The organism is Microvirga sp. GCM10011540 (assembly GCF_042650665.1).
Classification (GTDB): domain Bacteria; phylum Pseudomonadota; class Alphaproteobacteria; order Rhizobiales; family Beijerinckiaceae; genus Microvirga; species Microvirga lenta.
Map to the genome: position 1 here is coordinate 1 of NZ_JBHSBQ010000022.1, position 56618 is coordinate 56618.

Annotated in this window: 50 protein-coding genes and 1 pseudogene (1 of these 51 running past the window's edge); 25 read left to right on the forward strand and 26 right to left on the reverse strand. The window is 65.8% G+C overall.

Annotated elements, in window-relative coordinates; genetic code table 11:
* Positions 1 to 228 precede the first annotated feature (228 nt).
* Entirely contained in the window at positions 229 to 7152 is a 6924-nt protein-coding gene (locus ACFOYU_RS07970; RefSeq protein ID WP_377033138.1) for a peroxidase family protein, read from the reverse strand.
* A 695-nt stretch (positions 7153 to 7847) separates the two neighbouring features.
* Here ACFOYU_RS07970 and ACFOYU_RS07975 point away from each other — a divergent pair.
* The 4 genes from ACFOYU_RS07975 to ACFOYU_RS07990 all read left to right on the forward strand — a co-directional run bounded on the left by ACFOYU_RS07975 (position 7848) and on the right by ACFOYU_RS07990 (position 12558).
* Positions 7848 to 9923: a PAS domain-containing protein gene (locus ACFOYU_RS07975; RefSeq protein WP_377033139.1), complete on the forward strand. Its 2076-nt coding sequence runs from the start codon at positions 7848 to 7850 to the stop codon at positions 9921 to 9923.
* Positions 9923 to 10354 carry a response regulator gene (locus ACFOYU_RS07980; RefSeq protein WP_377033140.1) on the forward strand — a complete coding sequence of 144 codons (432 nt, stop codon included), beginning with the start codon at positions 9923 to 9925 and terminating at the stop codon, positions 10352 to 10354. The genes ACFOYU_RS07975 and ACFOYU_RS07980 overlap by 1 nt, the downstream gene beginning before the upstream one ends.
* Positions 10351 to 11400: a sensor histidine kinase gene (locus ACFOYU_RS07985; protein WP_377033141.1), complete on the forward strand. Its 1050-nt coding sequence runs from the start codon at positions 10351 to 10353 to the stop codon at positions 11398 to 11400. The genes ACFOYU_RS07980 and ACFOYU_RS07985 overlap by 4 nt, the downstream gene beginning before the upstream one ends.
* A 399-nt stretch (positions 11401 to 11799) precedes the next feature.
* Complete coding sequence (locus ACFOYU_RS07990) at positions 11800 to 12558, forward strand: PRC-barrel domain-containing protein (protein ID WP_377033142.1); 759 nt, start codon at positions 11800 to 11802, stop codon at positions 12556 to 12558.
* Positions 12559 to 12627: 69 nt separating this feature from the next.
* Here ACFOYU_RS07990 and ACFOYU_RS07995 read toward each other — a convergent pair whose 3' ends face one another.
* Positions 12628 to 13524: a pirin family protein gene (locus ACFOYU_RS07995; protein WP_377033143.1), complete on the reverse strand. Its 897-nt coding sequence runs from the start codon at positions 13522 to 13524 to the stop codon at positions 12628 to 12630.
* Between the two features lie 190 nt (positions 13525 to 13714).
* Between ACFOYU_RS07995 and ACFOYU_RS08000 the strand changes: the two genes are divergently transcribed.
* Positions 13715 to 14911: a YihY/virulence factor BrkB family protein gene (locus ACFOYU_RS08000; RefSeq protein ID WP_377033179.1), complete on the forward strand. Its 1197-nt coding sequence runs from the start codon at positions 13715 to 13717 to the stop codon at positions 14909 to 14911.
* Positions 14912 to 14986: 75 nt separating this feature from the next.
* On the opposite strand, the gene ACFOYU_RS08005 is transcribed toward ACFOYU_RS08000, so the two are convergent.
* From ACFOYU_RS08005 to ACFOYU_RS08020, 4 genes are read right to left on the reverse strand one after another with little or no spacing between them, the layout of a single operon-like run.
* Complete coding sequence (locus ACFOYU_RS08005) at positions 14987 to 15277, reverse strand: DUF5985 family protein (protein ID WP_226741431.1); 291 nt, start codon at positions 15275 to 15277, stop codon at positions 14987 to 14989.
* A complete protein-coding gene (locus ACFOYU_RS08010; protein WP_226741430.1) occupies positions 15278 to 15544 on the reverse strand; it encodes a DUF5985 family protein in 267 nt (88 codons plus the stop codon).
* A gap of 6 nt (positions 15545 to 15550) precedes the next feature.
* Positions 15551 to 15916: a hypothetical protein gene (locus ACFOYU_RS08015; protein ID WP_377033144.1), complete on the reverse strand. Its 366-nt coding sequence runs from the start codon at positions 15914 to 15916 to the stop codon at positions 15551 to 15553.
* A gap of 38 nt (positions 15917 to 15954) precedes the next feature.
* On the reverse strand, positions 15955 to 16197 hold the full coding sequence (locus tag ACFOYU_RS08020; protein ID WP_377033145.1) for a hypothetical protein: 243 nt from the start codon (positions 16195 to 16197) through the stop codon (positions 15955 to 15957).
* A gap of 129 nt (positions 16198 to 16326) precedes the next feature.
* Between ACFOYU_RS08020 and ACFOYU_RS08025 the strand changes: the two are divergent.
* From ACFOYU_RS08025 to ACFOYU_RS08050, 6 genes and pseudogenes are all read left to right on the forward strand, one after another.
* Positions 16327 to 16875 (forward strand): annotated as a pseudogene (locus ACFOYU_RS08025) (hypothetical protein); the annotation flags it as partial.
* A 63-nt stretch (positions 16876 to 16938) separates the two neighbouring features.
* A complete protein-coding gene (locus ACFOYU_RS08030; protein WP_377033180.1) occupies positions 16939 to 17262 on the forward strand; it encodes a PRC-barrel domain-containing protein in 324 nt (107 codons plus the stop codon).
* A gap of 96 nt (positions 17263 to 17358) precedes the next feature.
* Positions 17359 to 17802 (forward strand): hypothetical protein, encoded by a 444-nt coding sequence (locus ACFOYU_RS08035; protein ID WP_226741427.1) that lies wholly within the window; start codon positions 17359 to 17361, stop codon positions 17800 to 17802.
* Positions 17799 to 18740 (forward strand): cation diffusion facilitator family transporter, encoded by a 942-nt coding sequence (locus ACFOYU_RS08040; protein WP_377033146.1) that lies wholly within the window; start codon positions 17799 to 17801, stop codon positions 18738 to 18740. The genes ACFOYU_RS08035 and ACFOYU_RS08040 overlap by 4 nt, the downstream gene beginning before the upstream one ends.
* Before the next feature lie 111 nt (positions 18741 to 18851).
* Complete coding sequence (locus ACFOYU_RS08045) at positions 18852 to 19355, forward strand: peptide deformylase (protein ID WP_377033147.1); 504 nt, start codon at positions 18852 to 18854, stop codon at positions 19353 to 19355.
* Positions 19356 to 19432: 77 nt separating this feature from the next.
* On the forward strand, positions 19433 to 20380 hold the full coding sequence (locus ACFOYU_RS08050) for an NAD(P)/FAD-dependent oxidoreductase (protein WP_226741424.1): 948 nt from the start codon (positions 19433 to 19435) through the stop codon (positions 20378 to 20380).
* An 11-nt stretch (positions 20381 to 20391) separates the two neighbouring features.
* Here ACFOYU_RS08050 and ACFOYU_RS08055 read toward each other — a convergent pair whose 3' ends face one another.
* Complete coding sequence (locus tag ACFOYU_RS08055; protein WP_377033148.1) at positions 20392 to 21411, reverse strand: alpha/beta hydrolase; 1020 nt, start codon at positions 21409 to 21411, stop codon at positions 20392 to 20394.
* A 177-nt stretch (positions 21412 to 21588) separates the two neighbouring features.
* Between ACFOYU_RS08055 and ACFOYU_RS08060 the strand changes: the two genes are divergently transcribed.
* The gene (locus ACFOYU_RS08060) at positions 21589 to 22926 is read left to right on the forward strand and encodes a solute carrier family 23 protein (RefSeq protein ID WP_377033149.1); all 1338 of its coding nucleotides are present in this window, start codon (positions 21589 to 21591) and stop codon (positions 22924 to 22926) included.
* Positions 22927 to 23057: 131 nt separating this feature from the next.
* The gene (locus ACFOYU_RS08065) at positions 23058 to 23918 is read left to right on the forward strand and encodes an SDR family oxidoreductase (RefSeq protein WP_377033150.1); all 861 of its coding nucleotides are present in this window, start codon (positions 23058 to 23060) and stop codon (positions 23916 to 23918) included.
* 63 nt (positions 23919 to 23981) lie between these two features.
* Here ACFOYU_RS08065 and ACFOYU_RS08070 read toward each other — a convergent pair whose 3' ends face one another.
* Positions 23982 to 24185, reverse strand: a complete 204-nt coding sequence (locus tag ACFOYU_RS08070) for a hypothetical protein (RefSeq protein ID WP_377033151.1) — start codon at positions 24183 to 24185, stop codon at positions 23982 to 23984.
* Positions 24186 to 24381: 196 nt separating this feature from the next.
* Between ACFOYU_RS08070 and ACFOYU_RS08075 the strand changes: the two genes are divergently transcribed.
* Positions 24382 to 24555, forward strand: a complete 174-nt coding sequence (locus ACFOYU_RS08075; RefSeq protein WP_226741419.1) for a DUF1328 domain-containing protein — start codon at positions 24382 to 24384, stop codon at positions 24553 to 24555.
* Between the two features lie 91 nt (positions 24556 to 24646).
* On the opposite strand, the gene ACFOYU_RS08080 is transcribed toward ACFOYU_RS08075, so the two are convergent.
* Complete coding sequence (locus ACFOYU_RS08080; RefSeq protein ID WP_226741418.1) at positions 24647 to 25192, reverse strand: sigma-70 family RNA polymerase sigma factor; 546 nt, start codon at positions 25190 to 25192, stop codon at positions 24647 to 24649.
* A complete protein-coding gene (locus ACFOYU_RS08085; protein ID WP_377033152.1) occupies positions 25176 to 25406 on the reverse strand; it encodes a NepR family anti-sigma factor in 231 nt (76 codons plus the stop codon). Before ACFOYU_RS08085 ends, ACFOYU_RS08080 begins: the two co-directional genes overlap by 17 nt.
* A gap of 178 nt (positions 25407 to 25584) precedes the next feature.
* Between ACFOYU_RS08085 and ACFOYU_RS08090 the strand changes: the two genes are divergently transcribed.
* The 5 genes from ACFOYU_RS08090 (at position 25585) to ACFOYU_RS08110 (ending at position 29516) form a co-directional block, all read left to right on the forward strand.
* Positions 25585 to 26388: a response regulator gene (locus ACFOYU_RS08090; RefSeq protein WP_226741416.1), complete on the forward strand. Its 804-nt coding sequence runs from the start codon at positions 25585 to 25587 to the stop codon at positions 26386 to 26388.
* A 297-nt stretch (positions 26389 to 26685) separates the two neighbouring features.
* Positions 26686 to 27219 carry a hypothetical protein gene (locus ACFOYU_RS08095; protein WP_226741415.1) on the forward strand — a complete coding sequence of 178 codons (534 nt, stop codon included), beginning with the start codon at positions 26686 to 26688 and terminating at the stop codon, positions 27217 to 27219.
* A gap of 353 nt (positions 27220 to 27572) precedes the next feature.
* The gene (locus tag ACFOYU_RS08100) at positions 27573 to 28397 is read left to right on the forward strand and encodes a PRC-barrel domain-containing protein (protein WP_377033153.1); all 825 of its coding nucleotides are present in this window, start codon (positions 27573 to 27575) and stop codon (positions 28395 to 28397) included.
* Between the two features lie 302 nt (positions 28398 to 28699).
* A complete protein-coding gene (locus tag ACFOYU_RS08105; protein ID WP_226741413.1) occupies positions 28700 to 28939 on the forward strand; it encodes a hypothetical protein in 240 nt (79 codons plus the stop codon).
* Positions 28940 to 28967: 28 nt separating this feature from the next.
* Positions 28968 to 29516, forward strand: coding sequence for a hypothetical protein (locus tag ACFOYU_RS08110; RefSeq protein WP_226741412.1), 549 nt, complete (start codon positions 28968 to 28970; stop codon positions 29514 to 29516).
* 94 nt (positions 29517 to 29610) lie between these two features.
* Here the strand turns inward: ACFOYU_RS08110 and ACFOYU_RS08115 are convergent, their stop codons facing one another.
* On the reverse strand, positions 29611 to 29805 hold the full coding sequence (locus tag ACFOYU_RS08115; protein WP_226741411.1) for a general stress protein: 195 nt from the start codon (positions 29803 to 29805) through the stop codon (positions 29611 to 29613).
* A gap of 368 nt (positions 29806 to 30173) precedes the next feature.
* On the opposite strand from ACFOYU_RS08115, the gene ACFOYU_RS08120 reads away from it, so the two are divergent.
* A complete protein-coding gene (locus ACFOYU_RS08120) occupies positions 30174 to 30596 on the forward strand; it encodes an HIT family protein (RefSeq protein ID WP_226741410.1) in 423 nt (140 codons plus the stop codon).
* 49 nt (positions 30597 to 30645) lie between these two features.
* On the opposite strand, the gene glpK is transcribed toward ACFOYU_RS08120, so the two are convergent.
* The 3 genes from glpK to ACFOYU_RS08135 form a co-directional block, all read right to left on the reverse strand.
* A complete protein-coding gene (gene glpK / locus ACFOYU_RS08125; protein WP_377033154.1) occupies positions 30646 to 32133 on the reverse strand; it encodes a glycerol kinase GlpK in 1488 nt (495 codons plus the stop codon).
* Between the two features lie 27 nt (positions 32134 to 32160).
* Entirely contained in the window at positions 32161 to 33681 is a 1521-nt protein-coding gene (locus ACFOYU_RS08130; RefSeq protein WP_377033155.1) for a glycerol-3-phosphate dehydrogenase, read from the reverse strand.
* 77 nt (positions 33682 to 33758) lie between these two features.
* A complete protein-coding gene (locus ACFOYU_RS08135) occupies positions 33759 to 34967 on the reverse strand; it encodes an MFS transporter (RefSeq protein ID WP_377033156.1) in 1209 nt (402 codons plus the stop codon).
* A gap of 309 nt (positions 34968 to 35276) precedes the next feature.
* Here ACFOYU_RS08135 and ACFOYU_RS08140 point away from each other — a divergent pair, with 309 nt between their 5' ends.
* Positions 35277 to 36734, forward strand: coding sequence for a DEAD/DEAH box helicase (locus ACFOYU_RS08140; RefSeq protein ID WP_377033157.1), 1458 nt, complete (start codon positions 35277 to 35279; stop codon positions 36732 to 36734).
* 216 nt (positions 36735 to 36950) lie between these two features.
* Here ACFOYU_RS08140 and ACFOYU_RS08145 read toward each other — a convergent pair whose 3' ends face one another.
* The 10 genes from ACFOYU_RS08145 to ACFOYU_RS08190 all read right to left on the reverse strand — a co-directional run bounded on the left by ACFOYU_RS08145 (position 36951) and on the right by ACFOYU_RS08190 (position 50093).
* Positions 36951 to 37895, reverse strand: a complete 945-nt coding sequence (locus ACFOYU_RS08145) for an acetamidase/formamidase family protein (protein ID WP_377033158.1) — start codon at positions 37893 to 37895, stop codon at positions 36951 to 36953.
* Between the two features lie 103 nt (positions 37896 to 37998).
* Positions 37999 to 38370 carry a putative quinol monooxygenase gene (locus tag ACFOYU_RS08150; protein ID WP_377033159.1) on the reverse strand — a complete coding sequence of 124 codons (372 nt, stop codon included), beginning with the start codon at positions 38368 to 38370 and terminating at the stop codon, positions 37999 to 38001.
* 137 nt (positions 38371 to 38507) lie between these two features.
* Positions 38508 to 39671, reverse strand: a complete 1164-nt coding sequence (locus tag ACFOYU_RS08155; protein ID WP_377033160.1) for an ABC transporter permease — start codon at positions 39669 to 39671, stop codon at positions 38508 to 38510.
* Positions 39668 to 40687, reverse strand: coding sequence for an ABC transporter permease (locus tag ACFOYU_RS08160; RefSeq protein ID WP_377033161.1), 1020 nt, complete (start codon positions 40685 to 40687; stop codon positions 39668 to 39670). The genes ACFOYU_RS08155 and ACFOYU_RS08160 overlap by 4 nt, the downstream gene beginning before the upstream one ends.
* The gene (locus ACFOYU_RS08165; protein WP_377033162.1) at positions 40684 to 42600 is read right to left on the reverse strand and encodes an ABC transporter substrate-binding protein; all 1917 of its coding nucleotides are present in this window, start codon (positions 42598 to 42600) and stop codon (positions 40684 to 40686) included. The genes ACFOYU_RS08160 and ACFOYU_RS08165 overlap by 4 nt, the downstream gene beginning before the upstream one ends.
* Positions 42600 to 44465 (reverse strand): dipeptide ABC transporter ATP-binding protein, encoded by a 1866-nt coding sequence (locus tag ACFOYU_RS08170; RefSeq protein WP_377033163.1) that lies wholly within the window; start codon positions 44463 to 44465, stop codon positions 42600 to 42602. Before ACFOYU_RS08170 ends, ACFOYU_RS08165 begins: the two co-directional genes overlap by 1 nt.
* Positions 44466 to 44499: 34 nt before the next feature.
* Positions 44500 to 46425, reverse strand: a complete 1926-nt coding sequence (locus tag ACFOYU_RS08175; protein ID WP_377033164.1) for a glycosyltransferase — start codon at positions 46423 to 46425, stop codon at positions 44500 to 44502.
* A 4-nt stretch (positions 46426 to 46429) separates the two neighbouring features.
* Positions 46430 to 47563 (reverse strand): glycosyltransferase family 4 protein, encoded by a 1134-nt coding sequence (locus tag ACFOYU_RS08180; RefSeq protein WP_377033165.1) that lies wholly within the window; start codon positions 47561 to 47563, stop codon positions 46430 to 46432.
* Positions 47560 to 48834, reverse strand: coding sequence for a glycosyltransferase family 4 protein (locus tag ACFOYU_RS08185; RefSeq protein ID WP_377033166.1), 1275 nt, complete (start codon positions 48832 to 48834; stop codon positions 47560 to 47562). The genes ACFOYU_RS08180 and ACFOYU_RS08185 overlap by 4 nt, the downstream gene beginning before the upstream one ends.
* Before the next feature lie 8 nt (positions 48835 to 48842).
* Positions 48843 to 50093: a glycosyltransferase family protein gene (locus ACFOYU_RS08190; RefSeq protein WP_377033167.1), complete on the reverse strand. Its 1251-nt coding sequence runs from the start codon at positions 50091 to 50093 to the stop codon at positions 48843 to 48845.
* A 175-nt stretch (positions 50094 to 50268) separates the two neighbouring features.
* Between ACFOYU_RS08190 and ACFOYU_RS08195 the strand changes: the two genes are divergently transcribed.
* The 4 genes from ACFOYU_RS08195 to ACFOYU_RS08210 all read left to right on the forward strand — a co-directional run bounded on the left by ACFOYU_RS08195 (position 50269) and on the right by ACFOYU_RS08210 (position 55956).
* Positions 50269 to 52986 (forward strand): ABC transporter transmembrane domain-containing protein, encoded by a 2718-nt coding sequence (locus ACFOYU_RS08195; protein ID WP_377033168.1) that lies wholly within the window; start codon positions 50269 to 50271, stop codon positions 52984 to 52986.
* Complete coding sequence (locus ACFOYU_RS08200) at positions 52983 to 53429, forward strand: Crp/Fnr family transcriptional regulator (protein ID WP_377033169.1); 447 nt, start codon at positions 52983 to 52985, stop codon at positions 53427 to 53429. Before ACFOYU_RS08195 ends, ACFOYU_RS08200 begins: the two co-directional genes overlap by 4 nt.
* Before the next feature lie 191 nt (positions 53430 to 53620).
* Positions 53621 to 54709, forward strand: a complete 1089-nt coding sequence (locus ACFOYU_RS08205; protein ID WP_377033170.1) for a transglycosylase SLT domain-containing protein — start codon at positions 53621 to 53623, stop codon at positions 54707 to 54709.
* 77 nt (positions 54710 to 54786) lie between these two features.
* Positions 54787 to 55956, forward strand: a complete 1170-nt coding sequence (locus ACFOYU_RS08210) for a sensor histidine kinase (protein WP_377033171.1) — start codon at positions 54787 to 54789, stop codon at positions 55954 to 55956.
* A 73-nt stretch (positions 55957 to 56029) separates the two neighbouring features.
* On the opposite strand, the gene ACFOYU_RS08215 is transcribed toward ACFOYU_RS08210, so the two are convergent.
* Together ACFOYU_RS08215 and ACFOYU_RS08220 are read right to left on the reverse strand one after the other, a co-directional pair.
* Entirely contained in the window at positions 56030 to 56266 is a 237-nt protein-coding gene (locus ACFOYU_RS08215; RefSeq protein WP_226741390.1) for an Lrp/AsnC ligand binding domain-containing protein, read from the reverse strand.
* A gap of 87 nt (positions 56267 to 56353) precedes the next feature.
* Positions 56354 to 56618: the 3' end of a UDP-glucose dehydrogenase family protein gene (locus ACFOYU_RS08220; protein ID WP_377033172.1), read on the reverse strand. Its footprint extends 1040 nt past the window's final position; 265 of the gene's 1305 nt are visible here — the last part of the coding sequence; its start codon lies beyond the right edge, outside the window — the gene reads right to left on this strand; its stop codon occupies positions 56354 to 56356.

Below are 56618 nucleotides of genomic sequence, written 5' to 3' on the forward strand. Positions count from 1 at the left end.
GATCAACGAAGAACAGGACAGATGAAGAGGAAAGGACAGGAGCGGCTCGGCCCGGGGCCGGCTGACCCGCCGGGAGCGGCGGGGGGCAGGGCTCCCGGCGGGCGCCGATCCGGTCTTGCCGCAAGGGTCAGGCTCACAACCAAACTGACCCACAACAAAACCAGACACGAGAGACAGGAAGCCTCACCTCCTGCCCCCGTCCTGTGACGGGGGCAGGAGCGGCGATCCCTAGAGGATGAGGCTGTCATCCTCGAAGGCGGTGCGTCCCTCGTAGATGCCGAACCGGAGGAAGTGCTCCAGGGGGTTGATCCCCGCAGCCGCCACGTCCGGATTGGCGGTGAGGTAGGCGGTGCTGTCGAAGCCGGCGGAGGGGTCGCGGCCCTCGACGGCACCGAAGCGCAGGTAGTGGTCGAGGGCGTTGATCCCGGCCGCGGCTACGTCCGGATTGCTCTCGAGATAGAACCCGGTGTCGAAGAAGGCGTTGGCATGGCGCCCCTCCTTCCAGCCGTGGTTCTCGAAGTGGAAGGAGGCCTCCACCCCGGCCGCGACCACGTCCGGATTGTTCAGCAGGTAGAAGTCGCTGTCGAACCCGTCGGTGATCTCGCGTCCCACCACATGGCGCGGGTCGAGACCCGGCGCGCTCCGGCCTTCGGCGGCGCCGAAGCGGACATAGTGGTCGAGAGGATCCATGCCGGCCGCCGCCACGTCCGGATTGGCCGCAAGATACGCCGCTCCGTCAAAGCTCGCCGACAGGGCCTTGACCACGACGGGAGCCGCTGGATCGCCCGGCTGCGGACCGGTGGGGGGAGTGGGCTGGCCGCCGCCTCCACCGCCGCCGGCCGGAGGTGGATTGCCGCCGCCGCCACCGGGAGGCGGATTGGCGCCGCCATTGTCTCCGCTTCCCGTGCCAGGGTCTCCATCGTCAGGATCAACGGACGGCATCTCGTCGACCGTGGAGGCCCTGATCGTCGCGGTGCCGGAGCTGGCATAGGTGATCGTGTGAGACTCAGGGCCGTAGGTGAGTGTCGTGACCTCGTCCTCGGGATCATCGTCGGCGACGTACTTATCGGCCGACAGTCCAGGCGCGACCTCGATGACGTCCTGCTCGCGCAGGGTGCCGTGAACCTCGTCATTGCCGCCGTTGGTCCGGAAAACGATCCGGTGCGGAGAGGTCAGTCCCGAAATGTCAACCGTGTCATTGTCCCCTGTGCCTTCGATCGTGATCGTGTTGGTCAGAAGGCTCGTCGGGCCGAAGTCGCCTTCGATATCGAAGACGTCGTCACCTCCTCCTCCGGTGACAACGATCTCCTCGATCGTTTTAAGCTCCGTGACGACCACCCCGTTGCGGGTAATGACGATCTCCGTCTCCGCGTCGAGACCGGTCAATCCTTTCGCGGCCGCGACCGCTGCGGAGTAGATCCCGAAGTTTTCGGCGGTTTCATCACCGAGGACGCGGAGAGTATCCCTGTTGGCGCCGCCGTCGACGAGATCACGCCCGTCACCGGCTCGCCAGAGGAGGGTATCGGCACCAATGCCGCCGCTGACCTGATCGTTGCCGGCGCCGCCGATGAGCACGTCAGGTCCGGCACCGCCGTCGAGGACGTCATCACCGTCGAAACCGAGCACCAGCTGGGAACCGTTTGCTGCGAGCAGATTGTTATCGCCGTTGGAACCGGCGAAAACCGTGTAGGTCAGATCGTTGAAGCGCATCCGCTCGACATTCGTCAGCGTATCGGTCCCACCGGTTCCCACCATGTCCGACACAGTGATCTGACCTTGGTCGCCGAGGCTGAAGCTGTGGTTGAAGACGGGGCCCGAGAACGCGCCTATGTCGCTCCCATTTCCGCCATCAAGCGCGTCATTGCCGGCGCCTCCGGTCAGGATATCGTTGCCGCCGCCACCTTCGAGAGTGTCGTCTCCGACGCCGCCACTCAAGCTGTCGGCAGCACCGAGGCCTGACGCATGGTCATCGCCGGCGGTTCCGAGGAAGGTGTTGGCCGTGTTGTCGCCCACATAGAGGTCGCCGATGATTCCCGTCGGAGTCGAGAACACCTCCTCAGCTGTCCCGAGGAGATCCACGAAGCTGACGGCCACCCGCAGGATCTGGCCCGCATCACCGTCGCGCGGCGTGAAGGATTGATCCGTCGCACCCGCGATGTTCGTCCAGCTCGCACCATTGTCGGACGAGATCTGCCACTGATATGCGAATGTGGCCGGGATCCCGTTCGGATCGCTGATGCCGGAGGTATCCGCCGTGATGGACGAGCCCTCGGTCGGAGTGGTGTCACTCAGGATCGGCCGGCCGCTGGCCGGGACTGGAACAAGCTGTTCCACCGGGATGTCGACCGTGCCGCCCGCGCCGTTCGAGAAGCGAAGCGTCTCGATGTTGAACAGGCGGTCCGTGCCGTCCGAGACCCGGTTTCGGCCGGTCGTCGGGTCGACCTCATTCGTGACGGTGACATGGGTGACGGTGATGCTGCCATCTTCGTTGGCGGCGACCGTGTAGTTGTCCTTCACGTCGCCATAGACCGCGATATCAGCATCCTCCGCCTCGTTCCCGTCCAGGATCTCGCGAACGATGTGGAGCTGACCCGGATTGAAGGTCCGGTCGAACATGGCCTGCTGGAGGGTTTTTCCATCCGGATGCAGTTCATCGCGATAAAGCTCATCCGCATCCAGGGCGAGAAGCCCGGCGGCGCTCGTGTAGAGCTTGCCCGTCATACCGTCGGCGGTCGCGATTTCGTTGCCCTCGTCGTCACGGACGCTGATGCGCACGTTGAGCCATTTGTCACCGTCAATGATGTCGTTGCCGGCAAACCCCTTGACGATGTCGCTCCCACCGCCGCCGAGCAGGATGTCGGAGGCGTCGGCGGAGTCGATCACGACCATGATCGGCTGACCGTTCTCGTCCAGGATCAGGTTGCCGTCCTCGTCTCTCGCTTCGGTGGGCGTGAGGTGAGCGACCAAGTCGTCAAGCCCGTCGATCAACGCGACATTCTTCTGGAGCAGGGCGTTCGAGTAGGACTCGAACGGAGAATCCGCCCCTGGGATCGCCGCGGTGCCGGTCGCTTCGGCTCTGGTGTTGACCGGAACCACGCGGCCCGTGAGAACGTCGTCATGCTTCCAGCCGGACAGGCCCTCCACCAGGTCGAAGCGATCCCTGAGGATGAACGCCTCCTGGTTCGCAAAGATCGGGATGCCGAGATCGGAATTGGCCCCGACCGCATCGCCCTTGTGAACCGCCCAGTCGAAGCCAGCCATGCCGTTGTTGCGCTGAATGCCCTCGGCCTGGAACATGATGTCGTCGCCCGATTCGCCATCGTAGTCCGTGTCGCCGCTGCCGCCGTTGAGCACGTCGTGGCCGATGATGGTCGAATTGAACATCAGTTCCGAATTCTCGCCGGCCAGGGTGTCGACCCGCTGCCCACCCTCGATCCAGTCGCTCCCTTCGTTGCCGAGAAGGAAGTCGCCGCCTTCACCCCCGAGGATGAAGTCGTCGTCCGTTCCGCCGAAAACCTCCTTGCCGTCAGGGCCGGTAACGAGGAAATCCTTGCCCTGGTTGCCGAAGATCAGCGCGAGGCCTGAGCCGCCATGGATGACGTCGTTGCCCTCGTTGCCATGCAGGAAGTCGGTTTCGCCGATATCCGTGCCGGCATTGGTGATGATGTCGTCGCCATCGCCACCGAAGACCTTGTCGACCCCGTAGCCGGCTTCGAGGTTGTCGTCCCCGGCCTTGCCCCAGATGGCATCGTCGCCGCCGCCTGAAACGATGGTGTCGTTCCCGTCGGTCCCGCCGACGGTGAAATGCTCATTGCTGTTGATGCGGACATAGCTTGCCACCGTCGTGGTGTCGTTCTCCGGGATCAGGGCTCCGTTGCTGTCGCGCCGTTCCACCATCCGCGAAACCGCCTGGAGGGTCGGATCGTCGTGCTTCGGATCGGCGCCAATCTGCTTGCTCGGATCCATCTCGATGGTCGGCATCTCGAAGGCCGAGAACAGGTTTCCGGGCAGCACGGTCGATTCCGGATCGCCAAGGTCGGTGTTGCGCATGGCGAGCTCGGCGAACGAGTTGTTCTCCAGCTCGTTCAGAAGGTTGAGACCCTGCGTGCGCGAGAGATAGTAGAACCGGTCGGCGTCCTGCAGGTTCTCCATCGTCATTTCGAAGACGAAGCTGAAGGTGGAGCCGAGCATGCCGCCGAAGGCCATCTTCTTTTCGGCCAAGCCGCCGATCCAGAAGTCGACGGTGTTGAGGCCCGTTTCCTTGCTCGCCCAGGAGCCTGTGCTGTTGAGGAAGTCGAGCCGGTCGCCGGGCTCGCCGTCGCCGCCCAGGACGAGCAGGGTGGCAGCCTCACGCTTCTCCTCCGTGGTTGTCGCGTCCTCGATGAGCTCATGCTTGCCGTAGGCGGCGATGAAATTGATGATCGACGCGGGGTTCTTGAGGTTGAGGGCATAGTCGGCCCAGCTGGTGTAGGGCTTCAGCTGCGTATCGGCGGTTGCGGCATAGAATTTTTCGCGGGCCGCATTGAGCGGCGGCGTGCCGACGTCCCGGCCACGGGCCAGGTTGATCGTCGCGAGGTCGAGGGGCAGGCCGAGCAGGTTGTTGCGCAGCGCACCGGTCACGAACTCATCGATTTCGTTGCCGACCTGGCGGCTCATGCCGCGGATGATGGCGCCGGCTGCCGCATCGGCGTCGCCTGCGGAGGCGAATTCGACCGGGTTCAGAAAGCCTTGGATGAGGCCGATGTCGTCCTGTACCGGCTTGCCGTCGGGACCGATTTCGATCCGTGTGATGCCCTCCCTGAGCATGGAGTGACCGAAGCGGTACACCACATGGGCGAATTCAGCCGCGATGTCCGGGTTGATGTCGCTGGAAGGCTCAAACACGAAAGCATCGATGTCCGGCTGCATCATGCGGCCGAATTCCTCGAACACGAGATGCTGATATTCCATCTCCGTCGTAAAGCGTCCCGCCTGGAACAGGCGCTCGCCGTCCCAGACGAGGGCGTTCTTCGCGGCCTCCGTGGCCGGAATTGCCTCGACCTTGACCAGAAGCCACTCGTTCAGGAAATCGAGATCGTTCGACTCAAGCGCGATCTGCTTCGTCTGCTCGACGATGCGGTTGTGCTCGGAGTGGAACACGTGATGTACGGCGGTCAGCGCGATGTTCTCGTTCGCCCGGCCGTCGCCGGCGATATAGTGGGCGTCGAGGAGCTCGTTGTCGTATGCGATCTTGCGGCCGCGGTAATCCGTGGTGATGTTGTTTCCGACAACTTCGTCGGAGTCGGCCTGCACCGGCGTGTCACCGTCGCCGCGTGTCATCGGGTCATTGTCGAGATCGAAGACGGTCCCCGGATCCGCATTATGCGCGATGTCGTCGAGGAAGGCATGGCCGGTTCGCACGGTCGTGGAGGGAATGGTGACCCCGCGCCCGCCATTGGCCAGAGGATCGCCTTGGAGCAGGACGTCGTCCGCGGTGCCGAGCTGGTTATCGGCACCAAGGCCGATGACGAGTTGCGGGTAGCCGTTCGCGCCAGGGATGAAATTGCCGTAGGGATCGGAAGCAAGCAGCGGGATGTTGCCGACATCGGCATCGGTCAGGTTGATGCCGAGCATCGTCCTTGCCTGTTCCTTGATGTCCGCCCAGGTGGCCAAACCTCCCTTTGTCCCGTTGGGGCCACCAGTGCTGCCCTCGAGAAGATGCCCGGTAGCGATAGGCCTGCCGGAGATGTCGTTCCCCTGGGCGTCAACCGAACCATCGGGCGCCTTCACATACTCGCGCATGAAGATCTGCTTGGATGCGGTGGACCCATAGGTCTGGTTCTGATCCACCCAGGGCGTTGTCAGGTTTTTTGGGGCTGCCAGGTCATCGTCCGTGCCGAGACGCCCGTCCGGGCCGGCATCCACGGTGACACGGGTCAGCGCCATGAAGTTGGTTGCGGAGTTCGCGTCATAGAGCGGGTCACCAGGCTGCAGGGGGACATAGACGGTGCCGCTCCCGCCCTTGGCGACAAGGTCGAGGCCGTGGTCGAAGAACTGACCGAAGATGGTCATCCAGCCGTTGAACGGCGACGAAAGTCCCTCGTCCGGCGAAACGTTGGGAAGCACAATGGTCTCGCCGTCCATTTCGATGCCGTAGCGTTCCAGCACGACTTCGAGAGCAGCGCGCGCGGCCGCAACAGTCGCCGGTTGGTCGGTGGCCGCCTCGAGGGCTTGTGTATATTCCTCAAGGGCGAGAGCGGCCTCAGCCGCGGCCGCCGATGCCGCCTCAGAAGCCGCTTGGGCCGCTTCGCTTGAGGCCAAAGCCGTCTCCTGCAGGGATGCAGCTTCCGCTTCGGCTGCGCTCGCGGCTAAGTCGGCCTCATCGAAGGCAGCCGTTGCTGCAGTGATCGCCTCGGCTTGCTCATCGTCGGGGATGTCATCTTCGAGAAGCGCGTTCCAGGCGTCACGCTTCTCGTTTGCCGCCGTCCTGGCGGTCTCGGCCTCGGCAACCGCAGCCTCGTACGCAGCGTCATCCTCTGCTGCTTTAGCCGCGGCGATTTCGGAGGCGGCCTTCGCCGCCGCCGCAGCATCCTCTGCAGCCGCCAGCGCATCGGCGAGATCCTCAAGCAAAGCGGCATCGCCGCCTGCGCCCGCGGCACCCAGCGCGGTGAACGCGGCCCTGACCTCAGACAATGCGGTGGCCAGTTGGGCGCCGGTGAGGCCGGCATGCTGAAGAGCCGCCATGATGGCGGCCGGATTGCTGAGCGTCTGGTCGACGATCAGATTCGAGATGATGCGAGGATCCGCGTCGGCCACGTTGCCATTGGTGCGGCCGGAGTTAGCATAGTCATTGTTGGTGATCGGAGGCCCGCCCGGAGCGAATGTGTCCCCATCCGCTTCGTTCAGATAATTCGGCTCGAAGATGCCCGGGAACGGCTGATCGGCCGCACCCCACTTCTCGCGGCCGGGAATGAGGTTGTTGTAGCTGCCGTCGACGGTCCGCAAGCCATAGGGAAGCAGGTGGGCCTGGGCCGGAGCGCCGCCGGGGGCCGTCGGGTCATAGCCGCCTGCCCTTGCCACGAGGGTTGCCAGGTCGCCACCGGCCGCGTGGGCCTCGGCGATCTTGATCTGCTTGAGAATGAATTCGAGATCGTGCTTGACGAGCTGCACCATGATTGTCTCCTGCCCTTGTTTCGCCATCCCAATGCCGGCGGATCGTCACATCTTGGGCAAACGGCGAGGCGGCAGCTATCAGGCAGAGGTCCGCACGAAGCTTGACTGAAGCCCGACGGCGGGTGGTCGAAAGTCCCATGACAGGCCGGACTTTGGTCCCGTGGACGGAAGACGTGGGTTCTCCTGCGTGTTGGCTCGAGTCTCTTCTGCGACCGGCCGAACCCGGTTTGCGCCAGGTGCGGCTGAGCGCGCATCGTTGATGCACGCCGCTCGATTGCGGACAAGCCTGATCCTCTGTTCCTGCGATTTCGCCTGGTTGCGAGCGCGCCAAGCTCGCGGGAGCCGCTCCCGATTCCCTCGAGCCATGATGCGGTCTGACCGCAACCGACCACGCAAACCCCGTCGCTTCATCAACTTGCGCGCCGGGACGCGTGTCGGCGCGCAAGTTGATGACGAGCGCCGGGCTTCCGGCAACGAGTGCGATGGAAGCCTGACCCACGATTTCCGAGCGGCCGGACGTGGACCACATGGTCCCCGCGTGTCATTGCCCACACGCCCTTGCAAACGAGGTCGTGACGGATGCATGGGCTTTCCGGATCCGCTGACCTATGTTCAGTTCAAACCGAAAGACCCGATCTTGAGCGGCCGCCCTCAGACCAGCTCGCCGCCAGCAGGATCATCCGCCAAGGTGTAACATGTTGCCTCCAGTACACTCGCCACAGGGACAGCCGGGGCCCAAGGATCCACCCATCGATTACCAGGCCCTGTTCGACACGTCGCCGAACCCTTACGTGCTGCTGGCGCCGGATTTCACGATCCTCGGTATGAACGAGGCTTACCTCCGGGTGACGATGCGCACGCGGGAGGGCCTTACCGGGCGCAACATGTTCGAGGCCTTCCCGGGCGAGGGCGCCAGCGTCGAGCAGCTGCGGGCATCCCTCGAGCGGGCGCTCAGGACCCGCAGGCCCGATCACCTGGCCCTGATCCATTACGATATCCCCCGCCCGGACGGGCATGGCTTCGAGGAACGGTTCTGGAGCGCCACCCACACGCCTCTGCTCGACGGGGCGGGCGAGGTCTCCTGCATTCTTCAGCACACGGTCGACGTCACCGAGTTGCATCGCCTGCGCATGGTAGCAAAGTCGTTCCGTGAGCCGGCCGGGCCGGCAACCCAGCTCGAGGGCGATGTGCTCCGCCGGGCCCAGGCAGTCCAGGAGGCCAATCTCTCCCTTGACGCGGAGCGCCGCCATCTCCGGCGCCTGTTCGAGCAGGCCCCCGGCTTCATGGCGGTCCTCGCAGGGCCCGAGCACCGCTTCGAGCTGGCCAATGCGGCATATCTCCAGCTCGTTGGCCACCGGGACGTGGTCGGCCAGACCGTCCGCGAGGCGCTGCCCGAAGTGTCGGGACAAGGCTTTTTTGAGCTCCTCGACAACGTCTTCACCACCGGACAGCCGTTCGTCGGGCGAAGCCTGCGGGTTCTGCTCCAGCACGAGCCGGCCGGCACGCCCGAGGAGCGCTTCGTCGATCTGGTCTACCAGCCCATTGTCGGAGCCGAGGGGGGCGTGTCGGGCATCTTCGTCCAGGGCCATGACATCACCGAGCGGATCCTAGCCGAGCAGGCCCTTCAGGAGAGCGAGCGCAAGTTCCGCATCCTTGCGGATGCCATGCCGCAGATGGTGTGGTCGACCCGCGCCGACGGTTTCCACGACTACTACAATGCCCGCTGGTACGAGTTCACCGGCATGCCCGAAGGCTCGACCGACGGGGAGGAGTGGAACAGCATGTTCCACCCCGAGGACCAGGAACGGGCACGAAAGCTCTGGCAGCATTCCCTCGCGACCGGGGAGCCCTACCAGATCGAATACAGGTTGCGACACCGCAGCGGGCAATACCGCTGGACGCTTGGCCGGGCGCTGCCAGTCCGCAACCAGGCCGGGGAAATTGAGCGCTGGTTCGGAACCTGCACGGACATCTCCGAGATCAAGGAAGTGGAGGCCGACCTGCAGGCTGCCAACGATGAGATCCAGCGTTTTGCCTATATCGTGAGCCACGATCTGCGGGCGCCCCTGGTCAACATCATGGGATTCACCAGCGAGCTCGAAGCCACGCGCAAGGCGATCGAGCATTACCATGCAACCGTCCAGGACCGGGCGCCGGAACTCGCCACCCAGGAGGCGCGCGTCGCCATCGAGGAGGACCTGCCCGAGGCGATCTCCTTCATCCGCACCTCGACCGCCAAGATGGATCGCCTCATCGGTGCTATCCTCAGGCTCTCCCGCGAGGGGCGCCGGGTGCTCACGCCGGAGCCGGTCGCCATGCGCGACCTCCTGGCGGTCTGCCAGCAGAGCCTGAGGCACCAGTTCGAGGAAACCGGTGCCGAATTCATCATCGAGAGTGCGCCGGACCTCACGAGCGACCGCCTCGCCCTGGAGCAGATTTTCGGCAATCTCATCGACAACGCGGCAAAATATCTCGATCCCGCCCGGCCGGGCCGCATCGTGATCAGGGGGTATGAGACGGGCGCATATCTCCGCTACGAGGTCGAGGACAACGGCCGGGGCATCGACCGGAAGGATTTCGACCGCATCTTCGACCTTTTCCGGCGGGCGGGATCTCAGGACAGGCCCGGAGAGGGCATCGGCCTGGCGCATGTACGATCACTTGTGCGACGCCTCGGCGGGGCTATAAGCGTGTCGTCGCAACCAGGTCAGGGCTCGACTTTCACGGTGCTTCTGCCCAAAACGCTTCATATCGCATCAGAGGCCGCTTAATGCCCCAGCACCAGTCAGTCACCATCGTCATGGTCGAGGACGATGAGGGCCATGCCCGCCTGATTGAAAAGAACATCCGGCGGGCCGGCGTCTGCAACGAGATCCGGCACTACACGAGCGGCACGGCTGCGCTCCAGCACCTGCTCAATCCCGCCATCCGCAATGGCGGTCCGCTCCTCGTGCTGCTCGACCTCAACCTGCCGGACATGAGCGGCGTCGACATCCTCGCGCAGATCAAGCGGGACGAGAAGCTGCGTCTGGCGCCGGTCGTCGTCCTGACGACCACCGATGACCAGCGCGAGATCCAGCGCTGCTACGATCTCGGCGCCAACGTCTACATCACCAAGCCCGTCGAGTACGAAACCTTCTCGCAGGCCATCCGGCAACTCGGGCTCTTCCTGTCGGTCATCCAGATACCCGAGGCATCGTGAGCGGCTCCCCCCACCCGGATCTGCGGCGCATTCTCTACATCGACGACGATGCAGGGCTGGGCCGCCTCGTGGAGCGGACCTTCGCGCGTCACGGGGTCTCCGTCACCCATGTCCAATCCGGCAACGAGGGCCTGATGCGGCTTTCTTCCGGTTCCTTCGATGCGATCGCGCTCGACCATTTCATGCCGGGCCGGGAGGGGCTGGAAATCCTCGCCGAGATCCAGACGCTGCCGGATCCGCCTCCCGTCGTCTACGTGACCGGTTCGGATGAAGGCCGCATTGCGGTCGCCGCCCTGAAGGCCGGGGCGGCGGACTACGTGATCAAGGACGTGAGCGGTGCCTTCGTCGAACTCCTGCACACGGCGGTGGAGCAGGCGATCGAGGCCAAACGCCTGCGGCGCGAGAAGGAGGAGGCCGACCGGCGGATGCAGGAGGCACGGGAGCGGGCCGAGATGCTTCTGCGCGAGGTCAATCACCGCGTCGCGAACAGCCTTCAACTCGTGGCCTCCTTCGTGGCCATGCAGCAGCGCGCCATCAAGTCCGATCGCGCCGCCTGGGATGCGCTCACGGAAACGCAGGGGCGGATCACGGCCATCGCTCAGATCCATCGCCGCCTCTACACCTCCGAGGATGTCCGTTTCGTGGAGATGGACACCTACCTGCGGGGCCTCGTGGAAGAGCTCGAGGGGGTCATGCGGGCCGCCGGGCGGGAGCATGTGATCCAGCTGCGCGCCGAACCGCTTCGCGTGCCGACCGACAAGGCCGTGTCTCTCGGCGTGATCGTAACCGAACTCGTCACCAACGCATTCAAGTATGCCTATCCCGAAGGCCGTTCGGGCGATATCCGGATCACCCTGACTTCCCTCGGGGACCGTGCCTCCCTCGTCGTCGAGGACGACGGCATCGGGTGGCGGGGCGACGGGATCGTGCAGGGCACGGGCCTCGGCACCAAGATCATCCAGGCCATGGTGTCGAACCTCAATTCCTCCATCGCGTTCGATCCGACCCACGCAGGCACGCGCGCCGCGCTTCTGTTTTCGAACTGACGGGCAGCGCCTGCGGCATCGGACAGGAACTGCCGACGATCATCTTCTTATATGTTATATAGTGGCGGATAATCGACCTGCTGCAGGCTGGATGTGCGATCAATATACCGGCAGAATTCATCCAGGGGCACTTATGAACGGTGCTGCTGCTGATGTATATTAAGGAATATATCGTGCTTTCTTCTGATATATTTGTGAAATCGCGACCTCCTGTCACTGACAATGTGCAGCTGAGTCTCTGATCTTTTCGTTCCATTTCGGTTTATATCTCGGCAAGCCAAGAGAAGACGCCTGCTTTTCCGGGTTGTAAGTCCGTTTTTTGGAAACCAACTCCCGAGAAGTCCGTTCTCAAGAGGTGCGCGCTTCCAAGCGCCCTGGTCTCAATCAACGGAGGAAAACATGCTTGATCGTGTCGCCATCGGACTTCTTGCGGGCACGCTTCTATCGGCTCCGGCGCTGGCGCAGACCGGCACCACGGCTCCGTCCGGCACCACCACCACGGTTCCAGTCATCCAGCAGAACCAGCAGGGCACGCAGATGAACCAGCAGGGTTCGGCGGCCACCATGCAGGGCGGCAACATCCAGTACATCACGGAAAACCGTCCCGACCTGTGGCGCGCCTCGCGTCTGGAGGGGGTGAACGTATACAACCAGAACAACGAGCGCATCGGCGACATCAGCGAGGTTCTGGTCAACAAGCAGGGTCAGGTCGAGGCCGTGGTGATCGGCGTCGGCGGCTTCCTGGGCATCGGCGAGCGCAGTGTGGCGGTGCCGTTCAACGCGCTGCAGTGGCAGCAGGAGGAGGCCCGCACCGCGGCCACCGGCACCGGCGCGGCCGGAACAATCGGCCGTGACGGCACCGGCATGGGCGCCGGCGGCATCACCGGCACCAACACCGCCATGACCGGCAATGCCCCGGCCAACAACAACCGTGCCGCCACGGGGGCGATGGGCACCACCGCCACCGGTACGACGGGCACCACGACGGCGATGACCGACAATGCCTCGCCCGCCACCACCGGCAGCACGGCGGGTGACGGCTACGGCGTTCGTGCCACGGCGGGCGACGAGGGACGCGACTATCCCGAGCGCGCCATCCTGCCGAACGCCACCAAGGACATGCTCGAGCGGGCGCCGGAATTCCGCTACTCCCGCTAAGCCTCCGGCCTCACGCACGGAAGGAGCCCGAAAGGGCTCCTTCTTCTTTGCTCCGGAGCCCTGCCGGGTTCAGGACATGGGTTCCGGCGAAGGCTTGGGTCCCTCCGGAAGCGGGATGAATTCCCGGTCGTCGTCGAGGGGCAGGCGAATCCGGCCTGCCTGCCAATCCGCTTTGGCCTGCTCGATCCGGCCCTTGCGGGAGGATACGAAGTTCCACCAGATATGGCGCGGCCCTAGGGGCTCGCCTCCCAGGAGCATCACGGTCGTGGGCTCGAGCGCTCTCAGGATGGGATCGGTCCCGCCTGCGAAGACCAGCATCTGCCCTGCCTCGTATGGGTGGCCGTCGGCCTCGATCCGTCCCCGGACCACATAAGCGGCCCGTTCGGGATAGCCGGTCGGAACGCCGATCCGGGCGCCGGCATCCAGCTCGACATGCAGATAGAAGAGAGGAGAGTGGGTCGTGACCGAATTGGCCAGGCCGAACGCCTCGCCGGCGATAAGGCGGGCGGAAACGCCGGTCTCGCCGAAGACCGGCAGTTCCTCCGCGCCATGATGGATGAAGCTCGGATCCGTCTCCTCGAAGGTCTCGGGGAGGGCGACCCAGGCCTGAATGCCATGCATGCGCCCGCCGGTCTCGCGGATGGGTCCGTCGAACCGCTCCGAATGGCTGATCCCGCTTCCGGCCGTCATCCAGTTCACGGCGCCCGGGCGAATGGCCTGACGGGCGCCGGTGCTGTCCCGGTGCATGATCTCGCCGTCGAAGAGGTAGGTCACGGTCGACAGTCCGATATGCGGGTGAGGGCGCACATCGGTGCTGCGCGGCACATGGGGCGGCAGGTCGACGGGTCCCATATGGTCGAAGAAGATGAACGGGCCGACCATGCGGCGCTGCATGAAGGGCAGCACCCGCCCGACCTCGAAGCCGCCGAGATCCCGCCTCCGGGCCGAAATCACCATGTCCAGCATCTGATCCTCCTGCGCATTCCGCGGCAGCGACGGTGCCCCCATCGCCCTCTGGAAATGTCCGCTTCGAGCGAGGCGCAGGCGTGGCCAGGGGAGAGCATGCGCGGCGGGGCGGGAACCGTCAATTCCTCCCGGGAGTTAGCGGAAAAGCCAAGCAATGACCGCTTGGGAGAGGAGCATCGCTGACTACGCCATGGCAAACAGTCCCGCCCAAGGTCGTCCCGCCTATCCGTCCGCCGCAACCACCATGTGGGCCATGGTCGCCGGATGGGCCCTTCTCAAGCTCGTCGCCGGCGGCACGCGGCCGGTTCATGATGCTCCAGCAAGCCGGCGCGATGGTCAGACGGCACGCAGCGGAGCGGCACGGCAGGGCGACCGGCAGGGCAACACCTTCCCGAAGAAGAACGCCGCGGCGGGAAAGCCCTCGCGGCCGGACCAGGGCGGACAGGAGCGCGGACGGCATGCGGACACGCCCACGGAGATTCCGACGCCGGGCTGGAAGGACATCCTCTGGCGGGTCTACGAGGAATTCGGCGAAGACAGGATCATGGCCGTCGCCGCCGGTGTGACGTTCTATGCCCTGCTGGCACTGTTCCCGGCCATTGCGGCTCTGGTCTCGATCTATGGCCTGTTTGCCGATCCGGCGACGATCGAGGGCCATCTCAGCGCGGTGTCCGGGGTTCTTCCGGGTGGCGCCATGGAAATCATCAGCGAGCAGGTGAGGCGCATCGCATCGCAGGGCGGCGGCGCCCTCGGATTCGGATTCATCTTCGGTCTCCTGGTCTCCCTCTGGAGCGCGAATGCAGGCGTGAAAGCCGTCATCGATGCGCTGAACATCGTGTACGAGGAGGACGAGAAGAGAAGTTTCATCATGCTGAACCTCCAGTCGCTGGCTTTCACGATCGGAGGGCTTCTGTTCATCATCCTGGCAGTGGGCGGCATCGTCGTTCTCCCCGTCGTCCTCGGCTTCCTCGGCCTGGGAGGCACGGCGGAGACGCTGCTTTCGCTGGCGCGCTGGCCGGTCCTGCTCCTCATCGTGATCACGGGGCTTGCGGTGATCTACCGCTACGGTCCCAGCCGCGATAAGCCGGAGTGGCGCTGGGTGTCGCCGGGAAGCCTGGTGGCCGCCGTCCTCTGGCTCGCCGGCTCGGTGCTCTTCTCCTGGTATGTGTCCAATTTCGGCAGCTACAACGAGACCTACGGCTCGCTGGGCGCCGTGATCGGCTTCATGACCTGGATCTGGCTCTCGACCATCGTCGTGCTCCTGGGCGCCGAACTGAATGCCGAGGTCGAGCACCAGACGGCCAAGGACAGTACCGAGGGCGCACACGAGCCCATGGGCGCACGCGGCGCGCAGATGGCGGATACCCTGGGCGAAGCCAAGGCCTGAGCTCTCGCGGCACGAAAAAGGCGCAGGTCCCTTGGGATCTGCGCCTTTTGCATGAGGAGATCGTCCGGTCGCCTCTCACTCACGGCGTTGGGAGAGGGCGACTGCACCTCTGTTCTTCCACACCACAGCCGCGATGATCAGCACGAACGCCGCGACGCGCAGAAGATAGATCCAACTCCGCTCTTCCCGCGGCACGTCGATGAGCGCGGCGAGGGCCTGGTTGGCGGCAAGAAGGGCGAAAGCGGCCGCGAAGGCGGCAAACAGCATGTCGCGGGTGCGGGTCCAGAAGCGCAGGAAGAGAAGGCCCGCCACGAGGAAGCCCATCGTGATCATGCCCGAGATGAATTGCGACGCGGCGTTGCTCACTTATTCAGTCTCCCAGATAAAGCCGAACAGCAGGACGCTCACGGCGGCAAGGGACGCCAGGTGCCGGAAAGGAACGAAATCGACGCTCGGCAGGACCAGCAGGTCGATGACGACGAAGAGATTGTTGAATGCCAGAAGGACGAAGCACAGGGCGCTCCACAGGAGAAGCTTCGCCCGCGTTTCCCGGTAGCTGCGCACGAGGAGCGACGCGCAGCCGGCGCTCGCCAGGAGGCAGAGAGTATAGATGGTCGCCTGAAAACTCAGCATGCGGTTTTAGTCCTTCTTCAGACGGAACGCATCGGCGAAGGTCGTCAGCCTGTCCGTGGGTGACGAGAAAAGGGCCTTCGTCACGGCCGAGGGGCGCTCGCGATAGACCCGTTCGAGTTGCTGAACGAGACGGTCCAGATTCGGCGAGGCCGGCGCGTAACGATAGGTTTCGCCGGATTCCGCGATGATCAGCCCAGCCTGTTGCAGGCCGTCGACGCCCTGGCTCACCACGAGATCGCTGGCGCGCAACTCCCGCACTAGGTCCCCGGCGGGCCAGCTGCGGCCCTGGTGACGGGCGAGCAGGAGCAGAAGCTCGATATTCCAGACGGAACGGAGGGAGTGCCGGAGGAATTCGCGCAGTTCATCATCCATCAAACCAGTATCCGCTTTCTTCTCATGCTGATGAGGCCTTAGCGGCTAACGGTTTCGGAGGAGTAAGCATCTCGCCCGAAAGTCCAGAGCGGTACGAGATTGCCGTCCCGGCCCTGAGCCATGACCTCGGCAGCATTGCCGCTTTCCCCGGACTGGAGAGCGGCTTCGATCGCAGCCTTGATCGCATCCCTCCTCTTGGCGAAGGTGCGAAGGGTGCTTGCGTTCAGCTGAATAGCCCAATAGGCGCCGGCGCGCACGATCTGATATCGGTCGAGTTGCATGCGCGCGCATATAGTGCCCAACTTTTTGCGGTCCAGGGGCGAAAATGCGTCCGCAGCAGCGCCGTCACGATTTCGCTCGACTGAAAGCGTAGCCTCTTAGGAAGACCCTTCTGGAGAGGAGCACTTCCCATGACGCGGACGGTTACGGCTCTCTTCGACAGCTACCGCGATGCCGTTCAGGCGGTAAAGGACCTTGAGGCGGCCGGCATTCCTTCCAGCGACATCAGCATGGTGGCGAATAAGTCCGAGGACTGGCAGACGGTTTCCTTCGGCAACGCGGAGGATGCCAAGGACGGGGCCGGCACCGGCGCAGCCGTCGGGACCGCCGTGGGGGGAGGGGCCGGTCTACTCGCCGGGCTCGGCCTGGTGGCGATTCCCGGCCTGGGCCCCATGGTGGCCGCGGGATGGCTCGCCGCCACCGCCGTCGGGGCAGGAGCCGGAGCCGCCACCGGCGGGATCATCGGCGCCCTGACGGGGGCAGGTCTCAACGACGAGGATGCCCGAGTCTATGCGGAAGGCGTGCACCGGGGCGGCGCCCTGGTCTCCGTCCGGGTCGACGACGACCGGCACGCGGCAGCGCAGGACATCCTGGCCCGGGGCCATGCGGTCGATGTGGGGGCGCGGGCGCGGGTCTACGAAGCGTCCGGCTGGACCCGCTCGGACGACAGGGCCGGTCCGGCCTCCGCCCAGGCTGGCGCCAGCCGCACGACCTCGCCGGAGCCCCTGATCGCCAGCGACCGGGTGGAGGGCACGTCCGTCTACGATCCCAACGGGAAGCATATCGGCGCGGTCAAGCGCATGATGATCGAGAAGGTGAGCGGGCAGGTCGCCTACGTGGTGCTGGCCTTCGGCGGCATTCTCGGCGTCGGCGAGGACACGCACCCCATTCCCTGGGAGACTCTTCGCTACGACACGGATCTCGGCGGCTACCGGACCGACGTGACCGAGGAGCAGGTGCGCGGCGCTCCGGCGCTCTTCGGCGAGGAGGGCGAGAGCCGGCTCTATCGGGATCGGGAGCGGGCCCTGCACGATTACTACGGCGCCCGCTACTACTGGGGTATCTAGCCTTCCGGATGGAGATCGGAGTGAACCAAACGGCCCGGCTTCTCGTTCAACCTTGGCCGAGAGATGGAAGGTCGATGCCGTCCCATGTGTGCCCGAGTGTTCAGAGTTCTTGCCGCCACTGCCGCCCTCGGGGGGCTCCTCGCCGGATGTGACCTGCCCCGGGACCCGGAGGAGACCCTGGAGATGGTCCGGGGCAAGGAATTGCGTGTGGGAGTGCTGCAGTCGGACAGGAACGCGGAACAGGATCGGGCCGTCGTCGAGATCCTGGCCGAGAACCTCCAATCCCAGCCCGTCTACACGGAGGGCGATGCCCACAGGCTGTTCGAGGAGCTCGACCGAGGGCATATCCATCTGATCATCGGCGGCGTCCCGAAATCCACTCCGTTCAAGAAGGCCGGCTTCTCCAAGGCGGTGGGGCCGCTTTACGGCTCGGCCGAGGAGGAGAAGCGCGTTCTGGCCGTGCGCGCGGGCGAGAACGCGTTCCTGCTGAGGGTGAACCGCGCCATCGAGGCCGCGAAGGCCGCGGGAGCCTCGTCATGAGCGAGACTCATCCCGCATTGCCCGCCGAAATCGAACAGGCGATGCGGCGCGCCAAGAGGCTGTCCTGGATCAGCATCGGCCTCCTGACGTCCATCATCGTCGCCATGGCCCTCGTCATGGGCGGCAGCCAGGCCATGCGGACGGCCTGGGTGGAGGACATGCTCAGCCTTCTCCCGCCCATCGCCTTCCTCATTGCCCTGCGCCTGGAGGAGAAGCCGGCGACGAAGCAGTTTCCGTTCGGCTTCTACAGGGCCAACTCGCTCGCCTTTCTCATTGCCGCCACCGCGTTGACGGCCATGGGGGCGCTCATGCTCTACGAAGCGGGCGCCACCCTGATCAAACGCGAGCACCCGACGATCGGATCGTACAACCTGTTCGGCCACGAGATCTGGATGGGCTGGATCATGATCGCGGTCCTGATCTATTCCGTGATCCCGCCCATGATCCTGGGCCGGCTCAAGAAGCCCGTCGCCGCCAAGATCGCCGACAAGGTGCTGCACACGGATGCCCTGATGAATGCCGCCGACTGGCAGACCGGGCTCGCCGGCATCTTCGGGATCGTCGGCGTCGCCTTCGGCCTGTGGTGGGCGGATGCCGCGGCTGCGGGCTTCATCTCGTTCTCGATCCTGACGGACGGCTTGAAGTCGATGCGCTCATCCATCTTCGAGCTCATCGACGGCGCTCCCAGGAAGATCGACGGTCCCGAGATCGATCCGCTCGTGGACCGGCTGGTCGAGAGGCTCAAGGACGTGCATGGCGACGTGAACATTCAGGTGCGGGAGACCGGCCGCTTCATGCGGGCCGTGGTCGAGCCGCCCGACCGGCCCCATGTCTCCGGCGAGCGCGCGCGGTCGCTGATCGGCGACGACGAGGCCTGGCGCCTGATCGAGGTGGCCCTGGAGCAGCGCGAGGACAGGCCGGAGCGCGCGAAGGGATGAGGGGTGGATCCTCTTCGCCCATTCGGGCGAGGGGAGGCCGTTGCACCACTTGTCGTCTCCCATGCTAAAGGCTCGGGCGTCCAACTGCCGAAGCATGACGGAGAAGCGCCCTTGGCCGTGCGACCACTCGTGTTCTTTCCCGATCCCCGACTGCGCCGGAAGGCGGAGGCCGTCGCCGCCTTCGACGACGGGCTGCGGACGCTCGTGCAGGACCTCCACGACACCATGAAGGCCGCGCCGGGGGTCGGGATCACGGCGCCGCATGTAGGGATCCTCCAGCGGGTGACCGTCATCCAGCTCGATCCCGCCAGCGAGCGGAAGGTCTACGTCAATCCGGAGATCGTCTGGTTCTCCGACGATCTGATCCGGCACACGGAGGGCAGCGTCTCCATGCCGGGCGTGACCGAGGAGATCGAGCGTCCGGCACGGGTGCGGGTGCGTTACCGGGATGTGGAGGGCGCCGGGCGCGAGGAGGAGGCCGAGGGCTTCATGGCCGTATGCCTGCAACACGAGATCGACCAGCTCGACGGCATCTTCTGGATCGACCGCCTTTCCCGGCTCAAGCGCGAGCGCACGGTCAAGCGGTACGAGAAGCTCCGCCGCGCACAGGGGTGAGACTTCAGGGCATCGACCTTTTTCGGCTCTCGCGTGTTGTGCCTACTGCGACTCTCAGCAGGAGGATACGGACGCACATGCCTTCCGACGGCGACATTCTCGATTGCCTCATCATCGGCGGCGGCCCGGCCGGGCTCACGGCGGCGCTCTATCTCGCGCGCTTCAAACGCCGCTTCCTCGTCGTCGACAGTGGAGCGCCGCGGGCTGCGTGGATCCCTACGAGTCACAACATCCCGGTGTTCGCGGAAGGCATCTCGGGCAAGGACATCATCGCCCGCGCGCGGGAGAACCTGGAGCAGTACGGCCCCTGCATCGAAGCCGGCATGGTGACGGGCCTGCGCAAGCAGCCCGACCGTTTCGTGGCGCTGGTCGAAGGCAACGGCGCCGGCACGCGCCAGATCGCGGCCCGGCGCGTCCTGCTGGCGACGGGCGCGGTCGATATCGAACCGGATCTTCCGGACCTGCCGAACGCGGTTCAGCGCGGACTCATCCGCTACTGCCCGATCTGCGATGGGTACGAATCCCGCGACCAGAAGGTGGCGGTCATCGGATACGGCGACCACGGCCTTGGGGAGGCGGTCTTCATCGCCCGAACCTATTCCGACGACGTGACGCTCCTGACCCTGGGGCAGCCCATGCAGCTCGCGCCGGAGCAGCAGGCGAAGCTCGACGCGCACGGGATCAAGGTGATCGAGAATCCGGTCGAAGCCCTGGAGATGGAGGGAGACCGGATCGCCGCCATCAACGTGAACGGCCAGGAACACCGCTTCGACGTGCTCTATTCGGCGCTGGGCCTGAAATACCGCTCCGATCTCGCCGTTTCGCTCGACGCCGAGCACGATCCCTCCGGCAGCCTGATCGTGGACAGCCATTGCCAGACCTCGGTGAAGGGGCTCTACGCGGCGGGCGACATCGTGCGCGGCATCGACCAGATCGTGGTCGCCATGGGTCACTCCGCTCTCGCCGCCATCCACATCCACAATCACTGCGAACTGCCGACGGAAGACGAACCCGGCGGAGCGTGAGCCTGCAAGCCTTAAGCCAGCGCCTTCGCAAGGAGCGGGAGGCTCGTGTCCATGCGGTAGTCGATGGAGGAGTGGTTGTCGTGGAACTCCTCGTAGATGTGGGGCACGCCGGCCGCTTCGAGCTTCCGGTGCAGGATGCGCGAGCCGTAGACCAGGTTGTACTGGTCGATATCGCCGCAATCGATGAAGAGCAGCTTCAGCTTGCGCAGGGATTCGAGGTGCTCGGGCTCGTCCGCCATGCGCAGCGGGTCCCAGCGAAGCCAGTTGGCCCAGCGCTCGGCCATGAGTTCGCCCGTATGGAGATCGACCGGCAGCCGCACCCCGTAGAACTGGCTCGGATCCGGGTCGAAGGTCGCGGCCTGGGCCAGGATCATGAGGGTATGCCAGTCCGCATCCTTGGCCTTCGGGCCTTCCTCGAACTTGCGGATGAACGCCTCGATGGACATGCCGAAGCCGGACAGGTGGCGCAGGGCGCCGGCGAACTCGCCCAGGTGATAGAGATATTCGAAGCCCACATCCCCCGAATGGGAGGCGGCGGCCGACCAGACGGACCCGCCATGCCTGAGGGCGTGGACGAGGGTGCCGTAGCCGCCCGAGCTCTTGCCGAACACGCCCCGCCGTCCGTCGCCGCCGCAGCCGAAGCGATTCTCCACGAAGGGGAGCATCTCGCGGATGAGAAAGGTCTCCCAGGGCCCCGTCGCCGCGCTGTCGATGTACTGGTTGCCGCCGAGCCGGGTGAAGCAGTCGGGAAAGGCCACCACGACCGGCGGCATCATCCCGGTGGCGATCAGGCGGTCGAGGCGCTCGGGCACGTTCTCGCCGTAGTTCTTCCAGTTGGTGTGGCCGAGGCCGCTCCCGGTATACCCGGCGAGATCGACGAGGAGGGGCAGCCCGCGCCCGTCATGGCCGGCGGGGACATAGACGTCGATCCGGCGGCGGGCGGGGTCGCCGAGGAGATTGCCTTTCAGGCACTCGCTGTCGATCCGGAGAGTGTGAACGACGCCTTCCGGCGCGCTGTGGTTCCTGCGCATCGTCATCCTCGTTGAGTCGGGCTGGGGGCGGGTTTGACCGCATGGCGACCAAATGTCCATAAATGGGGCAGCCGCGGCGGTTAATAAGTCCTTACCCCACCTAGCCATTCCGAGGCTTCCGGCGCTACGGTGCGAGCACATTCCGCATTCAAACGGCCGTGACTTGGGGGAGTAATCATGTCCGACGGTTTCCTGCCACGATGGACCCTGAAAACCGAAGGGGTCATCATGCCCGACGAGCGTCTGCCGTCGGGTCAGATGTTCATTCTCGGGCTGCAGCATGTGGTCGCCATGTTCGGCGCCACGGTGCTGGCGCCGCTTCTGATGGGTTTCGACCCCAACGTGTCGATCCTCTTCTCCGGCATCGCGACGATCATCTTCTTCTTCATCGTGGGCGGCCGGGTCCCGAGCTATCTCGGATCGAGCTTCGCCTTCATCGGCCCGGTGCTGGTCGCAACGGGAGCCTCGGTCGGGGCGCCGAACCCCAACATTCCCCTGGCGCTGGGCGGCATCATCGCGGCGGGCGCGCTCTATTTCCTGATCGGCCTCGTGGTCCAGCTCGCCGGCCATCGCTGGGTCGAGCGGCTCATGCCGCCGGTCGTGACCGGCGCCATCGTGGCCGCCATCGGCCTCGTGCTCGCTCCCATCGCGATCTCGAGCGCCTCCGGCGTCACGCCCGACAACGCGGAAGGCACCGCCTTCGCCCGCTGGATCGCGCTCACCACGGTGGTGGCGGTCGGCATCATCGCGGTCTATGCGCCGGGCATCTGGCGCCGGCTGCCGGTGCTGGTCGGCGGGGCGATCGGGTATCTGGTCTATTTCATCTGCGCCAACATGCTGGGCCTCGGCCAGCCGGTGGACTTCACCAAGGTCGGAGAGGCGGCCTGGTTCGGCCTGCCCACCTTCCAGAGCCCGGTCTTCAACATCCAGGCCATCAGCCTGATCGCGCCGGTGGCGATCATCCTCGTGGCTGAGAACCTCGGGCACATCAAGGCCATCGGGGCCATGACCGGCCGCAATCTCGATCCCTATCTCGGCCGCGCCTTCATGGGCGACGGCATCGCCACCATGCTCTCGGGCGCCGCGGGCGGCACCGGCATGACCACCTACGCGGAAAACATGGGCGTCATGGCGGTCACCCGCATCTACTCGACGCTCATCTTCGTCATCGCGGCCGGCATCGCGCTGCTGCTCGGCCTGTCGCCGAAGTTCGGCGCCTTCATCGGCACCATTCCGGGGCCGGTTCTGGGCGGCCTGTCGATCGTGGTGTTCGGCCTGATCGCCGCGACGGCGGGCCGGATCTGGGTGGAGAACGGGGTCGACTTCTCGAACCCGCGCAACCTGATCACCGTGGCCGTGGCCCTGGTGCTCGGCGCCGGCAACTTCAAGCTGAACGTGGGGGGCTTCACCCTCGACGGCATCGGCACGGCGACCTTCGGGGCCATCATCCTCTACCACATCCTGAACATGGGACAGACCGCCACCGCCGCGGAGCGGCCGCGTGCTGCGGAATAGCCCTATCCCACCAGGAACACGCTTCTGGAGCCCGCGTTGAGAAACAACGCGGGCTTCGTCTTTTTACGGGCCTGCTTTCGTTCGTCGCCTCCGGTCCACGAGACCGCATCCTTCCACTTCGCGGAGACGTCATGAGCCCCGACCAGAACCAGACCCTGCCGCCGCAGACCCAGGACCAGCAGCCCGGTCGCGAGACCCAGATGAATCCCAGGCCCGACTACGAGCCGCGCTATCCCGGCAGCGGACGGCTCCAGGGCAAGACCGCGCTCGTCACCGGCGGGGACAGCGGCATCGGCCGCGCCGTCGCGGTTCTCTTCGCCCGCGAGGGCGCGAACGTCGCCATCGTCTATCTCAACGAGGGCGAGGATGCGCAGGAGACGAAGCGCCTCGTGGAGCGCGAGGGCGGCAAGTGCATGACGATCGCCGGAGACGTGGGCGATCCCGGCTTCTGCCAGGCCGCCGTGGACCGTACGATCAAGGAATTCGGCCGGGTCGACGTGCTGGTCAACAACGCGGCGGAGCAGCACCCGCAGAAGGAAATCGAGGACATCAGCGAGGATCAGCTCCAGCGCACGTTCCGCACCAACATCTTCGGCTATTTCCACATGGTCCAGGCCGCCATGCCGCACCTGAAGGAAGGCGCCTCGATCATCAACACCACGTCGGTCACGGCCTATCGCGGCAGCTCCGAACTGCTGGACTACAGCGCCACGAAGGGCGCCATTGTCGCCTTCACGCGCTCGCTGGCGCAGAAGCTGGCGGGGCAGGGCATCCGGGTCAACGGCGTGGCGCCGGGGCCGATCTGGACGCCGCTGATCCCCTCGACCTTCCCGGAAGACAAGGTCAAGTCCTTCGGGGCCAACACGCCGATGAAGCGTCCGGGCCAGCCGAACGAGGTGGCCCCGAGCTATCTGTTCCTGGCCTGTGCCGACGCCTCCTACATCACCGGCTCGGTCCTGCACCCGAACGGCGGCGACCCGACGGAGTCCTGACACGAAAAAAGGGCGGCACCATCAGGAGCCGCCCTCGATCTTCGTAGCGATGGCAGCGGCCGGTCAGCGCCGCCGCCGAACCCTCACGGGGACGGGAGCTGGAGCCGACGCCGACATGGCAAAGAAGAGCATCAGCGCGGAGAGAGATCCGCCGATGAGAAAAAGAACTTCTGCGATCTCGACGTTAGACGCCAGACCGGTCATGGCAGCAAAGGCCGCAATGATCGTGAAAATAAAAAATGCTCGAAGGGCAACTGGCCTGTTCATCGGATTCGTCTCCCAATTGTTTTGGGAAACGTGGGGACGGGAGGTCGGTTCCATACCTAAGGTGGGCTCCTTTATACTTCCGAGGCTTTCCCAAAAACTGTCCAATTGAGTCTTTTTGACGGAACTCCACAGTCGCGCTTGACGTTGGTTGAGTGTCATCGGCCCAGGCCGATCCCATAGTATGCGAGGTAACATCATGCTCGGTTGGGCAGTCACTTTTCTCATCATCGCGCTGGTCGCCGCCCTGTTCGGCTTCGGCGGCATCGCCGGCACCGCGGTCGAGATCGCCAAGCTCATCTTCTTCGTTGCCATCGTTCTGTTCGCCATCTCCGCCGTCATCGGTCTGATGCGTGGACGAAACCCGATGTGACGTTGCGGAACGAGTTGAAGACAAAAACGCCGCCCGGTTCGGGCGGCGTTTTTGTTGGCGCAGGGCAGGCGAGGGGGCGGAACGACAGGCCTCAGACCGAACTCTGAAGCGCGGCGCGGGTCATGCGGTCGGGACCCAGATCCTCTGCGTCGCCCACGTCGAGAGAGGCGGCGAGACGGGACCGGGCGCGGTTGACTCGGCTCTTGATCGTTCCGACGGCGCAGCCGCAGATGCTCGCGGCCTCCTCGTAGGAGAAGCCCGAGGCTCCGACCAGGAGCAGGGCTTCCCTCTGGTCCGGCGGGAGCGTCGCCAGGGCCGTCCTGAAATCCTCCAGATCCAGGTGCGAACCCTGCTCCGGCAGGGCTTTCAGCCGGCCGGCATAGGACCCGTCGGGATCCTCCACCTCGCGGCGGCGCTTGCGGTACTCGGAGTGGAACAGATTTCGCAGGATTGTGAACAGCCAGGCGTTCAGGTTCGTGCCGGGCTCGAAGCGATGAAGGTTGGACAGGGCGCGGAGGAGGGTGTCCTGGACGAGATCGTCGGCGCGGTCGACGTGGCCGGAAAGGGATATTGCGAAGGCGCGGAGGCTTGGAACGGCAGCGAGGAGAGCGTCTCGGAGGTCAGGCTCCGGAGTCATGGGATGTCTCCCTGTCCTTCTTCTCCAGCTGATCCAGCAGGTTCTTGAAGCGATCGGGGACAGGTTGCTGCATCAGCTCGTCGTACATGGCGCGCAACTGGTCGCCGATGCGCTTCTGGCTGGTGCTGTCGAGCTTGGGATCGGCGGCAAGCGTCTCGTTGAGGTCCGAGTCAGGTATGACACGAGCCAGCTTGTTCCCCTTCTCACCCGTCATTGGCATCCCCTTGCCATCCCCGATTCGACCGGGATAGTAACCTTGGCAGTATCTCAAATCGTTTTGAGCAACAACGCATATCCTCGTCGCAGGTTCCAACGGATGGAACTTTCGCATGGCTGCCGAGTTGAATGGTCCGTATCGGTACAATGAGTCAAAAGCACATAAGGGGAAGCGAATGTCGACAGCTCAGCTTGTCGTCCAGCACTTACCGTATCTTCGACGCTATGCCCGAGCCCTCACAGGCAGCCAGATGGCGGGCGATGCCTATGTTGCGGCCACACTTGAAACCCTGGTAAGCGAGCCTGAGACGATCGGCCCTTCCGGTAACGTGAAGGTCGAGCTTTTCCAGGTCTTCACGCGGATCTGGAATTCCCTGTCGGTCAATGGCCGCAGCGACCAGATCCAGCGCGACCTGCCGGCCGAGGTTCGGCTGGGGCAGATCACTCCGCTGCCGCGTCAGGCCTTCCTGCTTTCCTGCCTCGAGGGCTTCGGAGAGGAAGAGGTCGGCCAGATCCTGAGCGTCGACACGCAGACGGTCCGTGAACTGGTCGACGAGGCCGGGCGCGAGCTGGCCGCCGACATGGCCACCGACATCCTCATCATCGAGGACGAGCCGCTCATCGCCATGGATCTCGAGGCCCTGGTCGAAGGGCTGGGCCACAACGTCACCGGCGTGGCGCGGACCCGCACCGAGGCGGTCAAACTCGCTTCCACCAAGCAGCCCGGTCTCATCCTGGCCGACATCCAGCTGGCCGATGGCAGCTCGGGTCTCGATGCGGTGAACGATCTTCTGAAGTCCTTCGAGGTTCCGGTGATCTTCATCACCGCTTATCCGGAGCGCTTCCTCACCGGCGAACGGCCGGAGCCGGCCTTCCTCATCGCCAAGCCCTTCCAGCCGGCCAACGTGTCGGCGGTCATCAGCCAGGCGCTGTTCTTCCAGCAGAGCGCCCGGCGGCGCGAGGTGCGGGCGACGGCCTGACCTTAATATTGCCAAGCTTGAAAGAAGTAAAAGCCCAGCCGAAAGGCTGGGCTTTTTCGTTATTGCAAAGCTGTGAGGAAATAAAAAAAGACGGGCTATAAAGCCCGTCTTAAGGTGCCGGCCAATGCACAAGGGGAATGCGGGGAGGACCAGGAGGCCGGTGCTTAAAGAACGCCAGTCTTCGACTAAAGGTTCCAGGTACTTTATTGAGTTTTTGCCGAAGTTTTCCTTAGGAACAGGACAGATACGGTCGCGTTGTTTTCCCACAAGATGCCGATGGGAAAGCAGGAGACGAGGATGTTCCGGACACCCGCAACAGTCATTGGGCTGGCAGCTGCGGCCTTTCTGGCGGGGAGCAAGGCTCCCGATGCGTTCAGCACGGCATCCCTTGCCGGTTCCGAGCCCGCCTCCCTTCAGGCCGCCCTTGCCCGGCAGGTCGTGTCCTCGGCCAAGGCGGACCGCATGGATGCCCCTCTCTCCCTGGAGGAGCGCCTGACGGTCTCCACGGTCGAACTGGTGGGCGTGTCCCAGGCCACCGTGATCCTGCGGGACCGCAACGGCGCCATTCTCTACAAGTCCGACCCGCAGTCCGGCACCACGACCTTCTCCAAGAACACCGAGCTCCCGGTCGTCACCCTCAAGGAAGAGACGCGTGGGCCCGCCGTGCAGCATCCGACGGTGCGGCGCGAAGGCAACGAGGCGCCCGCGGCCAATCCGAAGAAGCGGCGCAATCCGGTCGGCTGCCTCGGCGACGTCAGCCCCCTGGCGCGGGCCAGCGCGGACCGCTCCCCGAGCCTGTGCCTCGCGCTGCTCCAGCATTCGCTCATCTGATCGCGAGGGGCGGCCGGAGGCCGGCCGCCTGCAATTTGACGCGAGCTGCGCTTTCCGCTCGCGGCACGGCCCCGGGCCGACCTTGTTCCGAACGGAAGACGACGGCGGAACAATTTGCTCCAGCACAGGTTGATTTCATCAAGCTGGACGGTTCGCGCCCGTGCATGTCGGGTGGAACATTTCTTTTGTTGTCCAGTAATATTAACAAGTATTCATGTTCAGGCTGCAAATAAGCAGCGCCGCTCTCTGATGAGATATTCGGGGTCTCAGGGAACGATTACATGCGGCTCGCGTTTTGCCAACGCGCAGTATGGCGCATGAAGCGATTCAACGTACTTTCAGGAGAATAACCGATGCTGAAGACGCATATGGCGGCGTGCCTCGTCGCGACCATGTTCGTGGCGGCTCCCGCTCTCGCACAGACCTCGACGACCCCCTCCGGTGCGACGGATCGCCCGGTCGCTGCCGGTTCCGGCTCCACGGCGACCGGATCGCCTGCCATGCAGCCCAACACCGCCAACCAGGCCAATCCGGCTGCCGGCGGCATGTCCTCTCCCAACACTTCCGCCATGAACCAGGGTGGCGGCGCTCAGGGCCAGTTCATGACCCAGATGCAGCCGAACCAGATCATGGCCTCCAAGCTGATCGGCACCCGCGTCGTGAGCAGCAACAACGAGTCGATCGGTGACATCAACGACGTGATCGTCGATCGCAACGGCCAGGCCGTGGCGGCCGTGGTCGGCGTCGGCGGCTTCCTCGGCATCGGCGAGAAGGATGTCGCCGTTCCGTTCGATTCGCTCGAATTCGCCAGCCGCGACCAGGTGAATGCCATGAGCGGCAACAATGCCGGCGGCAACAACGCGGGCGGCAACGTCACCACCACCGGTTCGACTGCAGGTACTGCGACCGGCACCACCGGCACCACCGGAGCCGGCGGCGCCATGAGCGGCAACACCAACACGGCCGGCGCCTCCAACTCGACCGCCGGCAGCGGCGGCAACACCAATGAGCCGGAGCGCGTGGTGCTGCGCATGACGAAGGCCGAACTCCAGGCCGCGCCTGCCTTCAACACGAGCGGCAACAACAACGACAACAATGCCTCTGGCGCGGGCGGCGCGTCCGGAACCGGCACCACCGGCACCACGGGTGCGGGCGGCACGACGGCTCCCCAGCAGTAACCCGTCCTATAGCGGCATCGGAGCGGCGTCCGGCGAACCCCGGGCGCCGCTTTTCCATGGGACGGCTGCCGTGGGGGCGAAGACAAAATAAAAGGCGCGGTCATGAATGACCGCGCCTTGTAGGGTGCCGGCCCGAGGGGGCAATCGAACCGACCCGGTCATAACACCGCGACATGCGGTTGGTTCCGTAAAGATCTCTCTTTTTTGCCAGGAGGAACCGGCCGGTGCCTCCGGACGAGTTGCCGCATGAGGAACCGCGGCCATCCCGATACGTTGCTACGCAAGTACGGTGGGAGGAAGCCATGACCGCAACCAACGAAGTCGACGCCATTCTATCCCGTGAGGAACTGCCCGACGAATTCTGCCGCCTGGCATCGAGCTCCGCCCCCGGAGAGAAGCCGTCCATCGCCTCGATGCTGAGCGGGGTGGTCGCGGCGTGCGAGCAGCACGACGACGCCATTTGCCCCCTCCTGCTGCGGCGCCACCTGATCATTCCGGCATGGCAGAACAGTTTCGCAGTGCGGCCGGGGCAGCACATCTGAGGCCCGTAAAGTTAGGTTTGTTCAGTTCATGACCGCGACCCATTCGTTTTTCCATGAATCGGGGCCCGTCTCCGTCCTTTTTCACCCCAACACGGTTCCGATCGTCGATATTTTCCGCTGCATCAGCAGCTTCGACGATCAATACGATCTTGCCCTGCTCAACGGCCCGGAACAGGCCCTGATGGGGCTGACGCGGCCGGAAGCGGCGAAGGCGATCATTTCCGACGCCCTGCTGCTTGCCTTCGCCCTCGACCGGCAGCGGAGCCAGCCCCTGCAGCACGGGCCGATGAACTCGCGCCGGGGCAGCATGGACGAGTACTGTCTCATGGCCCTGATCGGCTCCGCGCGCATGCCGGATTCGGAGCTCGCCTTCGAGGCGGCTTCCGTGCTCGGGGTGGCGTCCCTCGACCTGATGACGTCCCTTGCCTCGGATCTGATCCGTCAGATCGACAATGGCGGGCTCATGTTCACCACACCGAGCGTATCCGAGTTCCGAGGCGTGGTGGGCGAGCGCGTGCTGTTCGAGGACGATCTGGGCGAGGTCCTCGGCCGATCGGAGCTCCGGTTCCGGTTCTGAAGGCGCGGGCTTCGGCCCGCTTTTTTGCGCATCGCCGGGACAAAAACTAAAGGGGCCGCTGAGCGGCCCCTTTACTTATGCAAATCAGTAAAAATCATTCCTGATTGTTACGGGTGCTACCCGAGGCCTGACCGCCTTTGCGGCCTGCTTCGGAGGCGAGTTCACGGTCTTGCGAGAAAGACCGCTTCTCGGCCGGAACGCTCTTGCCGCCTTTGCTGGCGATTTCGCGCTGCCGGTCACCGTCCATCGATGCGAAACCACGCTTCGAAGTCGAACTTCCTGTCGCCATCACATGCCTCCTTAACCGGATGTTCTACTGTCCTGAACAACCACCCTTAATTTCGATAGTTCCGCTTATTAGTTGGAGTTTTTAGCGTTTGCTTTGGCTCTACTGCAAAGCTAGGCTGTGGCATCGGAGGGTTCCTGTACGGCCGGCTCGCTGCCGTTCCGGCAGGGCTCATGGGCTCGGCCGCAGATCCGCCGTCGCGTCCGCTCGGGAAGACGGGACTCGATGGCTGTACGGGCCACGCCCGGTCGGCTATCCCTGTCCCCGGCTCCGCGCCTGCAGCGAGGGGAGGCGGGTCCCGCGCCCGCGGCATCCACCCGACGCGCGGCGACCGGCCGGAGCCTCAGGCGCGGTCATCAGAAGGACGATCCATGAGCTACGACAAGGACAACGTTTTCGCGAAGATCCTCAGGGGGGAGCTGCCGTGCCACAAGGTCTACGAGACCGACAGGGCGCTGGCGTTCATGGACATCATGCCGCGCGGCGACGGCCATGTTCTCGTCATCCCGAAGGTCGAGGCGCGCAACATCTTGGACATCGCGCCGGACGCGCTGGCCGATCTGTCGAAGGACGTCCAGATCGTCGCCAAGGCCGTGAAGCAGGCCTTCGACGCGGACGGACTGACGATCCAACAGTTCAACGAGAGTGCCGGCGGCCAGGTGGTGTTCCACCTGCATTTCCACGTGATCCCGCGCTTCGAGGGCGTTCCTCTCAAGCCCCATACCGGCCAGATGGAAGCGCCCGAGAAGCTGGCCGAGGCGGCCGAAAAGATCCGCGCCGCCCTGCGAGGGTAAGAATCGGGAACGGAGGGCGGCGGCCTCGCCGGGAGGCCACCGGATCGACTTACTTCGCCCAATCGAGCGACCGCTCGACCGCCTTGCACCACTCCGCATAGAGGCGCTGGCGCGTGCCGGCGTCGAAGGTGGGCTGCCAGCGCTTGTCCACGGCCCAATTCCGCACGAGTTCGTCGGTCCCGGCCCAGAAGCCGGTGGCAAGGCCGGCCGCATAGGCCGAGCCGAGGGCGGTGGTCTCGATCACCTTCGGGCGCAGGACCGGCACGTCGAGAATGTCCGCCTGGAACTGCATCAGGAGCTCGTTGACCACCATGCCGCCGTCGGTGCGCAGCTCCTTGACGGCGATCCCGGTATCCTTGGTCATCGCCTCCAGGACCTCGCGGGTCTGGAAGGCGGTCGCTTCCAGCGCCGCGCGGGCGATGTGGCCCTTGTTGGCATAGCGCGTGAGGCCGCCGATCAGGCCCCGGGCGCCTGCGTTCCAGTGCGGGGCGTAGAGGCCGGAGAAAGCGGGGACGATGGTCACGCCGCCATTGTCCTCGACGCCGCGCGCCAGGGTTTCGATATCGGTGCTGGCCTGGATGATGCCGAGATTGTCTCGCAGCCACTGCACGAGGGCGCCGGCAATCGCGATGGAGCCTTCCAGGGCATAGACGGTCTTGCCCTGTCCGAAACGGTAGCCCACCGTTGTGAGCAGGCCGCACTTGGACGGGTAGGGGGTCTCGCCGGTGTTCATCAGCATGAAGCAGCCGGTGCCGTAGGTGTTCTTGGCGTCGCCTTGCCCGAAGCAGGCCTGGCCCACGAGTGCCGCCTGCTGGTCGCCGAGAATGCCGGCGATCGGCACGCCCGCCAGAAGGTCCACCGCCTCGCCGTAGATCTCGCCCGACGACACGATGGTGGGAAGGCAGGCGCGGGGAATGTCGAACAAGGCCAGGATCTCGTCGTCCCAGGCCAGGTCGTGCAGGTTCATGAGCTGCGTACGGCTGGCATTGGTCACGTCGGTGATGTGGCAGCGGCCGCCTGTGAGGTTCCAGACGAGCCAGCTGTCCACGGTGCCGAAGAGCACGTCGCCCGCCGCGGCCTTCTCCCGGGCGCCGGGCACGTTGTCGAGAAGCCAGCGCAGCTTGAGGCCGGAGAAATAGCTCGTCAGGGGCAGGCCGGTCTTGTCGCGCAGACGGTCGTAGCCGCCGTCCCTGGCGAATTCCTGCACCATCGGGTCGACGCGGGTATCCTGCCAGACCAGGGCGTTGTGCAGGGGCTTGCCGGTATGCCGGTCCCAGATCAGCGTGGTCTCGCGCTGGTTGGTGATGCCGATGGCGGCGAGATCCCGGGGCGCCAGGCCCCTCTTGGCCAGGGCGTCCGCGATGACGGCTTGCGTGTTGCGCCAGATCTCCAGCGAATCGTGCTCCACATGACCCGCCTTGGGATAGATCTGCTCGTGCTCCTTCTGGGCGACGGAGACGATGCTTCCCGACCGGTCGAAGACGATGAAGCGCGAGCTGGTCGTGCCCTGGTCGATGGCGCCGACGTAGTTGGCCATGATTTCCCCCGAGAGTTCAGATGCGGCTTATTGGGCGGCGATGGCGGCCGCGTTCCGCTTGGCGATGTGGGCGTCGATGGCCTGAGCGGCGCCCGGAGGCACGTGCAGGCCGAGCTTGGACCGGCGCCAGAGGATGTCCTCCGAGCTGCGGGCCCACTCGCGGCGGACCAGGTAATCGACCTCCGCGGCCGTCAGGCCGGCGCCGAAATCCTCGCCGAGATCGGCCATGGACTTGGCCGAGCCCAGAAGCTCCTCGATCCGGGTGCCGTAGGCGCGGGCGAGCCGGTGGGCGAGGCCTTCCGGCAGGAAGGGCCAGCGCGACCGGACGGTGGCGAAGAACCGGTCGAAATCCGCATCGGGCATGTCGCCGCCCGGCATCTTGGCCGTTTCGGTCCAGGCCGGCTTCATGCCGGGGAAATAGGATTTCAGCTCCTCGAGCGCGTGCTCGGCGAGCTTGCGGAAGGTGGTGATCTTGCCGCCGAAGATCGACAGGACCGGCGCCTGGCCGGGAGCCCCGTCGAGATCGAACACGTAGTCGCGGGTCACGGCGGAGGCGTTGGAGGAGCCGTCGTCGAAGAGGGGGCGCACGCCCGAATAGGACCAGACCACGTCCGAGGGCTTCACCTCCCGCTTGAAGAAGTGGTTCACCACGTTGCAGAGGTACTGGATCTCGTTCTCGTCGATGACGACCTTCTTATCAGGGATGGCCTCCACCGGGATATCCGTGGTGCCCACCAGGGTGAACTTCTCCTGGTAGGGGATCGCGAACACGATGCGCTTGTCCGTGTTCTGCAGGATGAAGGCCTCCTTCGTGTCGAAGAGCTTGGGCACCACGATGTGGCTTCCCTTCACGAGGCGCACGTTCTTCTGGGTGTTCAAGCCGAGCTTGGAATTGAGCACGTCGGCCACGAAGGGGCCGCCCGCATTGACGAGGGCGCGGGCGCGCACCTCCGTCGTCTCGCCGGTCTCGGCGTTCTGGAGCGTGGCGACCCAGACGTCGCCCTCGCGCCGCGCGGCGGTCAGCTTCGTGCGCACGCGGATGTCTGCGCCGCGTTCGAAGGCATCCAGCGCGTTCAGCGCCACCATGCGGCTGTCCTCGACCCAGCAGTCGGAATAGACGAAGGCCGTGTCGAAGCCCGGTTTCAGGGCCTGGCCGGCCGGATGCCGGGTGAGCTTGATCGTCTCCGTGCCCGGCAGCTTCTTGCGCGGGGCGAGGTTGTCGTAGAGGAAGAGGCCGATCCGCACGAACCAGGCGGGGCGGATGCCCTTCTCGTGGGGCAGGATGAAGCGCAGCGGCCAGATGATGTGGGGCGCGGAGTTCAGCAGGCGCTCGCGCTCGAACAGGGCCTCGCGGACCAGACGGAACTCGTAATATTCCAGATAGCGCAGGCCGCCGTGGATCAGCTTGGTGCTGGCGGAGGAGGTGTAGCCGGCGAGGTCGCCCTGCTCGCAGAGAACCACCGAAAGGCCCCGGCCGACAGCATCGCGCGCGATGCCCGCGCCGTTGATGCCGCCGCCAACAATCAGAAGATCAGTCACTGTCGTCACGAACGCGTCTTTCCTTGAGACCGGGCGATCCCGGTCTCCTGCAAATGTTTCCTTTAGCCGTCTAACGCAAGGCTTTTCTAGCGGGATTCACCGCCCCTCGCCACGGCGAGGTTTAGCATGAAAGCGATGAGGGAGCAGAGGGCCATAGCGAAGCACAGGAATACGACAGCGTCATAACTCCCCCTCCAGGCCCAGAGCGCTCCGAACGCGAAGGGCGTCGCCGCCATGGAGACCCGGACCGGCATGGCGATCATGCCTTGGATCAGGCCGTAATTCTCGCGCCCGAACAGCTCCGGCGGCAGGAGCGCCCTCACGATGGTCATCATCCCGGCGGAGGCGCCGTAGAGGGCCGCGAAGGCCAGGATCAGCCAGGAGCCCGGGGGGATGAAGGGCAGGAGGCCGAAGGCCAGGACGTTGAGCCCCATGGTGAGCACGCCGACGCCCTTGAGGCTCAGCGCCCGCTCCCCGAACCCGGTGAGGAACCGGGCCGCCACCTGGGCGGGGCCGATCACCGCGAAGGCGGCGACGGCCGAATCGAGGCTGAAGCCCCGCTCGACCAGGAGCGGGATGAGGTGGACCGGGATGCCGGTCGCGATCATGCCCTGGAGCACCGACGTGACCACGAACAACCAGAACGATGCCGAGGTGAGGACCCGCCGCGCGCCCGAGGGGGGCGGTGCGGCCGGCCCGGGTCCCGGGTTGGCCGCATGGGCGCCCGAGCGCGGAATGCTCAGCCCTTCCAGCACGGCGCAGAGGCCGAGATTGAGCCCTGCCAGCACCAGGAGGGCTCCGCGCCAGCCATACGCCTCGATCAGCAGGTGGGTGAGAGGGATGAACACGGTGCTGGCGAAGCCCGCCACCAGGGTCATGAAGGTGATCCCCCGCCGGGTCAGCAGGTGGAGGTGGCCGGCCAGGATCGCGAAGGCGGGCTCGTAGAACACCGCGCTCATGGCGATGCCGAGGCCGAACCAGATCAGCAGGAAGGACGGATAGCTCTCCGTCTGCGACCAGAGGGCGAGGAGAGCGGCCGCCAGGATCGAGCCGCCGGTCATCACGGCCCGGCCGTAACCGAGATCGATGAGGCGGCCGACCGGCACAGAGAAGAGGGCCGAGGAGCCCAGCGCCAGCGAAAAGGCGGCCGTCAGTGCCGTTTTCGACCAGCCGAGCTCCTGCTCCATGGGCTCGATGATGAGCGCGAAGGCATAGAAGATCGTCCCATAGGAGATCGTGACGGCAATCGAGAGCGCCGAGACGAAGCGCCAAGGCATGCGAGGGGGAGAGGACATGGCGGCCTTGAGACAATCGTCCGAAAGAAGAACGATCCTTGCTCTTATGTCATCGGCGGCGGTTGACGGATAGGCCTTTAGCCCTCATATGCACAACACGGCGTCAGCGCTCCGCATCCGGAGCCGCTTGAGCGGGACTGCGTGACGGATATTCGCCGCAACGGCGAAGGCCCGGTCCCCTTCTTCAATCGCTCCAACCGTACGACGGCCCCATCACGCGGGTTGTCGCCTTAGAGCCCGGAAACGCCTGTTTCCTTGGAAGATCAAGCCTTTAGGGCTCGCCAATATCTGTTCGAAAGACAATACCCTTTGACCCTATTCTCCGATTTCGGATTGGCTCAGCCGATCCTCAAGGCGCTCGCATCCGAGGGCTATGAGAAGCCCACGCCGATCCAGGCGCAGACCATTCCGCTTGCGCTCGAAGGCCGCGACGTGTGCGGCATCGCCCAGACGGGAACCGGCAAGACGGCGGCCTTCGCGCTGCCGATCCTCCACCGCCTGGCCCAGAACCCGCGTCCGAAGGCCCCCAAGGGCTGCCGCGTGCTGGTGCTGAGCCCGACCCGCGAACTCGCCGGCCAGATCGCCGACAGCTTCCGGGTCTACGGCCGCAATCTCCGCCTCTCGACTTCAGTCGTGTTCGGCGGCGTGACCATCGGCAAGCAGGAGCGTGAGCTCTCCGGCGGCGTCGACGTCCTCGTCGCCACCCCCGGCCGGCTGCTCGACCTCATCGACCGCAAGTCGCTGACCTTGCGCGACGTGGAAATCCTCGTCCTCGACGAGGCCGACCAGATGCTCGACCTCGGCTTCATCCATGCGCTCAAGCGCATCGTGAAGCTGCTGCCCGCCAAGCGCCAGAGCCTGTTCTTCTCGGCCACGATGCCGAAGACCATCTCGTCGCTGGCGGACGACTTCCTGCGCGATCCGGCCAAGGTGGCCGTCACCCCGGTGGCGACCACGGCGGAGCGCGTGGAGCAGAGCGTCATGTTCGTCTCGACGGGCCGCAAGCAGGCCCTGCTCGAGATCGTCCTGAAGGACGAGAGCATCGACCGCGTCCTCGTCTTCACCCGCACCAAGCACGGGGCGGACAAGGTCGTGCGCTCGCTCGACAAGGCCGGCATCGTCGGCGCGGCGATCCACGGCAACAAGTCCCAGCCGCAGCGCGAGCGGGCCCTTGCGGCCTTCCGTGACGGCAGCTGCCGGGTTCTGGTGGCGACCGACATCGCGGCGCGCGGCATCGACGTCGAGGGCGTGTCTCACGTCATCAACTACGACCTGCCGAACGTTCCGGAATCTTATGTCCACCGCATCGGCCGCACGGCGCGTGCCGGCGCGACCGGCCTCGCGATCTCGTTCTGCAACGACGAGGAGCGGGCCTACCTGAAGGACATCGAGAAGCTGACCCGCCTCAAGGTGCCGGTGGCGAGCCTGCCGGAAGGCTTCTCGGCCGGTCCGGTCGGCGGCGAGGCGGCTCCCGAGCCGCGCCGCGAGCAGCCGCAGCGCGGACGCCCGGCCCCCCATGCCCGCGGGCACCAGGGCCACGGCCAGCCCCGTTCGGCCGACCCGAACGCGGAGCGCGGCCCCAAGCGCCGTCGCGGTCGCGGCGGAAAGCCCGCAGGCGGACAGCCGGGCGAGGCCCGTCAGCCGCAGGCGGCCCAGCACGGCAAGCCCGCCCAGAAGGCGGCCCCCAAGGCTGCTCCCCGGCGTGGCGACGGCCGCAACGACGGGATGCAGGTCGCATGGCTCGACAAGGCGCCGCGGCGCCGCTGAGGCCTGCTCAAAATGACGAATAAATAAAGGCGCCTTCGGGCGCCTTTTTCGTTGCTTGGGTTCCCCAGCCGTCATTCCGGGGCGAGCGCAGCGAGAGCCCGGAACCCATAACCGCTACGATGCAGGATGAGGCAGGAAGCTCATCGTTCTCTCCTGAAGCCTTCGTATTCATAGGTTCCGGGCTCGGCTCTTCGAGCCGCCCCAGAATGACAACCCTCAGTTCTTCGCCTGCAGCAGGCTCTTCTCCAGCATCACGTGGACGCCCTTGTTGCCGTTGACCACCTGGGTGATCCGCAGATCGGCCGCGAGGCTGCACAGGGCGTAGGCCTCCGCCTTCTCGATGCTGGTCCGGGCGACGATCAGGTCGATCATGTCGCGCAGGGCGATCACCACGCATTGATCGAGGTCGGGATCGAACGCCATGGTCATGACGTGCGTCTCCGTCTCGGCCATGGGCCAGGTGAGGCGCATGTCGTCCCGCAGGTGCAGCTCGAAGGTGCCGATCAGGCCGGTCTCGATGGCGGTGACGCAGACCTCGCCGTCGCCCTGGACGCCATGGCCGTCGCCGACGGAGAACAGGGCGCCGTCCACGTGGATCGGCAGGTAGAGCGTGGTTCCCGCGACCAGTTCCTTGTTGTCGAGGTTGCCGCCGTTGCGGCGCGGCGGCAGCGTGCTGAGCGCCCCCCAGGCGGCGGGCGGCGCCACGGCCATCACGCCGAAGAAGGGCTTGAGCGGAAGCTCCAGGCCCCAGGGGAGGCGGCCGGTCATCCGATCCCGGTCGAGCGGGATGTGCATCAGGTGCATCTCGTCGAAATCGTCGGGCAGGGCGCCCTTGAGCGGCGCCACATAGGTGAAGCCCCAGTCGTAATGCAGGTCGATGGCCTTGATCCGGACCTCGAGAACCTGACCCGCCTTCGCGCCCCGAATGGCGACGGGTCCCGTGCAGATGTGGCCCGGCAGCTTCGGCGTCCGCGTCGCGTGAATGGCGGAAAGGGCCTCGGGCACCGCGAGGGGCGCCTTCGGCATCACCTCCGGACTGCCCGACACGGTCGAAATCGTGACCGTGTCGCCGGAATCGACCGTCACGAGCGGTGCGAGTCCGGCGTCGAAATAACCCCAGTGAACGGTGTCGGGGGAGGCATCAAGTCGGTGTTCTGCCACGGGAATCCTCTGCGCATGGAATGCCGGCGCGGGCCTTCGCGGCGCACCGGCACGGTGGTTGAAATGTCTCGCATTCCCTTGAGGCAAGGGCAACCGGGTGACCTCACCACGAGGCGAAGAACGTGAAGTCCCGGCGTATCGGCTTCCAGGTCTGCACCTGCCGCGGCTCGCGCAGGAGATCGGGCAGGCGCTCCCAAAAGGTCTTGCGGTAGTCCCGGTGCATCTGGACCTGCACCACGTCGTCGAGATCGGCCCAGGTCTCGTAGAGCATGAAACGGGACGGATCCTCCGGGTCCTGGTGCAGGACGGCGTTGATGAAGGTCGGTTCGTGGCGCATGGCGTCGAGTACCGGCGTCAGCAGGTCCAAGAATGCCTCTTCGCAGCCCGGCTTGAGGGCAACGGTGATGATGAAGGTCACGTCGTCTTTCGGGCCGTCCTGCCTCTCCTCGCGGGCGAGATCGGGATGATGTCTCATGGGCTCTCTCCTTCAGGTGCGATGCACGGAGGATCGTCCCTGGTGGGAGCGAAAGAAATTACCCGGCAGGTAACGGTCCGTTCCTGTCGAGCGCCGTTCCGGGAACGGTCCGACGCGACCCTTCGTTCGCATCCGCGTCAGTGATACGGATCCGCCGCGTCGCGCAGGCCGTCGCCCATGAAGTTGAAGGCGAGGACCACGATCACCACGGGGGCGATGGGAAAGAGCAGCCACGGGTGGAGCTGCACGGCGGCGAGATTCTGCGCCTCGTTGAGCAGCACGCCCCAACTCGTCACCGGCGGACGCAGGCCGAGCCCCAGGAAGGAGAGGGCGGTCTCGCCCAGGATCATGGACGGGATCGACAGGGTCGCGGAGGCGATCAGGTGGCTCATGAAGTTGGGGATGAGATGGCGCCCGATGATGCGCCTCTTCGAGGCCCCCATCAGCTCCGCCGCCTTCACGAAATCCTCCTCGCGCAGCGACAGCAGCTTGGAGCGCACCGCGCGGGCGAGGCCCGGCCAGTCGAGAAGGCCGAGGATGATCGTGATGCCGAAGAAGACGAGGATCGGGCTCCAGTTGGGCGGCAGGGCCGCGGACAGGGCGAGCCAGAGCGGCAGCTCCGGCAGGGAGCGCAGGATCTCGATGATGCGCTGGATCACGTGATCGACCCAGCCGCCGAGATAGCCGGCGAGGCCGCCGAACAGGAGGCCGAGGGAGAACGATACCGCGATGCCGACGATGCCGATGGTGAGCGAGATGCGCGCCCCGTAGATGATGCGCGAGAGCAGGTCGCGGCCGAGCCGGTCCGTTCCCATGATGAACAGGGTGCCGTTCTCGGGCGGGCAGAAGAGGTGGAAGTCCGTCGTCCACAGGCCCCAGAACTCGTAGGCGTCGCCCCGGCAGAGGAAACGGATCGGCTGCGGATTGGAGGTGTCGACCGTGTAGACCCGCCGGAAGGTCTCCAGGTCGAAGCTCTGCGAATAGGGATAGACGAAGGGGCCGACGAAGCGGCCCTCGTGCATCAGATGCACCCTTTGCGGGGGCGCATAGAGGAACTCGCCGTTGCGCTTGGTCTGGTTGTAGGGTGCGATCACCTCGACGAAGGGCACTACCAGATAGAAGGCGAGCAGGATGAACGCGGCGGCCACCGCGACCTTGTGGCGGCGGAACTTCCACCACATCAGCCGCCAGGACGAGGCGCGGTAGAAGCTTTCGTTCTCCGCGCCGACGGGCTCCGTCGCGCCGGGATCGAAGGGCGTGGGATCGACGAAATGGCGCCGGGAGGGAGCGACCTCGTTCATCGGCTGCCTCCCAGGCGAATGCGGGGATCGAGCAGGGCGAGCAGGAGGTCGGAGACCATCATGCCGATCACCGTCAGCACCGCGACGAACATCAGGATGAAGCCGGCCAGGAACTGGTCCTGGCTCTTCAGGGCGCCGAGCAGGATCGGTCCCACCGTCGGCAGGCTCAGGACCAGCGACACGAGCACCGAGCCCGAGATCAGATGCGGCAGGAGGTTGCCGATATCGGCGATGAACGGATTCAGCGACATGCGGAACGGATACTTGAGAAGCGCCTTGCCCGGCGGCAGGCCCTTGGCCTTCGCGGTCACGTAGTACTGCTTGCCGAGCTCGTCGAGAAGGTTGGCGCGCATGCGCCGGATCATGGCCGCCGTGCCCGAGAGGCCGATGACCAGGGTCGGCACGATCAGGTGGGACAGGAGCGACTTGGTCTTGTCCCAGGTCCAGGGTTCGCCCGCATATTGCGCGTCGTAGAGCCCGCCGATGGAGACGCCGAACCAGCGGTTCATGTAGTAGAGCAGGATCAGGGCGAGCAGGAAGCTCGGCGTCGCAAGGCCGATATAGCCGATGAAGGTGGCGATGTAGTCGCCGACCGAATATTGCCGGGTCGCGGAGTAGATCGCGATGGGGATCGACACCACGTGGATGAAGATCACCACCGCCAGGTTGACGAGGAGCGTCAGCCACAAGGCGTCGCCCACCACCTCCGCCACCGGCCGGTCGAATTCGAACGACCAGCCCCAGTCGCCCTGGAGCAGGCCGGAAAAGCCGTTCGGCCCGGGCATCACGCCGATCCAGACCAGATATTGCTGCCATGCGGGCTTATCGAGCCCGTATTGCTGGATCAGGAATTCGGCCTTGGCGATGGAGGCGGATTCCCCCTGCGCCCGCAGTTCCGCGATCTGGTTGGTCAGGAAGTCTCCCGGCGGCAGCTTGATGATGAAGAACACCAGCGCCGAGATGATCAGGAGCGTCACGCACATGGTGACGAGGCGACGCAACAGAAAACGGATCATCGGCGGGCCTCTTTGCCGGCGGCCTTGTTCCAGTACAGCTCGTCAGGGCGGTAGATGCCGATCATGGCGGTCGGCTCCCAGCTGTAGAGCGCCTTGTCGGGCAGCCCGTGCAGGCCGTTGCGCAGGACGATGGGCTGCAGCGCGCCCGCGACCGTGCCGATCACCCACTGGTTCTCCGCATGGTTGCGCAGCATCTCGGTCCAGACCTCCCGCTGCACGGTTCTGTTGCCGGTGTTCATCCAGGTCTCGTAGAGCTGGAGGAGGCGCTCCGCTTCGGGAATGTCGACCGGGTCGCCGTTCTTGCCCTTGGTCTCCACGTACTGGCCCCATTTCGGCCAGGCGTAGTTGTCCTGGCGCATGGGGGCGTATTCCGTCGGCGGCATGATGGCCGTCGGAATGGCGTTGTCGAAGCCCGCGGACGCCACCATGACGGTGAGGCCGGCGTAGGACCGGTTGCGCAGGACGGTGCGGTCCTGCGGCTTGATGAACAGCTTCACGCCGATCTCGCGCCAGAACTCGGCGATCAGGGTCAGCCCGTCCACCACGAGGCTGCTTTCGCCGTCCGTCTCGACGATGATCTCCAGCTCCCGCCCGTCTGGCAGGAGGCGTATGCCCGCGCCGTTGCGCTCCGTCAGGCCGATCTCGTCCAGAAGGCGCGAGGCCTCCGCGGGATCGTAGGTGGCGTTGAGCGTCCGCAGCTCCGGAGAGAACAGGGGGCTTTCGGCCACCACCGTGTTGTTGCCCTCGACGCCGAGCCCGAAGAGGAGCGCGTTGTTCAGCGTCCTGCGGTCGATGCCCAGGGACAGGGCGCGGCGGTAGCGCACGTCCCGGTTCAGCTTGCGCCACACGGGATCGGTGGTGTTGAGGTTCGGATAGAGCGCCAGCTCCGTGCCGCGGGCATAGGGCCAGAGCAGGGTCTTGTAGCCCTTGGCCTTCTCGCCCTCCTTCAGGATCGGCACGTCGGTCATGGACAGGCCGCGGAACAGGAGGTCGACCTCGCCCGCATTGGCCTTGGCGGCGAAGAGGCCGGGGGCGGACACGTCCATGATGATCCGGTCGAGATAGGGAAGCTGCCGGCCCTCGTCGTCGATGCGGTGATAATAGGGATTGCGCTCGAAGACGAAGCGCGAGGCGGGCGCGGTATTGGTGATGCGCCAGGGCTGAAGGGTCGGCAGATCCGGGTTGGTCTGCTCCTTCATATCGTCGAGGCGGTTGTGCAGGGCGGCCCAGGATTTCAGCTTCTGCTTCCTGGCCTCCTCGTCGAGCGCCGCCTGGTCGGCATATTTGGCGTGAAAGCGCTTGAGATAGGCCGAGGCGCGGTAGATGCCGGGATCGAGCGGGCCTGCGAGCTGCGGCAGGAAACGCGGGTTCGGCTTGTCCCAGGTGTAGCGCACGGTCCGCTCGTCGAGCACCTCGAAGCGCGGGAGCTTGCCGTCCACCATCATGAACTCGGGCGGGCCCGCGGGGGACAGCTCCCGGTTCTGGGCCACGTCCTCCCAGTAATAGCGGAAATCCTCCGCCGTGAAGGGCGAGCCGTCCGACCAGCGATGCCCGGCGCGGAGGGTGAAGGTGAAGACGCGGTCGTCCTCGTTCTCCAGGCGCTCGAGAAGGTCGGGCTGGAGGTCGAGCTGCCGGTCGTAGCCGACGAGGCGCGTATAGGCATAGGTCGAGATGTAGCGGATGTCGCGCGCGCGCGGCACCAGCGTGACCACGTCCCCGCCGTAATCCCCGCCGGGCGGGTTCACCACGATGGAATTCTGCGGCAGCCGTTCGGCCAGCGGCGGCAGTTCGTTCTTCGCCACCTTGTCGGCGAAGAAGGGCGGTTCCACGAGCGTCCGCGCCAGGGCCGGAAGGGCGAAAAGGCTCAGCGCGGCGGCGAGGAAGAGACCCTTAGTTCTGAGTATCGTGGACATCACGCGGCCTCCAAAGCCCTGTGGCTTCCCAGGCGGACCCTGTGGCCCGGCTCGATCTCCTTCATCAGGCCGGCTTCTCCCTCGACGAGGCGGAAGGGTTCGGGCCAGTCGGAGGGATGGGAGAAGCGGTCGGTCCGCAGCTTGTCGAAATCGAGCGGGTGGTCGATGTCCGGGTCCGGCACGGCGGCCAGCAGGGCCTGCGTGTACGGATGGACCGGATTGCGGAAGAGCGAGGTCTTGGGCGCCTCTTCCACGATGTAGCCCCGGCACATGACCGCGATGGTGTCGGCGATGTAGTCCACCACGGCGAGGTTGTGCGACACGAAGATGTACGAGAGCCCGAGGGCGGATTGCAGGTCCTTGAGCAGGTTCAGGACCTGCGCCTGCACGGACACGTCGAGGGCCGAGACCGGTTCGTCGCAGAGCAGGACGCGCGGCTCGAGGGCGAGCGCGCGGGCGATGCCCAAGCGCTGGCGCTGGCCGCCCGAGAAGGAATGCGGGTAGCGCCGCAGGGAGCGCTGATCGAGCCCCACCATGTCGAGGAGCTGCTTGACGCGTTCGTAGCGCTGGTCGGGCGTGCCGATGTTGTGGATGCGAAGCGGCTCGGTGAGGATCTCGTAGACCGTCATGCGCGGATTGAGCGACGAGAACGGATCCTGGAAGATGAACTGCACGGAGCGGCGATAGGCGGTCAGGGCGTCGCCATCCAGTGCGAAGACGTTGCGCGGCCCGGTGCCGTCGTCGAAGATCACCTGCCCGGCGTCGGGCTGCATCGCTCGCATGATCATCTTCGAAACGGTGGTCTTGCCGCAGCCGGACTCGCCCACGAGCCCCAGGGTCCTGCCGGCGGGGAGGGTGAGGTTGACGTCGTTCACCGCACGGATGGTGCGGGTCTTTCCGGAGAACCAGCCCGACCGCAGGGTGAAGCACTTCGTCAGCCCCTCGGCCTTCAGGATCGGTCCCTTGGGCTCGGGCCGCTCCGGCGCATGGACGCGGGCAAGGGTGGCGCTCTTCACTTCGCGGATCGGCCTCAGCCGCTCGTCCTCGCCCATGTCGAAGCGGGGGACCGCGCGCATGAGCGCCTGGAGATAGGGATGCTGCGGATTGCGGAAGATGTCCTCCCGGGAGCCCGCCTCCATGACGCGGCCGCGATACATCACCACCACCTCGTCGGCCACGTTCGCCACCACGCCGAGATCGTGGGTGATGAGGAGCACCGACATACCGGTCTCGGCCTGGAGCTCCTTGATGAGATCGAGGATCTGGGCCTGGGTGGTCACGTCGAGGGCTGTGGTCGGCTCGTCCGCGATCAGGAGGGCGGGGCGCGTGATCAGCGCCATGGCGATCATGGCGCGCTGGCGCAGGCCGCCGGAGAGTTCGAACGGATAGGTGCGCAGCGCCCGCCTGGGATCGGGGAAGCCGACCCGGGCGAGCACCTCCATCGTGCGCTTGCCCGCCTCGGCCCGTCCCACGCGGGCATGGATCACGAGAGCCTCGCCGATCTGGTCCCCGATGGTGTGGAGCGGCGACAGGGACGTCATCGGCTCCTGGAAGATCATGGCAATGCGCCCGCCCCGCAGGGCGTGCATGGCGTCGCTCTCGGCGCCGATCTCCGCGATGTCGAGGGGAGCGGTCCCGGCGGGATCGTTGAAGACGATCGAGCCGCCCGACAGATGGGCCTTCTTCGGAAGAATCTGCAGGATGGCCTGCGCGGTCACGGACTTGCCGGACCCGGATTCGCCCACCAGCGCCACCGTCCTGCCCTTCGGGATATCGAAGGACAGACCGTCGACCGCGCGGAAATCTCCGGAATCGGCCTTGAAGTCGACGGTCAGCTGACGGATCGACAGGAGAGGCTTCTCCATGGACTCCTCCAGACGCGGTTTCGACGATAACGCTTCATTGCTCCACCGCGATCCTGCTTTCGTTACGGAATAACCGGTTTATCCGCAAGAAGCGGACCTCCCGGTCGGCGAGATAGGCCGCCAGCCCCTCGCAGAAGAACCATATGGATTCGTCGTGGACCTTGTGATGGGTCAAGAATCCGATGGGTTCGTCCGCATCCGCCGATCCTTCGATCCGCCGCTCGATCGCCGCGGCCACGCTTGCGACGAGCGTCGCTGGCTCGACGAGGCTGCGCGATCCGCACCAGTCGATGGGATCGATATGGGTGTTGATCTGGACGAGGTCCCTGACAGGTTGATGACGGTCCCGGTCCCTGAACGCGGAAAGAGCCCGGTAGCCCAGCCCCGGCAGGTGCGGCACGAGCCCCGGCGCGATCCGGTTCCAGGGCGGCACGAAGACCGGCAGGACCTTCTGGCCCAAGGCCGCCCGCGCCGTCCGGAGCGCATCCCCGGCCTCCGCCGCAAGGGTCGCGGTGGGGCGGTGATCGCCGAACTCGGCTTTCTTCTGGCCCGGCGGCGCATGATTGGCGTGGCTCCAGCCATGGACGAGGGCGAGCGCCCCGTCCTCGTCCCGCAGGCGGTGCGCGAGCGAGGCTTCGACGAGGGCGGGGATTGCCGCCAGGCCGATGCCCGCCTCGTAGCGGCGGGCAAGGCCGAGGAGACGGTCGAGCTCGGGCGTGTGCGCCACCGCATCGTCGTCCCGCCACCAGAAGCCGATCCCGCAGCCCGCATCACGGGCGCGGCTCAGGGCCTGGCCGATGGGCGACCAGTCGATGGGGCGGTGGAGTGCCGGCCTCGCGACGGAGAGGGTCTCGACGACCGTGACGCTCTCGCGCGCGCCGTCCAAGGACAGGGTGGGCGGCGGGGAGGAGGGACCGGCAAGGGCCTGCCGGACCGCATCGGCCAGGAGGGAACCCGACAGCCCGGCCTCCAGCACGATCTCGGCGAAGCCGAGGCTCTTCAGCCGCTCGGCGCGCAGGCGCTGCTCCGTCTCGCGCCCGGCCTCGAACGGCACGAGAACCGGCGTCACCCCGGCCTGCAGCAGATCGACGACGGTGTTGTAGCCTGCCTGGCTGACGGACACCTCCGCCAGCGCCAGCAGGTCCCGGAAGTCGCGCCGCGCCCGTTCGACCGTCGCATGGGGCGGGGCCATGGCCTGAAGCGACCGGAAATCGGCCTCCGCCACGCCACGCCCGATCAGGATGCGCCAGGGCCGGTCGGCAACCATGCGCGAGGCCTCGACGGCGGCACGGTAGAGCGGCAGGCTCGCCGCGCTCGACCCGCCCGACACGACGATGCCGCTCCGGGCGAGGTTCCGGGCCGGCGCGGAGCCCTCATCCACATAGCCGGTATAGTGCAGGAGGGGCGCCAGCTCCGGGTCCACCGGCCAGGAGGCCGTGAGCGGAACGATCCGGGGATCGCCATGCACCAGGACGGCGTCGTAGAACGCGGCGATGCGTCCATGGGCCTCGGCAACGCGCTCGGGCTTCGACGGGGCCACGAGGATGTCGCGGATCGAGGACAGGACGAGCGGGCGCGGCTGCAGGGACCGCGCCGCCTCCAGCAGCGCCATGAACTCGTCCGCGAGGACCCGGCGTCCGAACGGAAAGAGCTCGGTGACGACCACGTCCGGGCGGGCCTCCTGCAGGGTTGCGAGCAGGAGTTCCCGGCGCCGGTCGAGACGCGCCCGGTCGATGGGCGCGCCGGTCTCGTCGAGGAGCGTCTTGAAGTCCGTGCCGGTCGTGCGCACGGGCGGGAGCTGGACGAGGGACACGTCCTCGAAATCGGCCAGGGGAACCGGCGTTCCGCCCGAGACCAGGGTCGTCGCGTGTCCGGCGCGGGCGAAGGCGCGGGCCAGCGCCGCCGCCCGGGTCAGGTGCCCGGCGCCCAGGAGATGCGTGACGACGATCAGGACGCGCAAGACCCTATGCTCCGATCACCGCGTTGAGAGAGGAAAGCGCAGTCTGCAACCGCGCGGCGGCGTGGTCGAGATCTCTTTCGGCGGTCACGAAACGCCGGGCAGCGGCGGCGAACGTTTCCCGCCTGTCCGGGCTCTCGAGAAGCATCGCGACGGCCTGCGCGAAGGCCGCGGCATCCCCGGGCGGCGTCAGGAGACCCGTCTCGTTGTGCCTCACCACGCTGGCGACGCCCCCGAAGGCGCCCGCCACCACCGGACAGCCGAAGAGCTGGGCTTCCAGCAGGACCATGCCGTAGGCCTCGTTGACGGCGGGCCAGACGAAGAGATCGGCGCTCTCGTAGAGCGCCTTCAGGGCGGCCTTGCTCCCGACTTCCCCGTGGAAGCGTATCCGCTCCCCAAAAGGAGCGAAGAGGAGCCGGATCTCGTCCCGCGCCTCGCCGTCCCCGGCGATGTCGAGGGTCCAGGGCCGGTGCCGCAGCTCATCGAGGGAGGCGGCGAGGAGCCGGTACGAGGCCAGCTTGTCGCCGTCGCGCATCATGGCGACCGTGAGCAGGCGGGACGCCGCATCCGGCGCCTTCGGGACGGGAGGCGTGTCGGGCCATTCCCCGGCATCGATGAAGGGCGGCAGATCGACGAGGGCCTGGTGGGCGGGCTTCGCGGCTGCCAGGGCCTCGCGGTCATGGGCGGTCATGACGAAGACCGCGTCGGCCCGGTCCAGGGCCGCTTCCGCGCCCGCGTGGCCGAGCGCCCACGGACCTCCGGCGCGCTTGGCCGCGCGCGATCCCTCGGCCACGGCATAGGGGATGTTCAGGGCATCGGCGACGCGCGGTCCGATCCAGTCCGGGGCCTTGTAATAGACGTGGTAGGTGAACCAGAGGCAGGGGCGCTCCGCAGCGTGCAGGGAGCGGTAGTGCCGCACGAGGCGGTCCGCCTCGGCCAGAGCCTCCTTGCGGATGCTTTCCTGCAGGGCCGGTTCGCCCCCCTTGTCGAGGCTGCGCAGGCGGCTGGCGAGGCTCGGCGCGAAGCCGGCACGGCCGAGGGCCTTCATCAGGAGACGCGCCATGGTGCGGTCGCCGGACGGGGAGGGATGGTCCGGACTTTTCAGGGGGGCATAGAACGCAACGGACTTCGTGCTGTTCACGCGGCCACCGGATTTCGCGGACCCGTTTCGGTCAGGGCGCGGAAGCGGCCCTCCAGGTCGTCGATGCCGCCGTCCATGGAGAAGTCCCGGCGCAGGCGCTCATAGGCCGAGGCGCCGAGGGCCTGTCGGCGTTCGGGCTCTCGGGCCAGCAGGTTGACGGCGTTCGACAGCGCCTCCCAGTCGCCCGGCGGCACGAGCTGCCCGTCCGTGCCGTCGCGGATGAATTCGGGAATCCCCGCGAAGTCGGTCGCCAGGATCGCGAGCTTCTGGCTCGCGGCCTCCATGATCACGTTGGGCAGCCCGTCCCGGTCGCCGGACGCCGCCTTCTTGGACGGTAGGACGAACAGGTCCGCCTGCTGCAGGAGCGCGATCACGTCGGGCTGGGCCTTGGAGCCGAGGAACGCCACCTTGTCGGCGATGCCGTTCTGCTGCGCCTTCGCCTTCAGGCTGTTCAGGAGTTCGCCGCCGCCCACATGGGCGAAGCGCCAGTTGAGATCCTGCGGCAGGGCGGCCAGCGCCTGGATCAGGTCGTCGAACCCCTTCTTCGAGACCGCTCGTCCCACGGAGACGATCCGCACCGGATCGGCCGGGTCGGAGCCGTCCCGCATAGGCCGCGCCTCCGGCGGCGCCGGAAAGCGGGACAGGTCGAGCCCGTGATAGACCAGCGAGACATGGCCCGTCAGGGGGCTCAGGGATTGCAGGTGCTCGGCGCCCTGCGCCGTGCAGGTCACGCCCCACAGGGCTTCGGAGAGCTTCTCGCGCTTCTCCCAGTCCGGCGTGGTCCAGATGTCCTTGGCATGGGCCGAGAAGGTCCAGGAGCGGCCGGTCAGGAGGGCCGCGTAGCGCACCACGGAAGCCGGGGTGTGGAGGTAGTGGACATGCAGGTGGCCCACGTCGGCCGTGAGTTCGCGGGCCATGACGAAGGCCTGGCCGAGGCGGCGGACCCGGTTGGCGGTGAAGTCGCGTTTCAGGTCGCGCCAGAAGGTCTTCATCAGGGAGCCGAACGCCTTCCGGCGAAGGCTCCAGAGGGCGCCGCGCAGCACCCGAACGGGCTCCTCGTAGAGATATTCGGGCAGATAGGTCACCGGCGCCTTGATCTGCCGGTTCATGGGATGGACGGCCCTCTCGGTCGGGTGCCGCAGCGACCAGATCTCGAGCGGCAGCCCGCGCCCTTCGAGGGCGAGGATCTCCTGGGCGATGAAGGTCTCGGAAAGGCGCGGGTAACCTTTGACGACGACGGCGATCCGTCGGGCTGCAGGGGATGGAAGCATCCTGGCTCTTACTCGGCCGCCTGATGGTACGGGGCCGCAAAGGTGGTGGCGGTCTCGGCCAGAGCCTTAAGCCGCTCCTGCACCCGGTCAAGCCCGTCGAGCAGACCGGGGATCACCACCTCCGAGGGGCGCGGCTGCGACGAGAGACCTCGCAGGGCCTCCGTCATGCGCTCCGGCGTGCGCGGCTCCTCGTAGTCGCTCAGCATCCGCACGAGGCCGAGGCGCTCGGCCTCGACGGCGCGGATATATTGTTCCAGCCGGGGACGGGTGCGTGGAACGATGAGCGTGCGCTTGTCGAAGGACAGGACCTCGCAGAAGGTGTTGTAGCCGCCCATGGCCACCACGGCCTCGGCCTTCTGCATCAGGTGCTCGATCTTGTTGTCGAAGGAGAGCACGTCGAGCTTCGGCTGCCGGGCGATGCGCTCCACGAAGAAGCGGCGCTTGTCCCGGTCGATGAAGGGGCCGAACACGACGAGGGCCGGCATCTCGATGGCCGGATCGGCCTCGTAGGCGGAGATGACCCAGTCGATGAGGTCGTCCCCGTCGCCGCCGCCGCCGGTGGTGACCAGGATGAAGGGCTGCTTCGTGATCTTGGGATAGCGGTTCAGCGAGGGCGTCGGCGGCACCTCCCGGCGCAGGTATCCGGTATAGGTGACGCGCTTCTCCACCTCCGGGGGCAGGTCGAGGGCCGCCAGCGGCTGGTAGACGTCCTTGAGCCCGTAGACCCAGATCTCGTCGTAATAGCGGATCAGGGCGTCCTTGGCGTCCTTGCGTTCCCATTCGGGAACCAGCAGGGCGGGCTCGTCCATCACGTCGCGGATGCCGAGCACGAGGCGGCAGCCGGCTTCCTGAAGATAGTCGAGGGCCGGCACGACCTCGCCGCGGAAGCCCGTGGGCTCCTTGTCGACGATGAACACGTCCGGCTGGAACGACTTCGCCGCCTGGAGAATGAGCGACTGGCGCAGGCGCACGGCCTCGTCGAGGCTCATGTTGAGGTTGAGGCAGCGGTAGTCGCCGTCGGGAAGCTTCGTCACGCCCGGAATGCGGATATAGTCGACGCCGCTGCCGAACTCAAAATTGCCGATCACGGGCGAGCCGGAAATGATGACGACGGAGGTCTCCGGCTCTTTCTCCACAAGGGCGTTCGCGATCGCCCTGGACCTGCGCAGGTGACCCAGGCCAAAGGTATCGTGGCTGTAGATAAGGACACGCGTGCCTGAGCTGCGCCCTGACGGAGCCTTCGTATGGTGAGATGCCATCTTCACATCCATGACCAAGTCCGCCGGGCAGGCGCCCCTTGGTGGAAAGGGTTTCAGTTGACGTTAGGACACTACTCTCTACCGTTGCAATAGGCCTCGCGCAAAGAAGCTATGGTGCAACTTTAGAACGGGTAGAGGTATCGCCCCATGCTCTGGAGATGGTAACGTCCACCTAATGGATAAGAGCCTCTTCCGTTACATCTGGAAGCACTCGAAGCGCGATCAACTGATCGTTTGCGGAGTCGTCCTCGCTTCGCAGCCCTTCTACTTCATGTCCCTCGATCTGCCTCGCCAGATCGTGAACGAGGCGATTCAGGGCGAGGCCTTCCGCGACGGCAATGTGACGGCGCCGTTCCTCAGCCTCGGCTTCGAGCTGCCCGAGTGGCTCGGCGGCGCATCCGTGCAGATCTTCGAGGGATTCCAGCTCTCCCGCGTCGGCCTTCTTTTCGCGCTCTCGTCCCTTTTCCTGCTGTTCGTCATCATCAACGGCGCGTTCAAGTACTGGATCAACGTCTCCAAGGGCGTGCTGGGCGAGCGGATGCTGCGGCGCCTGCGGTTCGACCTCTTCTCCATGGTGCTGCGCTTCACGCCGGAAGCCCTGCGCACGGTGAAGTCCTCCGAGACCGCCACGATCATCAAGGACGAGGTGGAGCCCATCGGCGGCTTCATCGGCGATGCCTTCATCACGCCGGTCTTCCTCACCATGCAGGCGCTCACCGCGCTGTTCTTCATCATGGTGCAGAACGTCTGGCTCGGGCTGCTGGCGCTGGGCGTCGTGATGATCCAGATCGTGATCATTCCGCGCCTGCGGCGCGAGCTGCTCCGCCTGGGCCGCGAGCGCCAGCTCGCCTCCCGCGAGCTGGCCGGGCGCGTCGGCGAGGTCCTCGACGGGATCGAAGTGGTGCATGTGCACAACGCCCACAGCTGGGAGCGGGCCGAGATCGGCAACCGGCTGTTCACCCTCTTCGATATCCGGGTGAAGATCTACAATCGGAAATTCCTGGTCAAATTCCTCAACAATTTCCTGTCGCAGCTGACGCCGTTCTTCTTCTACGCCATCGGCGGCTATTTCGCCCTGCGCGGCACCCTCGACATCGGCCAGCTCGTGGCCGTCATCAGCGCATATCGCGAGCTGCCGCCGCCCCTGAAGGAGCTGATCGACTGGGACCAGCAGCGCCTGGACGTGCAGGTGAAGTACGATCAGGTCACGCAGCATTTCGCGGAGGAGCGTCTCGCGCCGCTCGTCGAGGCGCGGGAGGAGGCGGCGCAGGACGAGCCCCTGGTCGGCCCCCTGGTGGCCGAGGAGCTGCAGCTCAGCGATTCCCACGGCGGCGCGATCCTCGACAATGCCTCCTTCGCGATCGAGCTTCCCGCCCGGGTGGCCCTGATCTCCGCGGGCAGCCCCGCCGCGAGCATCACCGCACGGATCCTGGCGCGCCGGATCCCGGGGTTCGGCGGCCATATCCGCCTCGGCGACAGGGACCTGATGCGGCTGCCGCCCTCGGCCGCTGGCCGGCGGATCGCCTATGCGGGCATCGATCCGATCCTGTTCCCTGGCACCATCCGGGACAACGTGGTCTACGGCCTGCGCTTCAAGCCCCTGGGCCAGCGCGAGGAGGACAGGCGCGAGGCGGAGCGCCGGGTGGCCGAGGCGATCCGCACGGGGAACCCGGTCGAGAGCATCTCCGATCAATGGATCGACTACAGCCAGTTCGGGGTGGGGAACGCGGACGAGTTCGACCGCCTGCTCGTGGATCTGCTCAGCCGCATCGGCATGGGCAACGAGATGTATCTCTTCGGCCTCGCCGGCCGGCTCGATCCCGAAAAGGATCCGGACCTCGCCGGACGGTTCGTGGAGGCCCGCAGGCGCCTGCACGAGACCTTCCAGGCGAGCGGCATGGAAGGTCTGGTCGAGCCCTTCGACGCCGACCGCTACAACGACCAGGCGACGGTGGCCGAAAACCTGCTGTTCGGCGTGCCGACATCGAGCGAGTTCAAGGGGCGGAATCTCGCGGAGAACAACGAGTTCCGCAGCGCCATCGACAAGGCGGAGCTAACCCGCGATCTCGTCCGCATGGGCCTGCAGATCGCCGAGACCATGACCGAGATCTTCGAGGGACTGCCGCCCGGCCATTCCCTGTTCGAGCAGTTCTCCTTCGTGGGGGCGGAGGAGCTGCCGGAATTCGAGGCCATCCTGCGCCGCCACCCGCATCTCGACGACGACATGGACCGGGACGACCAGGTCCGGCTCCTCTCCCTGCCGCTCGCCTATGTGGAGGCCCGGCACCGCCTCGGCCTGCTCGACGACAAGCTCAGGGGCAAGCTCGTGCGGGCACGGGCCCTGGTGCGGGAAACCCTGGAGAAGGACGGAAGCGCGGGGGTGGAGTTCTACGATCCCGAAAGGGTCTGCTCGGCCGCCCCCCTGCGCGACAACCTCCTGTTCGGGCGCATCAGCTACCGGGTCGCCAATGCCCGCGTGCGGGTGTCGGAGGCGATTTCCACCGTGGTCAAGGAACTCGGATTGCTGGAGGAGATCCAGCGCATCGGCCTCGACCAGCAGGTCGGAACCGCCGGCCGCCTCCTCACGCCGCAGGAGAGGGCGAGCGTCAGCCTCGCGCGCTGCCTCGTGAAGCGGCCCGACATCCTCATCGTCGACGGAGCGCTGGCGCCCTTCGACGAGGCGCGCAGCCAGCAGATGACCGAATTGCTGATGGAGCTCACGGAGCAGCGGAGCCTGTTCATGGTGCTGCCCAACGACCGGCAGGCGGGTTCGTTCGATATTCAGATGCGGTTCCGCGACGGACAGATTACAGCAGAGAAAACCGGCGGCCGGACGTCCGGGGCGGAAGAGCCTCCGGCGGCGGCTCAGACAATGGAAGGAGAGGTGGCATGACCCTTGAGGCCGAGGTGCAATCCCTGCGACAGGTGCCGATGTTCCGGGACATCGATCCTGCCCGTTTGAAGCTCCTCGCCTTCACGAGCGAACGGGTGCAGTTCTCGGACGGCCAACGGTTCTTCTCGCAAGGCGATGCTTCCGACGCGGCCTATGTCATCCTCGACGGCCGCGCCCAGGTGCTGCTCAACACGCCGGGCGGGGAGATCACGGTGGCGGAGCTGGGGGACAACGCCCTCGTGGGCGAAATGGGCATCCTGTCGGACTCGCCCCGTTCGGCCACGATCATGGCGGCCGAACCGACCACCGCCCTGCGAATCGACAAGCGGGTTTTTCTCGAATTGCTGGCGCAGTTCCCGCAGATGTCCCTGGCCGTGATGCGCGAGCTGGCGCAGAGGCTGGAAAGAACGAACGCCCAGCTTGTCGCGCAATCATCTTCCTGAGCGCGGCAAAATTTCCCGGAATTTAAGGGAAAATTCACGGAACTTTCGGGGGAAAACCCTGAAAACGGCCCTGGAAAAGGACCCGTTACGGTCAAGCTGACCGATTATGGACACATCTTCCCGTCAACCCTTGTCCCAGAATGACACAAGGGAAGGTTCGGCCGTCCGGTCGGATCAAGCGGGAAAAACTGATGCAAACCAATGCGAGAACGCTGCTGTGTGCGGTGCCGCAACCCGTTGCGGCACCCCGCACGACCACTGGCCGCCATTCGCTTCGCCTCCTCGCGGCCGTCTCCATGATGATCGGTTTTCAGGCCTTCACCGCCGGCCCCGCCGCGGTGGCGACCCTGCCGAGCGCCCTGAACGCGAGGCCGTTCGCGGTGGCGCCCGTCGCCGCCGCCACCGCCATCGAGGTTCCGGTGGCCTTCACGCCCGCTCTGGGCAAGGATCCGGACCTCTTCCGGTCCATCGTCGAAAGCGCCTTCTCGTTCACCCGGCCTCCCGAGGCCAAGCCCCAGCCCGAGCCCGAGGCCGAGCCTTACCCGGTCGAGGCCGCGGGCGATCCCGACGAGCTCATTCCGTTCAGCGGCCGCAACGTTCCGCGCTGGCTCGTGCACTCCATTCTCAAGGCCGCTCACGTGACCGGCGTCGATCCGGTCTACATGATGACCCTGGCGGACGTGGAATCGAGCCTCTCGCCCGAGGCCAAGGCCTCCACCTCCTCGGCCGAGGGACTGTTCCAGTTCATCGACGCTACCTGGCTCGAAACCGTCCGCAGCCATGCCGCCGATTACGGCTTCGGCGCCGCGGCCGAGGCCATCAAGGTCGTCGACGGCGAACTCGCGGTGAGCGAGAAGGACCGCGAGTGGGTCATGGGCCTGCGCACGGATCCCTATTTCTCCGCCCTCATGGCGGGGGAGCTGATCAAGGACGTGGAGCGGGCCCTCCAGGCCCAGGGCGAGCGCGAGCTGGCCGAGGCCGAGCTCTACATCGCCCACTTCCTGGGCGCGCGAAGCGCCGTCCGCTTCCTAGAGGTTCTGGACCAGGACCCGAACATGCGGGCCTCCAAGCTGTTCCCGAAGGCCGCCAAGGCGAATGTCGGGCTGTTCATGGAGGGCAAGGGCCGCAAGCGCCGCGCGGTCACCGTGGCGGAATTCTACAACAAGATCGATTCCAAGATCGTCCGCCGCCTGGACCGCTACGACGATATCGGCCCCTACCTCGCCGAGATCACGGAGCAGAACGGCCGCACGATCGAGGCGAGCGCCGTCGCCCAGTGAGCGCCCGCGGCGCGCTCTCGAAGGTATAGCACCCGCTCTTCACGGAACTTGGCCGTGAAAAGCGGGTTGTAGCCTGGATGTCCAGGAAGAGCCACGACACCGCATCCGAACTGAAGCGCATGCACGAGTACCAGCGTGCGCTCGCAGCGTTCAGCCGTATCGCGTCCGAGCCCCTGCCGGTGGACCGGCTGCTGCAATACGTGACCGCACAGGTCTCCCGCGTCACGCATATCCGGCACGTCAAGGTGATGTGCTACCGCCCCGACTACGGGGACCTGCTCACCGTTGCGGGGGTCGGCTGGAAGCCCGGTATCGTGGGCAATGCCACGTTCCCCCTCGACAGCGCGTCCCCGCCCGGCCGCGCCATGCAGACCGCGGCTCCCGTCATCATCGAGGATTTCCCGAACGAGACCGAATTCCGGATGTCGACGGTGCTGCGGGACCACGGCATCGTCTCGCTCATGAACGTCCCGGTGCGAATCGACGGGCGCACATGGGGCGTGCTGGAGGTGGATTCGGAAGAGGCGCGAACCTTCGACGAGGGCGACGTGATCTTCCTGAGCACCTTCGCCAACATCCTGGGCGTCGCTCTGCTGCGCCTCGAAACCGAGCGCAAGGCGGCCGACGCGGAGGCGGAACATGCGCGGCAGAAATCCTTCTCGGAGGTCGTGCTGCGCGAGTTCCAGCACCGGGTGAAGAACAACCTGCAGACGGTCGTCTCCTTCCTCGCGCTGCAGCGGCGCCACGCCGACACGCCCGACAGCCGCAGCCGCTTCGCCAGCGTCATGGACCGGGTTCACGCCATCGCCCTGGCGCAGGACCAGCTGTCGTTCGAGTCGGGGGTCAGCAACGTCGAACTTGGAGATTACCTGCGGGCCTTGTGCTCCAACATAGATCCCCGCCGCGACAGGGTTTCCATCGAGGTCGAGACGATCAGGGGCGTGCTGCTCCCGCTCGACCGCGCGGTTCCGGTCGGGCTGATCGTCAACGAGCTGGTCACCAATTCCATCAAGTATGCCTTCGACGAAGGCGGCGGCACGATCCGCGTCACCTTCACGACGAACGTGGAGCACGGAGAGGCGTGTCTCGCGGTCGAGGACAACGGTCGCGGCATGGGGCCGCCCCGCGAGGGCGGCCTCGGCCTGCAGCTCATCGACGCCCTGACCAACCAGCTCGACGGCCGGGTCGAGCAGGAGCCCGTCGCGAAGGGCACGCGCACCTGCGTGCGGTTTCCGGTGCCGCTCTAAGGCTTCGGACCCAGAAGCGGGCCCACTGTTGGGTCCGATGCTCCAGCCTTTGAAGGGCGCATCGTACGGGGGGTCAGAACGCCTTGAAGGTGATGATCGTGCGGGTGTCGGCGATGTCCGCGATGGATTGCACGTTCTGGGCGATGAAGTGGCCGATATCCACGTCGTCGTCCACGTGGAACTTGGCGAGGATGTCGTAATTGCCGGCCGTCGAGTAGATCTCGGACGCGATTTCACGGTCGGCGAGCATGCTCGCCACGTCGTAGGTCCTGCCGAGCTTGCACTTGATCTCGACGAAGAAGGTCTGCATGGGCGCTCCAAAGGTCGCTAGGCCTGAATCTCGTGACGGCAGATATGCCACGGCAGGGAGCCCGCGTGAACAGGCTCCCGGCTGCAATCAGACCCGTCCGACGCTCACATAGGTGAAGCCGCGGCGGCGGACCTCCTCGGCGCGGTAGATGTTGCGCAGGTCCGCGATCACCGGTTCGGCCATGGATTTCTTCAGCCGCTCCAGGTCGAGCGCGCGGAACATGTTCCATTCGGTCACGATGGCGAGCGCATGGGCGTCCTTGGCGCAGTCATAGGCGTCGCGCGCATATTCCACGTCCTGCAGCATCCCCTTGGCCGCTTCCATGCCTTCCGGATCGTAGGCGCGGATCTTC

What these genes read in the sequence shown, in the direction of transcription:
- ACFOYU_RS07970 (WP_377033138.1), bottom strand. Translation starts at nt 7,152, where the DNA reads ATGGTGCAGCTCGTCAAGCACGATCTCGAATTCATTCTCAAGCAGATC.
- ACFOYU_RS07975 (WP_377033139.1), top strand. Translation starts at nt 7,848, where the DNA reads ATGTTGCCTCCAGTACACTCGCCACAGGGACAGCCGGGGCCCAAGGAT.
- ACFOYU_RS07980 (WP_377033140.1), top strand. Translation starts at nt 9,923, where the DNA reads ATGCCCCAGCACCAGTCAGTCACCATCGTCATGGTCGAGGACGATGAG.
- ACFOYU_RS07990 (WP_377033142.1), top strand. Translation starts at nt 11,800, where the DNA reads ATGCTTGATCGTGTCGCCATCGGACTTCTTGCGGGCACGCTTCTATCG.
- ACFOYU_RS07995 (WP_377033143.1), bottom strand. Translation starts at nt 13,524, where the DNA reads ATGCTGGACATGGTGATTTCGGCCCGGAGGCGGGATCTCGGCGGCTTC.
- ACFOYU_RS08000 (WP_377033179.1), top strand. Translation starts at nt 13,715, where the DNA reads ATGGCAAACAGTCCCGCCCAAGGTCGTCCCGCCTATCCGTCCGCCGCA.
- ACFOYU_RS08010 (WP_226741430.1), bottom strand. Translation starts at nt 15,544, where the DNA reads ATGCTGAGTTTTCAGGCGACCATCTATACTCTCTGCCTCCTGGCGAGC.
- ACFOYU_RS08015 (WP_377033144.1), bottom strand. Translation starts at nt 15,916, where the DNA reads ATGGATGATGAACTGCGCGAATTCCTCCGGCACTCCCTCCGTTCCGTC.
- ACFOYU_RS08020 (WP_377033145.1), bottom strand. Translation starts at nt 16,197, where the DNA reads ATGCAACTCGACCGATATCAGATCGTGCGCGCCGGCGCCTATTGGGCT.
- ACFOYU_RS08040 (WP_377033146.1), top strand. Translation starts at nt 17,799, where the DNA reads ATGAGCGAGACTCATCCCGCATTGCCCGCCGAAATCGAACAGGCGATG.
- ACFOYU_RS08050 (WP_226741424.1), top strand. Translation starts at nt 19,433, where the DNA reads ATGCCTTCCGACGGCGACATTCTCGATTGCCTCATCATCGGCGGCGGC.
- ACFOYU_RS08055 (WP_377033148.1), bottom strand. Translation starts at nt 21,411, where the DNA reads ATGCGCAGGAACCACAGCGCGCCGGAAGGCGTCGTTCACACTCTCCGG.
- ACFOYU_RS08060 (WP_377033149.1), top strand. Translation starts at nt 21,589, where the DNA reads ATGTCCGACGGTTTCCTGCCACGATGGACCCTGAAAACCGAAGGGGTC.
- ACFOYU_RS08065 (WP_377033150.1), top strand. Translation starts at nt 23,058, where the DNA reads ATGAGCCCCGACCAGAACCAGACCCTGCCGCCGCAGACCCAGGACCAG.
- ACFOYU_RS08070 (WP_377033151.1), bottom strand. Translation starts at nt 24,185, where the DNA reads ATGAACAGGCCAGTTGCCCTTCGAGCATTTTTTATTTTCACGATCATT.
- ACFOYU_RS08075 (WP_226741419.1), top strand. Translation starts at nt 24,382, where the DNA reads ATGCTCGGTTGGGCAGTCACTTTTCTCATCATCGCGCTGGTCGCCGCC.
- ACFOYU_RS08080 (WP_226741418.1), bottom strand. Translation starts at nt 25,192, where the DNA reads ATGACTCCGGAGCCTGACCTCCGAGACGCTCTCCTCGCTGCCGTTCCA.
- ACFOYU_RS08085 (WP_377033152.1), bottom strand. Translation starts at nt 25,406, where the DNA reads ATGACGGGTGAGAAGGGGAACAAGCTGGCTCGTGTCATACCTGACTCG.
- ACFOYU_RS08090 (WP_226741416.1), top strand. Translation starts at nt 25,585, where the DNA reads ATGTCGACAGCTCAGCTTGTCGTCCAGCACTTACCGTATCTTCGACGC.
- ACFOYU_RS08095 (WP_226741415.1), top strand. Translation starts at nt 26,686, where the DNA reads ATGTTCCGGACACCCGCAACAGTCATTGGGCTGGCAGCTGCGGCCTTT.
- ACFOYU_RS08100 (WP_377033153.1), top strand. Translation starts at nt 27,573, where the DNA reads ATGCTGAAGACGCATATGGCGGCGTGCCTCGTCGCGACCATGTTCGTG.
- ACFOYU_RS08105 (WP_226741413.1), top strand. Translation starts at nt 28,700, where the DNA reads ATGACCGCAACCAACGAAGTCGACGCCATTCTATCCCGTGAGGAACTG.
- ACFOYU_RS08110 (WP_226741412.1), top strand. Translation starts at nt 28,968, where the DNA reads ATGACCGCGACCCATTCGTTTTTCCATGAATCGGGGCCCGTCTCCGTC.
- ACFOYU_RS08115 (WP_226741411.1), bottom strand. Translation starts at nt 29,805, where the DNA reads ATGGCGACAGGAAGTTCGACTTCGAAGCGTGGTTTCGCATCGATGGAC.
- ACFOYU_RS08120 (WP_226741410.1), top strand. Translation starts at nt 30,174, where the DNA reads ATGAGCTACGACAAGGACAACGTTTTCGCGAAGATCCTCAGGGGGGAG.
- glpK (WP_377033154.1), bottom strand. Translation starts at nt 32,133, where the DNA reads ATGGCCAACTACGTCGGCGCCATCGACCAGGGCACGACCAGCTCGCGC.
- ACFOYU_RS08135 (WP_377033156.1), bottom strand. Translation starts at nt 34,967, where the DNA reads ATGTCCTCTCCCCCTCGCATGCCTTGGCGCTTCGTCTCGGCGCTCTCG.
- ACFOYU_RS08150 (WP_377033159.1), bottom strand. Translation starts at nt 38,370, where the DNA reads ATGAGACATCATCCCGATCTCGCCCGCGAGGAGAGGCAGGACGGCCCG.
- ACFOYU_RS08155 (WP_377033160.1), bottom strand. Translation starts at nt 39,671, where the DNA reads ATGAACGAGGTCGCTCCCTCCCGGCGCCATTTCGTCGATCCCACGCCC.
- ACFOYU_RS08160 (WP_377033161.1), bottom strand. Translation starts at nt 40,687, where the DNA reads ATGATCCGTTTTCTGTTGCGTCGCCTCGTCACCATGTGCGTGACGCTC.
- ACFOYU_RS08165 (WP_377033162.1), bottom strand. Translation starts at nt 42,600, where the DNA reads ATGTCCACGATACTCAGAACTAAGGGTCTCTTCCTCGCCGCCGCGCTG.
- ACFOYU_RS08170 (WP_377033163.1), bottom strand. Translation starts at nt 44,465, where the DNA reads ATGGAGAAGCCTCTCCTGTCGATCCGTCAGCTGACCGTCGACTTCAAG.
- ACFOYU_RS08185 (WP_377033166.1), bottom strand. Translation starts at nt 48,834, where the DNA reads ATGCTTCCATCCCCTGCAGCCCGACGGATCGCCGTCGTCGTCAAAGGT.
- ACFOYU_RS08190 (WP_377033167.1), bottom strand. Translation starts at nt 50,093, where the DNA reads ATGGCATCTCACCATACGAAGGCTCCGTCAGGGCGCAGCTCAGGCACG.
- ACFOYU_RS08195 (WP_377033168.1), top strand. Translation starts at nt 50,269, where the DNA reads ATGGATAAGAGCCTCTTCCGTTACATCTGGAAGCACTCGAAGCGCGAT.
- ACFOYU_RS08200 (WP_377033169.1), top strand. Translation starts at nt 52,983, where the DNA reads ATGACCCTTGAGGCCGAGGTGCAATCCCTGCGACAGGTGCCGATGTTC.
- ACFOYU_RS08205 (WP_377033170.1), top strand. Translation starts at nt 53,621, where the DNA reads ATGCAAACCAATGCGAGAACGCTGCTGTGTGCGGTGCCGCAACCCGTT.
- ACFOYU_RS08210 (WP_377033171.1), top strand. Translation starts at nt 54,787, where the DNA reads ATGTCCAGGAAGAGCCACGACACCGCATCCGAACTGAAGCGCATGCAC.
- ACFOYU_RS08215 (WP_226741390.1), bottom strand. Translation starts at nt 56,266, where the DNA reads ATGCAGACCTTCTTCGTCGAGATCAAGTGCAAGCTCGGCAGGACCTAC.